We start from the raw sequence: 57,671 nt of genomic DNA on the forward strand, positions 1-57,671 counted from the left end.
GTGGAGGGCTACTTCAAGACATTCACCTCCAGGCCCGTTGCCGACGCCCGCAGCGCCACGGAGGCCATTATGTCCTTCTCCCTGGACAGCCGGGAAGCTGTGGACGAGCTGGTCAGGACGGCGCTCACTGCGGGCGGTACCCCGTCCGAAGAAGCCCAGGACTACGGCTTTATGTATACGCACAGCTTCCAGGACCCGGACGGCCACCTCTGGGAGGTCTTCTGGATGGACCCGGCCGGGCCACCCAAGGATCCGGTGGCCTGACCCGCCCGTCGCCTCCGGGCGGGTCTCTGGTGCCGGCCGGGGCCCGGGCGGACTGCCCGGGGCGGGTTACCGCGGACGGTTTGGATAGGCTTCTTGCATGCCTGAAGACGTGTGGCTCATTGCCCTGAAGAACCTCGATGACGATGCAAGGGCAATCAAGCTCGGCGAAATCGCGGAACTTGAGCTCGCTGCCGACCAGCAGGACTTCGCCGGCGATCCGTTGCGGATGATGCTCGTGGCCCTGGAAGAGGATTCTCGCGTTCCCTATGTGGTGGACTCCGGCGGTATGGCAGTTGGTGTGCTGACGCTGCAACGCGGCGCGGCATCGCTGGCCGGCTGGGCTGACGACGAGTCAGTGTGGCTGCTGCGCGGATTCCTGATCGACCGCCGCCGCCAAGGCCAGGGACTGGGCACCCTCGCCGCCTCCGCAGCGGTCCGGGAGGCCGCTAAACTGACGGCCAGGCTGGGCGGGGGAGAGGCCGGCGTCGTCCTTTCCGTGAACGAACGAAACCCCGCCGGCCAGGCGGCTTACCGCAAAGCGGGATTCGAGGACCGCGGACAGTATCTTGGCGGCAACGCCGGACCGCAGCGGACCATGTACCGGGCCTTCTAAGCCGCCTCAAGCGCTGGCCCTTTTGTCAACCTGGGTTGACGCTCGGCCCTCTGTCAACTAAGGTTGACGAAGGAGGTGGGCCATGAAGACGTTGATCGGTTCAATGGACGGCAAGGGTCCGGCGGAAGCGTTGTACACCGTCGCGGAGCTCCACAAGGAGCTGGCGCGCACCGAAACGGAAGCTGTGCTCCGCGCCCGTAGGGCGGGGCTTTCCTGGGAGGCCATCGCAGTGTGCCTCGGCGTCACCAGGCAAGCCGTCCATAAGAAGTACGGCAAGCGCTGAACCGGTATTCGCAGCCGGCAACGACTTAGGCGTCCGGTGCAGTAAAAGCCGATGCAACAAAAAGACGACGGCCCCCACCAAAAGGTGGGGGCCGTCGTCGTGCAATCCGGTGGCGGAAAGCCGCTAGCGACTAGACGCCGTAGTAGAGCTCGAACTCGTACGGGTTCGGGCGCAGGGAGAGCGGACGGATCTCGTTCTCGTACTTGTACTCGATCCAGGTGTCGATCAGGTCCTGGGTGAAAACGCCGCCGGCCTGGAGGAACTCGTTGTCCTCGGCCAGGGCATCAAGGGCTTCCTCGAGGGTGCCCGGAGCCTTGGGAATGTCCTTGGCTTCTTCGGCGGGGAGCTCGTAGAGGTCCTTGTCGATGGGAGCCGGCGGTTCGATGCGGTTGCGGATGCCGTCAATGCCGGCCATCAGCTGGGCAGCGAACGCCAGGTACGGGTTGGACGAGGGGTCCGGAGCGCGGAACTCGATGCGCTTGGCCTTCGGGTTGGAGCCTGTGATCGGGATGCGGATACCGGCGGAGCGGTTGCCCTGCGAGTAAACCATGTTGACCGGAGCTTCGAAGCCCTTGACCAGGCGGCGGTATGAGTTGACCGTCGGGTTGGTGAAGGCGAGGACGGCGGAGGAGTGCTTCAGCAGGCCGCCGATGTACCAGCGTGCCATGTCGGAGAGACCGGCGTAGCCCTTTTCGTCGTAGAACAGCGGCTCGCCACCGTTCCACAGCGACTGGTGGCAGTGCATGCCCGAGCCGTTGTCACCGAAGACGGGCTTCGGCATGAAGGTGACCGACTTGCCCCAGGCGTCCGCGGTGTTCTTGATGACGTACTTGAACTTCTGCAGGTCATCTGCCGCGTGGGTCAGCGTGGTGAACTTGTAGTTGATCTCAGCCTGGCCGGCGGAGCCGACTTCGTGGTGGCTGCGCTCGACCTCAAGGCCGGCTTCGTCCAGCGCAACACACATGGCGTCGCGCAGGTCAGCCTGCTTGTCGGTGGGGGATACCGGGAAGTAACCGCCCTTGACGGGGGTCTTGTAGCCCAGGTTTCCGCCTTCTTCTTCGCGGCCGGTGTTCCAGTGCGCTTCTTCGGAGTCGATCTTGTAGAAGCTGCCCTGCGGCGAGGACTGGTACTGGACGTTGTCGAAGACGAAGAACTCGGCTTCAGGCGCGAAGAACGCGGTGTCGGCGATGCCGGTGGACGCGAGGTAGGCCTCTGCCTTCTCTGCCACGCCGCGGGGGTCGCGGTGGTAAGGGTCACCGGTGCGGGGGTTCACGATGGAGAAGTTCAATGCGAGCGTCTTCTCCATGCGGAACGTGTCCAGGAACGCCGTGGTGACGTCCGGGATGAGCTGCATGTCGGACTCGGCGATGCCCTGGAAGCCGCGGATGGACGAACCGTCGAAGAGCTGGCCATTGATGAAGAAGTCTGCATCAACGCTCTTAGCCGGCACGTTGAAGTGCTGCTGCACGCCAGGAAGGTCGGTGAAGCGGATATCGACAAACTTAATATCTTCGTCCTTGATGAACTTGAGGACCTCGTCCGCAGTCTTAAACATCTATGCTCCTTACGCATAAGTAATAACTGGCTGGAAAGCCATGTGGTCCAGCGCAATCCGACGGCGCGAAAACACAAAAGTGTCCCCGCTCCTAGCTCGCTAGCAACTGTTACCACCCTAGGGACACGGGATTTCCCGGCCATGTCCGCTATGTTTCCGGCAGGTTACAGAACCGCCTGATATGTAAACGCTATACGGTGTCCACACTGTGGTCCATCCGCATCCATAGAGTGAACTTGTCCGGAACTTTCACGGGGAGTTCCGGTGAGATCCGATGAACGACGGGCGCCGTGCACCGGATAGGCTTGATCCGTGGTTGATCGCAGAGACATAGGCTCCTGGCTGAGCGGGCCGGACACATCCGGCATTTCGAAATATCCGGGGGAGCGCCTTGGCCTGCCCGAGGCGGGCCGGGGGTCCATCGCCCGTGCCGGTCGTAGAATCCTGGCCATCTGCATTGACTGGGGACTGGCGCTGTTGATCAGCAATTACGCGTTCGGCGGGGACCCGTGGGCAACGCTGGCCGTTTTTGCGGCGGAACAGATCCTACTGATCGGCACTCTTGGCTACAGCATTGGCCACCGGCTTCTGGGCATTCATGTGGTGCGCCTCGGTGGCGCTCCGGCTGGGCCGTTGGCTGCGTTGGTCCGCACCTTGCTGCTGTGCCTGGTGATCCCGGCGGTAATTTTCGATCCGGATCACCGCGGCCTGCACGATAAAGCGATGAATACCATCCTGGTGCGCATGTAGCAGGCCCGGCGGCCCCGCCTCGGCGGAAGGCCGCCCTGCGGCTGCGCCTGGCGGGACCTGCTCAGACGCCGGCGGTTTCGTGTTCCTTGGCTGCGCGCCGCTCGGTGCCCGCTGCCGTCAGGTAGCCGCGCCTGCCTGCCCAGCGCTCGAACAGTACCGTGGCAAAGGGAAACACCGCAGAGACCCCGGCGAGGAAGGCCACCCGGAAGGGCCACCGCTGCAGCCGCCACAGGGCCAGCGCGGCTACGCCGTAGGCGACGAACAGGGCGCCGTGTAGGGGTCCGGCAATTTCCACGCCAAGCTCCGTGGTCCGGGCCACCCACTTGAAGTACATTCCGGTGAGGAGCGCCGCCCAGCTGAAGGCTTCGGCTACGGCGAGGGCCCGGAAGACCCGGATGACGGTAGTTTTCGAGGGAAGTTTCACGGTGCTCCGGTTTCTTTTGACGACGTTTCGGCGTGGCCGGCACATGGCCCAAAGCAAACGCCCCGGTTGCCGGCCAGATGGCCGGTTTCCGGGGCGTTGCCTGTGCTGCTAACGGCCGCGGGCTGCTTTGCGGTCCGGCCGGGCTTTGTAGGGGTCGATTCCCTTGGGGATGGGGAGTCGGTTTCCCAGCGAGGAAATGCGCTTCGAAACAGCGTTGACCTCGAGTTTGGTCAGTTCCTTGTCCAGCTTGTTCATTTTCTTGGCGACCTGGCTGATGGGCACCTGGCCCTCGCCACGGCCGCTCTCAATCACGTGGACAGTGACGTTGGGCAGGATGCGCGCCAGCCGCTTGCGTTCGGCGTCGACGAGGGGCCGGACCCGGTGGGTGGGGCCTTCGCTGACAAGCACGACGCCGGGACGGCCGATGGCGCGGAAGACGGCGTCCTGGGTGCGGGGGTTGACCGCGACCGGCTGGTCCTCGGTGATCCATCCGCGCTTCAGCGTGCCCAGGGCGGCCCCGGAAGCGCCGGGCTGGTTTTCGATCTGGGCGAAAGCGGCCCGTTCAGCGCGGCGCGAGAGGATGAGGGTGGCGGCCAGCAGCCCAAGGGGGATGCCGATGATCAGGCCCGTGATCCAGTTGTCGAGGAGGAAGCCCACAAGGAAGCTGACGGCTACGACTCCAAGGAAGGCGAGCAGCATCATCCAGACCACCATGGGGTCGTGGCGGCGCGTCATCTGGAAGACTTCGTTGATCTGCTTCAGCCTGCTGGGCTTCTTGACCTTGGCTTCCTTCGGCTTGCGAGAGAAGAGGCCACGCTTCGGAGCGTCGGATGCTGCCGGAGTCGGTTTGCTGGAATCAGGGGAATTCGCCATAGTGCCTTAATTCTACGTGATTTATGCCTGAGGGCCGGACGCCGAAGTACTCCGGTGCCGGCCCTCAGGCATAAATGTTACGAAAGGTCCTAGTGGTGTGCTGCGATGAGCGAGCTGGCTTCCTGGCGGGTGCTGCCGGAGGACTCGATGTGCGCGAGTTCGGCCGGGATGTCCCAGCCCTTCTTGCGCATCGCGGTGGCCCAGAGCCGGCCGGCACGGTAGGAGGAGCGCACCAGCGGTCCGGACATCACGCCGAGGAAACCGATCTCTTCGGCCTCCGTGGCGAGGTCGACGAATTCCTGCGGCTTGACCCAGCGGTCTACCGGCAGGTGGCGTTCGGACGGGCGCAGGTACTGGGTGATCGTGATCAGGTCGCAGCCGGCCTCGTGCAGGTCGCGCAGGGCCTCGGAGATTTCCTCGCGGGTTTCTCCCATGCCCAGGATCAGGTTGGATTTGGTGACCATGCCCAGGTTCCGGCCCTGCGTGATGACGTCCAGGGACCGGTCGTAGCGGAACGCGGGGCGGATGCGCTTGAAGATCCGCGGGACGGTCTCGACGTTGTGCGCGAAGACCTCGGGCTTGGAGTCGCAGATCGCGGCGATGTGTTCGGGTTTGCCGGAGAAGTCCGGGATCAGGAGTTCGACGCCGGTGCCCGGGTTCAGTTCGTGGATCTTGCGGACGGTCTCGGCGTAGAGCCAGACGCCCTCGTCGGCGAGGTCGTCCCGGGCCACGCCGGTCACGGTGGCGTAGCGCAGCTGCATGGCCTGGACCGAGCGGGCCACCTTGGTGGGCTCAAACATGTCCACCGGTGAAGGCTTGCCGGTATCGATCTGGCAGAAATCGCAGCGCCGGGTGCATTCGGAGCCGCCGATCAGGAAAGTGGCTTCCTTGTCTTCCCAGCATTCGAAGATGTTCGGGCAGCCGGCCTCTTCACAGACGGTGTGCAGGCCTTCCTTCTTCACCAGGTTCTTGAGCTGGACGAACTCCGGGCCCATCTGGACCTTGGCCTTGATCCACTCCGGCTTACGCTCCACCGGAGTAGCCGCATTGCGCTGCTCAATACGCAGCATCTTCCGGCCTTCTGGTGCCAGTGTCACAGTAGAGCTCCTTCGGGGCTTGAAACGAGTGCTTCTTCGTGCTTACGGAATTCTTCCACTACCCGCTCCGCAATATCGCCGGGGGTAATGGTCCTGCCGGCTTCAATGGACATCGTGGTGACACCGGCGTCTGTGATGCCGCAGGCAATGATCTGGGCATAGGGCGCCAGATCATTGTTGCAGTTGATGGCGATGCCATGCATTGTGACTCCGTCCAGGACCCGGATGCCGATCGCGGCAATCTTGCGGTCCGGGCCCTTGCTGTCGGCCTTGATCCAGACGCCGGCACGTCCCTTGATCCGCTCGGCATTGATGCCGTAGTCGGCCATGACGGCGATCATGACGGCTTCGAGCCGTTCAACGTAGTCGCGGATGCCGGACCGGTTCTTCAGCTTGAGGATCGGATAGGCGATCAGCTGGCCGGGCCCGTGCCAGGTCAGCTTGCCGCCACGGTCCACGGCTACGACGGGAGTCCCGTCGAACGGTCGTTCGTGGTCTTCTGTGAGCTTGCCGGCAGTGTATACGGCGGCATGCTCGAGGAGGAGGACTGTACTGGGTGCCTCAGCTGCGACGACTTTGTCATGGAGTTCGCGCTGGGTGTCCCAGCCCTTCATGTAATCAACGAAATCCGGAGCAAGACCCAGCGTGGAAAACTCAAGAGTCATGGTATCCAGCTTAGACCCCGTCCGCCGTGGAGCCGGGTTCTGTGCTTAACCTCTCATTGCAGGGCCTGTGGATAACTTCTGCGGAATTTCGCCGATTCCGCTATTCCTTGGGTATGGAAGATTACGCGTACGACGGCGGTTCAGACGAGGGCGGTCCGGCACCCCTGGCGGCTCCGGTATCCCCGGACGCCCCCGACGGGGGTCCCGCCGGTGCGGCCCCGGAGGTTCCGGGCTACCAGGTTGAACGGGAGCTTGGCCGCGGCGCCAGCGCGAGGGTATGGCTTGTCCGGGAACAGCTGACCCGTCGCGAGTTTGCCGTGAAGTGCTTCGCCCCGCCGGAACTCCCTGCCCGGTACGCGCCCGGCACGGGGGCTGACGGCAGAGAGAAGCGGGCCGCGGAAGAAGCCGTGCGCCGTGAGTTGCGGATTCTCTCCACACTGGATCACGACCACCTGGTGAAGGCGCACGACGTTGTCAGGCTCCAAGGCGCAGCGGATGGCGGCCTGGGGCTCATCATGGATTACGCAGCAGGGGGATCCCTGGCCCGACTGGTCAGCTGCCGCGGCCCGCTGAGCGTGGGCCAAACCGTGACGGTGCTGACGCCCCTCGCGCAGGCGCTGGGGTATCTGCACGGCAAAGGATTCATGCACTCGGATGTCGCACCGGGCAACGTACTGTTCACGGCCCATGGCAAGCCCCTGCTGGCGGACCTTGGCGTCACTAGCATGGTGGGCGACGCCGCGGATTCCGCCGCGGCCGGCACGGAAGGCTTCGTGGACCCCGCACCCGTCGATGCACTGCGGGCGGGGCTGCAGCCCGAGCGGGACCTCTATTCGGCGGCGGCGATCGGCTGGTATTGCCTGACCGGGAAGGCACCCGAACACGGCCAAAGCCGTCCGCCGCTATCACTGCTGGTTCCGGGCGTGCCGCCGGCCCTCGCGGCCGCATTGGAGTCCGGCTTGAAGGAGGACCGGCGGGAGCGGCCGACAGCCCTGGAGTTCGCCGGTGCTGTCTATCGGAGCGCAGACCCCGCCCCGGTGGACCTTTCCGGGTCCGTCCACCCCACCGTGCTTCCCCAGCTGCTGACACGCCGTAACGTTCCGCCGTCACGCAATGCCCGCCGTGCGGCGAAGCTGCGCACCTGGCGCCGGCGCCTAGGCATCTCGGGCCGTCCTCTCCGGCCAAAGGGCCGCGCACCGGGCCGTCACGCCGGGAGCAGCCGGCGGTGGATCGGCGCCGCGGCTGCAGCTCTTGCCTGTTCGGGAATCGCCACGGCATGGTTCCTGGCCGGGCCGCAACAGGCCCCGCAGCAGGCGGCGGCACCCCTGCCAGTGCAGGCACCAGCGGCCTCTGACGTTCCGCCGGAGGCCGCCTCCGGCCCGGCTCCGGCTGACGCCCGGCAGCTGGCGCTATCGCAAAAGCCCGAAGAAGCCGCACGGGGGCTGGCGGGGCTGCGGTCGGCAGCGTTGAGCTCAGGGCACTTCGAACTGCTGGACGAGGTCAACCAGGCCAACTCCCCGGCGGCCGCTGCCGATGCCGGAATCAGCGGGAGGCTAAGGGATGCCGGTCATGTCCTGGCGGGCTTTGACACGACCCTGACGCGTGCCGAGGCAGAGCCAGGCGCGTCGGATTCACGCGCGGTGGTGGCAATCACGGTGGCCAACTCGGCATACCGGGAAACGGACACCCGAGGAAATGTCGTGGCGGTGGAACCTGCCGGTCCGGAGGAGCAGCTTCGCCTGGTCCTGGTTAGTTCCGGCGGGCGGTGGAGGATCCAGGAGATCCTGCCGGCGGCGTAGGCGCCAAAGTGCCTAGTCCTTGCCGGTCGCCCAGGCCGCGGCCTGCGCAAGTGATGGATGCATCCACTCGAATCCGGCCTCGGCCAACAGAGCGGGCTCCATGCGCTGGCTCCCCAGCAGGAGTTCGTCGGCCAGCTTGCCCATGACCAGCCGCAGCACCGGCGCGGGCACCCGGAAGAATGCGGGCCGGTGGAGTGCGGCGGCCAGCTGGGCAACCAGTGCATTGACGTCCGCTGTTTCGGGGGCACAGAGGTTGACCGGACCTGACAAGGGTGAGGTCAGCAGGAAACTGAAGGCCGAGGACACGTCCGGCAGCGTGATCCAGGGCCAGCATTGCCTGCCGTTGCCCAGTGGACCGCCAAGACCGAGCCGAAGCAACGGCAGCAGGCGGCCTAAAGCGCCACCAGACCTGCTGAGGACCACCCCCGTCCGCGGGTTGACGACACGGACGCCGGCGGGGGCCCCATGTGCGGCGGCTTCCCATTCCTGGCAGATCCTGGCCATGATTCCGGAGCCGGCAGGAGAGTTCTCCCGGAGCACGGCAGCGCCGCGGTCGCCGTAATAGTTGGAGCCGGACTGGCTGATGAAGACCTTTGGCGGCTGTTCTGTTCTTGCCATTGCGGCTGCGAGGGTGCGTGTGGGGTCCAGCCGTGAGCGGAACAGCTCATCAATGCGGCCGCGGGTCCAGGGACGGTCTCCGATCCCTGCTCCGGCCAGGTTGATCACGGCGTCGGCGCCCTCAAGGTGGGCGGGATCAAGCTGTCCGGCCGCCGGATCCCAGCGCAATTCGTTGGCATCAGCCGGTGCCCGGCGAACCAGCCGGATGACGTCGTGGCCACCCGAACGCAGATGGGCGGACATGTCGCTTCCGAGGAGGCCTGAGGCGCCGGCCATGATGATTCGCATGATCCATCTCACCATGTCCGGCACGGTGGCGGAACCTCCCGTCCGGCCCACGTACTTTGACTATGATCGTACGATGACCTCCTCGAGCTACTTTCGTTTCCCGCATCTGCACGGCGATCTGGTCACCTTCGTGGCCGAAGACGACGTCTGGATTGCGCCTCTGGACGGCGGCCGCGCCTGGCGGGTTTCCTCCCTTCAACTGCCGGCCCGCAACCCCCGCTTCACGCCCGATGGCAAGCGCCTGGTGTGGACGGTCGTGCAGGGTACAGCGCCTGAGGTTGTCACTGCGGAGGTCGACGGCGGAGGGTACCGTCAGCTGACGTACTTCGGCCATGCTTCAACCAGGGTTAAGGGCTTCACCGCTGCCGGCGATGTCCTGGTCACCAGCGCTTTCCGGCAGGCGGAAAGCCGCCATACGCATGCGTACAGTGTTCCGCTGGAGGGTGGCTGGTCGGAGGAACTCCCGTTCGGGCCCGTCGAATCGGTGGCATTCGGACCGGAGATCGGCGATGAACGCCCGGTGGTCGTGGCCAGTGTGCTCTCGCGCGAGCCGGCCTGGTGGAAGCGGTACCGCGGCGGAACCGCCGGAAAGCTCTGGATCGACGCCGACGGCAACGGGGAATTCGAACGCCTCGTCCCGGAATTGGACGGCAACCTCGCGGACCCCATGTGGGTGGACGGGCGGATCGCCTTCCTTTCCGACCACGAAGGCTACGGAAACCTGTATTCGGTGCTGCCGAACGGCACCGGACTGCGCCGCCACACCGATCACGAAGATTTCTATGTGCGCCATGCCGCCACGGACGGCAAGCGGGTGGTGTTCGAATCCGCAGGAGAGCTCTGGGTGCTCCCTGACCTGGGTTCAGAAGCAGTCAAGCTTGATATCTCGCTGGGATCGGCCTCCCAGGGGCGGAGACCGGCGCTCCTCAAGACCACCCGGCACCTTGGGGGCGTGATTCCCGACCACAGCGGCTCGTCGAGCGCGGTGGAGGCGCACGGAACCATTCACTGGCTCCGCCATAAGGACGGGCCTTCGCGGGTTGTGGAGGCCACTCCCGGTGTTCGCGCCCGCCTGCCGCGTCCGCTCATCGATGGCCGAATTGCCTACGTCGCCGACCACGACGGCGCGGAGGCCCTGTACATCAAGGAAATCGCACCGCAGGTGGCCGGTGACGGGCCGGCGTCGGCCCCGCGCCCCCAGGCGGCCGAGGAGCAGGAAACCGCAACGTCCCTGCCGAGGCCCGTTCCGGCATCCGGGACGAACACTCCCGCCGTGGCATCACCGGCGGGCGATGATTCCCTGCAGCCCGCGGCCCCGGGGCGTGACGCCAACGCCACCGTTCAGGTCGCCCCCCACAGTGCAGAAGGTGGAAGCGATGTCGCCGGCGGTGTGCCGGAACGCACGGCCGTGGAGGCAAACCGGGCCGGGTCCGCGTGCCTGCGAAGGATCGATTTCCCCAAGCCCACCCGGGCCAGTGCCATAGAGGCCAGCCCGGACGGGCGCACCCTTGCCATCGGTACCGCCTTCGGCGACGTCTACCTGGCTGATACCCGGAGCGGGACCATCAAGCTCGTCACCAGCATCGGCGAGGGCACCATCGACGGGCTCTGCTGGTCTCCGGACTCCGCCTGGCTGGGCTGGTCCGAACCGGTCACATCCTTTGGGTCGCGCAGCCGTCTCCGGATCGTTAACGTGGACGATCCGGAATTCCGGATCGTGGACGTCACCGACGGACGATTCCGCGATGCGTCGCCGTCGTTCACTCCTGATGGCAAATTCCTCGCGTTCCTGTCCAACCGCAGTTTCGACCCCGTGTACGACGGACATTCCTTTGATTTGTCCTTCCCCAGCCCCATCAAGCCCTACCTCGTGGCCCTTGCTGCCGAGACGCCGTCGCCCTTTGGCCCCTCGGTTGACCTCGCGGACGGTCCGGAAGGTGAATCCTCCGGCTCCGCGGCCGGCAACGCCGACGCAACCGGCTCCGGTTCCGACGTGCCCGCTGTCCGGGTGGACGCTGACGGGCTGGCGCACCGGGTGATCGGAGTTCCGGTGCCCCAAGGCAACTACTCTGCGCTTGAGGCCACGCCCGGAGCGCTGCTGTGGCTGGACAACGCCCTGGCCGGCGTGACCGGCGACGGCCGGGCCAGCACCGACGACAAAGACGCCGCCCCCAGCCTGGTGCGTTTTGACATGGCGAAGCGCAAGACAACCACCATCGTGGACGCATTGGACAGCTACCGCGTGTCCGGCGACGGCAGGAAGGTGGTCTTCCTGCACGACAAGCAGATCCGGGTGGCGCCCGCGGATGCCAAGGGCGACGAAGATTCCGGCCAACTGGTGAAGGTGGATGTCAGCCGCATCCGGGTGCTCCTGCATCCGCTGAGTGTGTGGGGCCAGGCGTTCAACGAAGCCTGGCGGCTTCAGCGTGACTTCTTCTGGACCGAGGACATGGCCGGACAGGACTGGGAATCCGTGCACCGCCGGTACCGCCCCATCGTGGACCGGCTCGGCTCGCATGACGACCTCGTGGACCTGCTGTGGGAGCTGCACGGCGAGCTGGGGACATCCCACGCCTATGTTCGTCCGGCCGCCGTCACCGAGAACGGCAGCAACGGGCAGGGCCGCCTGGGTGCTGATCTGGCCTTCACCGGGAAAGGCTGGGAAATCACCCGCATCCTGGCGGGGGAGTCGTCAGACCCGCTGGCAACCTCACCCCTGACCAGGCCCGGCGCAGACGCAAAGGCGGGGGACGTCCTGCTCGCCATCGACGGCGTGGAGCTGTCCGAAGGGCTGACACCTGCCATGCAGCTGGTCGGTGCCGCAGGTAAGGCTGTGGAGCTGACCTTGCGCAACGGCGCCGCCCACGGCGAAGCCGCAGGCAGGCAGCGCCGCATTGCTGTGGTGCCGGTCAAGGACGAGGAGCGCCTGCGTTACCAGGAATGGGTGGCCGGCAACCGCAGGACTGTACGCGAAGCGTCGGCAGGAACCTACGGCTACCTGCACATCCCGGACATGATGGCGAACGGCTGGGCCCAGCTCCACCGCGACCTCGATACCGAGACGGCACTGGACGGGCTGATCGTGGACGTCAGGCGCAACCGGGGAGGACACACGTCCCAGCTTGTCGCCGAACTCATTGGCCGCAAGGTGACCGGATGGAGCATGCCCCGCGGTGAGAGGCCGCGGACGTACCCGCACCACGCGCCACGCGGGCCGGTGGTCATCCTGACGGACGAATTTGCCGGCTCGGACGGGGATATCATCACGCAGGTGTCCAAGCTGCGCGGCATCGGGCCGGTCATCGGGACCCGGACCTGGGGCGGCGTGGTGGGCATCGACAACCGTTTCTCCCTCGCTGACGGCACCGGTGTGACGCAGCCGCGCTACGCCACCTGGTTCAGCGGAGGCGTAGGCTGGAACGTCGAGAATTACGGCGTCACGCCGGACATCGAGGTGACCTTCCCGCCGCATGCCTACGCCGCCGGCAGGGACCCCCAGCTGGAGTACGGCATCGGTGCGCTCAAGGAAATGATCCAGGAACTTCCCACGGACCGGCCTCCGCTGCGCGAAGGCTACCGGCGGCTGTTGCCGGCGCCCCTGCCGGCCCGCACCCTCAAGGACTAGGTCCGCGCTCCCCGGACAAACGAAGGCCCCGCTCCTGCCCCAATAACAAGGGCAGGAGCGGGGCCTTCGCCGTGCGGCGGCGCGGCAGCTCCGGGAGCGGCCGCTTCCGACCGCTCCTAGGAGGCTGCGAGCGTGGCGTCCATGGTGATGTCGATGCTGGCCAGGGCACCTGAGACCGGGCAGCCGACCTTGGCTTCCCCGGCGATCTTCTGGAACTCCTCTTCCGAAATACCCGGAATGGTGGCGTTCACCGTCAGGTGGCTTCCGGTGATGCCGGTGCCGGGCACGAAGGTGACATCCGCCTTGGTGTGGACCTCTTCAACGGTGAAGCCGGCCTGGCTCAGCGCCAGGCTGAACGCCATGGAGAAGCAGGCCGAGTGCGCTGCGGCGATCAGCTCTTCGGGGCTGGTCTTCCCTTCGGACTGTTCCGCTCGGGCCTTCCATGTGACGGCGTAGGTGCCCAGTCCGGAGCTGTCCAGCGTCGTGTTGCCGGACCCCTCGAACAGGTCGCCGTTCCATACGGTGTGCGCGGTGCGTGTTGCTGCCATATCCACTCCTCAGCTTAGATTCGATCCGGTCCGGGCTTCCGCCCGGACCTTCCGGATCAATCCTATGGATTCAGGACGTGCGGCGCACGGGGTGTCCGCTGTCAGAGGATTATGACCGTCCACACGGGCGCCAGGGAGTTCGACGGCGGACTCCCTGCGGAAACGACGACGGCGACGCCCCCTCGCGGGAAGCGTCGCCGTCGTCGTCGGGCGTGTGGAGTCTTACTGCCAGAGAGTGGCGATTGCCACGTTCAGCAGGGCAAGGCCACCCACGCTGTGCGCAAGGCCCTTGCTGATCGGCTCATTCTTCTTGTATTTCCGGCTTCCGATGAAGGCCAGTACGGCCACCGCAAGTGCGATGGCGAACTTGACGCCGAGCTTGGCGTAGTTCGCGTTCATGTCCAGGGCAGGGATGAGCCCCATCATGACGATGCCGGTGATGAGCTGCAGTGCGGCGCCGTCGAACTGGCGGGGATGCACCGTGGGCTTTTTCATGTTGCCGATCCAGATGCCGACGATCATGGCAGCACCGATGATGTGGAGGAAGACCATGACGTTGTAAACGATGTTCATGGGCCCAGTCTAGCCAGTTGGTTCTACGCATCGTAGTAAGCCCCGCGGAAGGCAACGGCGACGATTTGGTAACCAAAATGTGGTCCCTGCGACAACGGCGGCGCAGGACCTCCGGTGTGGCCACCGGTGCCTGCGCCGCCGTTGTTTCGACTGCTTATTCCCTGCTGTTCAGACCCTGCCGGGGGCTACAGCCCCAGGTCCGCCTCGAAGGCGCCGGCCTCGAGGCGGGCCTTGAGGGTCTGCAGGAAGCGTCCTGCGTCGGCGCCGTCCACCAGGCGGTGGTCGTACGTCAGGGAGAGGTACATCATGGAGCGGATGGCGATCGAGTCGTCGCCGTTTTCGTCAGTGACCACCACGGGACGCTTGACGATCGCACCCGTGCCGAGGATGCCGACCTGCGGCTGGTTGATGATCGGCGTGTCGAACAGTGCGCCAACGGAACCGATGTTGGTGATGCTGAACGTGCCGCCGGACAGTTCATCCGGGCCGATCTTGCCATCGCGGGTACGGCCTGCCACGTCTGCGATCTTGCCGGCCAGGCCGGCGAGGTTCAGGCTGCCGGCGTCGGAGATGACCGGAACAAGGAGGCCCTTGTCGGTGTCCACGGCGATGGCCAGGTGCTCGGCGTTGTGGTAGGTGATTTCCTGCTTGTCCTCGTCGTAGGCAGCATTCACCTTCGGGTGCTGCTTCAGGGCCTCCGCGACTGCCTTGGCGATGAACGGCAGGAAGGTGAGCTTCACGCCGTTCTGTGCCTGGAACGAGTTCTTGGCCTTGAGGCGCAGCTTGGCAATCTTAGTCATGTCCACTTCGTGGACCTGCGTCAGCTGGGTGGAGATGTCCAGGGACTCACGCATGCGGCGGGCAATGACCTGACGGATACGCGGTGCCTTCTGCACGGTGCCGCGCAGTGAGGATTCGGCGGCCGTCGGAGCAGACGCGGGGGCACCCTGCGTGGAAGCGGCCGGCGCTGCGGCGGCCGGAGCAGCCTTGGCCTCGGCGGCTGCAAGCACGTCCTGCTTGCGGATGCGTCCGCCCACTCCGGTGCCGGTCAGCGAGGAGATGTCCACGCCCTGCTGGTTGGCGAGCTTGCGCACCAGGGGAGTGACGTAGCCGGACTCGGCCGGGGCCGCGGATTCTGCAGCCGGTGCAGCCGGGGCTTCCTGCTTGGGAGCCGGTGCTTCTTCCTTGGCGGGAGCGGCAGCCGGGGCCGCGGGAGCTGCGGCGGGGGCTTCCTGCTTCGGAGCTTCGGCAGCGGGGGCTTCCTGCTGGGGGGCCGGAGCCGCCGGAGGGGCGGCCGGTGCAGCAGCGCCGGAGCCGATAACGGCCAGAACGGAGCCAACCTCGGCGGTTTCGTCCTCGTTGACGCGGATTTCCTGCAGGGTGCCAGCCACCGGGGACGGGATCTCGGTGTCCACCTTGTCGGTGGATACCTCGAGCAGGGGCTCGTCAACCTCGACGGAGTCGCCGACGGCCTTAAGCCAGCGGGTTACGGTGCCTTCGGTGACTGATTCGCCGAGAGCCGGAAGGGTGACTTCATGGCTTTCGCCGGAAGCTGCGGGGGCAGCCTCCGCGGCGGGGGCTTCAGCCGGTGCGGGCGCCTCAGCGGAGGGCGCCTCTTCAGGGGCGGGTGCTTCTTCAGCCGGTGCCTGCTCTGCGGGGGCAGCTTCCTCGGCAGCGCCGGCGGAACCCGAGCCGTCACCGATGCGGACGAGCGGAGCGCCGACTTCGGCGGTCTCATCTTCGGCGACGAGGATTTCCTCAATCACGCCAGCAATCGGAGAGGGGATTTCGGTGTCTACTTTGTCGGTGGAAACCTCGAGCAGCGGCTCGTCCACCTCTACCCGGTCACCTACCTGCTTGAGCCAGCGGGTGACGGTTCCTTCGGTGACACTCTCACCGAGGGCGGGCAAGTTAACGGATTCAGACATGTCGTCCCCGTTCTCCTTATTGATCTTTAGTGCGGATGATTGCTGCCGTGTTCGAGCTTAGTGCACCCTGCGGATCATGCCGGGTGCACTAAGCTCAGGGTTCTTGCGGTGGTACTGGCGGAGGATTTAGCCGTGGAGGGCTTTGCCCGCCAGGGCGAGGTGGGCCTCGCCCAGGGCCTCGTTCTGGGTCGGGTGGGCGTGCAGCAGCTGCGCCACATCCTCCGGGTATGCTTCCCAGTTCACGATCAGCTGGGCTTCGCCGATCTGCTCGCCCATGCGCGAACCGATCATGTGGACGCCCACCACGGGGCCGTCCTTCTGGCGGACCAGCTTGACGATGCCGCCGGTGCCCAGGATGGAGCTCTTGCCGTTGCCGGCGAGGTTGTACTCCTGCGTTTCCACCTGGTCGTCGCCGAACTTTTCCTTGGCAGCCTTTTCGGTGTAGCCCACGGTGGCGATTTCAGGTTCGGAGTAGGTGACCTTGGGGATGTTGACATCCTCAACGATGACCGGCTTCAGGCCGGCAATTTCTTCGGCCACGAAGATGCCCTGCTGGTAGCCGCGGTGGGCCAGCTGGACGCCCGGAACGATGTCGCCCACGGCGTAGACGTTGCCGACGCCGGTGTGCAGCCGTTCGTTGGTGATGACGAAACCGCGGTCGATGGTGACGCCGGCTTCTTCGTAGCCAAGGTTGGCGGTGACCGGTCCGCGGCCGACGGCCACGAGGAGCAGGTCGGCTTCGAAGGTCTTGCCGTCAACGAGGGTGACCTTGACGCCGTCGTTGTTCTGCTCAACGCCCTGGAAGAAGACGCCGGTGGAGAACTTGATGCCGCGCTTCTTGAACGCACGCTCGAAGTTCTTGACGATTGCAGCGTCCTCGTTGGGGACCAGCGACGGCAGGCCTTCCACGATGGTGACGTCCACACCGAAGGATTTCCAGACCGAGGCGAACTCGACGCCGATCACGCCGCCGCCCAGGATGATTGCGCTCTTGGGGATGTAATCCATGGTGAGGGCTTCGTCGGAGGTGATGACCTTGCCGCCGATTTCCAGGCCCGGCAGGGTGCGGGAGTAGGAGCCCGTGGCGAGCACGATGTTCTTACCCTTGTAAGCAGTGCCGTTCACGACGACGGTGTCGGTGCCCTGCAGTTTGCCTTCACCTTCGATGACGGTGATGCCCTTGGACTTGATCAGGCCCTGCAGGCCCTTGAACTTGCCCGCGATGATGCCGTCTTTGTAAGCGTTGACTGCGCCCATGTCGATGCTGTCCAGCGTGACGTTGACGCCGTACTTTGCGGAATCGCGGGCGTGGTCGGCGAGCTCGGCGGAGTGCAGGAGTGCCTTGGTGGGGATGCAGCCGTTGTGCAGGCAGGTGCCACCGAGTTTCCCCTTCTCCACGAGGCCCACGGTGAGGCCAAGCTGAACGGCGCGGAGGGCCGCGGCGTATCCGCCGCTGCCACCACCGAGTACCAGGATGTCGAATTCTTGCGCAGTTGCCTGATCGGCCACTTAGACGCTCCCTCGCGTGAACGATGACACGAGAGTACGCATCATCTGGTCTTGGAACTTGCTCTGCCGTGATTATGCCAGCAGGCAGGTTCTCTTGCATTTGTGACTACCGCAGTTCACCTTAGCGAACCACTTATCCATGCTCCACCTTGTCACGGCGTTTGTGGAGGGCTTGTGTCCAGTGTCACGCGGCTATGTGGTGGACGGATCATGACCCGCCGCAAAGCCGCCAACTGCCTCACCGACCCTGCGGAGGGCCGGTGAGGCGGAGCCGGTTACGCGGAGGCCGCCAGGACGTCTTCCACGTAGGCCACAAGGGTGCGCACTGTGCAGCCGGTGCCCTGCTTCGGGGTGTAGCCGTAGGGGCTGCCGTTATTAAAGGACGGACCGGCGATGTCGATGTGGGCCCACGGGATCTGCTCGCCGTCCTTGCCCTTGCCGACGAATTCACGCAGGAATACGGCAGCGGTCATCATGCCGCCGTGGCGCTCACCGATGTTGGCCAGGTCCGCAACCTCGGAATCGATGCTGGCGCGGAGCTCTTCCGGCAGGGGCATCGGCCATACGAGTTCCCCGGCGCGGTCGGCCGCGGCCTTAAGCGGGCCGGTGACGCTGTCCGAGCCCATGACGCCGGCCGTCCGGTTGCCCAGTGCGATCAGCTGGGCGCCGGTGAGAGTGGCGACGTCGATAATGGCGTCCGGGTACTCCTGGCTGGCCGCGACGATTCCGTCGGCCATTACCAGGCGGCCTTCGGCATCCGTATTAAGGACCTCGACGGTTTTGCCCCCGAACATGGTGAGGACGTCCGCCGGGCGCTGCGCTGCCCCGGAAGGCATGTTTTCGGCAATGCACAGCCACGCGGTGGCCTTCACGGGAAGGCCCAGGCCGGCGATCGCCAGCACCGTATTAAGGACGACGGCGGCGCCTGCCATATCGCTCTTCATATCACCCATGCCGAGGGCGGGCTTGATGGATATTCCGCCGGTGTCAAAAGTGATGCCCTTGCCGACGAGTGCTATCTTGGCGGCGGCCTTGGACGGCGCGTACTCCACCTTGACCAGCCGCGGCTGCCGGGTGGATCCCTTGCCGACACCCATGATCCCGCCGAAGCCCTCCTTCTCGAGGCGCTTCTCGTCCCACACGGTGACCTTGACGGGCAGGCCCTTGGAGAGTTCCTTGGCGGCATCGGCGAAGGACTCGGGGAAAAGGTGGCTGGGCGGCTGGTTCACGAGCGAACGGGTCGCGTTGACGGCCTTCCCGATCAGGGCCGCGCGGTTCAGCAGGGGCTGCAGGTCCTTGTCGGCAGCAAAGTCGGTGAAGATCACCACGTTCTTCACCGGTTCCTTGCGGCCGTTGGCCTCTGAGCGGTGTTCGGTGAACGAGTACGAACCCATGGCGGCGCCCTCCGCGACAGCGGCGACGTCGGCGGGTGACGCCGTCGGAAGCGCCAGCGTCACCGTAGTGAGTCCTGCAAGTTGGCGGACTGCGGAGCCGGCGGCGCGGCGCAGTGCCTCCTCCGTGAGTTTTCCTCCGGCGCCGGGCTTGCCGACCCCTGCCAGCACCAGGACGGCGGCGCCTGCTTCCGGAAGGCCGGGCAGCCTGTGGACCTGGTCGGCCGCGCCGGTGAGGCCAAGAACCTTCAGGGACTCCGCGATGGCCTCGGCGGACTTGGCCGTCAGCGGGTTGTCCAGCAGCACGGGACCGTCGGGGCCCTGGGCCACACCAATGACCAGGGCGTCCGTGGGCGACTTCTTAACGTCACGCGCAATGACGCTAAGTTTGATTTCAGTATTCTTGACCACGAGGATCAGTCCTCAATTCTCTGTGATTTTCGGCAGGAATCGCATGTTTGGCGCCCCGCCATGGGACAGGCCGTTGTCGGCTTGAGACGCAACCCGGTGTCTGCAAGGCCGTGCGTAGGACCAGTTCCGATCGTAGTCTCTCCCTCCCGGCCGCGCTGAATCTGATGAGACCTGCAGCACATTGCCGGTGCGCGCCGCCGGGGCGGAATGCTTCGGCCGGCCGGTGCGTTGTAGAAAATATCCGGCGGATCTGCGCGGATCCCCCCACCCATAGTGTTGACGAACCCGCCTCCGCCGCCACTGCGAAAGGAACATGCCGTGCTTGAACGGATTTCCGGCTCCCTGCTGGACCCCGATGCTCTCTACGTGAGCAACGCCGAGCTGTTCGACAACCCGGAACTCCGCGGGCTCAATCTGGTGATGGGATTCACGGGATTCGCGGACGCCGGCCACGTGGTCAAACAGATTACCGCCGAGCTGCTGGACACTCTCGAGTCGGAGGTCGTGGCCGTGTTTGATGCCGACCAGTTGATCGACTACCGCTCGCGCCGGCCGCACGTCACGTTCGTGGAGGACCACCTCCAGGACTATCAGGCCCCCACCCTGGCCTTGTACCGGCTGGTGGACGGGCTGGGCAAGCCGTTCCTGTTCCTGGCCGGTTTCGAGCCCGACCTGCAGTGGGAGCGGTTCGCCCGCGCCGTCGTCCGGATCGTCGAGCACCTTGATGTAAACCTGGTGACCTGGATCCATTCCATCCCGATGCCTGTTCCCCACACCCGGCCGGTGGGAGTCACCGTTCACGGCAACCGTCCGGAGCTCATCGAAGGGATATCGGTCTGGAAGCCCACGGTGGAGGTGCCCGCAGCGGTGGGCCACATCCTTGAGCTGCGCCTCAGCGAAGCCGGCCGCAATATTGCCGGGTACGTCATCCACGTTCCGCATTACCTCGCCGAAGCCGAATACCCCAACGCAGCGGTGGCCGGGCTTGAGTATCTCGGTGCCGCCACGTCACTGATGCTGCCGACTGACCGCCTGCGGGAGGCCGGCCGCGAAGTGGGGCGCCAGATTGCCGAGCAGCTCGAGGCCTCCGAAGAAGTCCAGCAGGTGGTTTCACGCCTGGAGACCCGTTACGACGAGAAGGCCGAGGGCACGGTACGGCGGTCCTTGCTGGCCGATGAAAACGATGAATTGCCGAATGCTGATGCGCTGGGCGCCGCAGTGGAGGCCTATCTCGCCCGCGAAGAGCCCCGCCAATAAATAGGACTTAAGCGGGCACCGGGCATAATGGAGACGTGACTGCACCGCGCGCCTGGCTCATCTGGACCGTCGGAGTATTTGCGTATCTGGTTGCGGTCAGCCAGCGCACCTCATTTGGCGTGGTGGGACTCGAAGCGACAGAGCGGTTCCACGCCACCGCAGCCGAGATCTCGTTCTTTACGGTGCTTCAGCTACTGGTCTACGCCGGGCTGCAGATCCCGGTGGGGGTCCTCGTTGACCGCCTGGGATCCCGGACCATGATCGCCGGGGGAGCTGTCCTGATGGGCCTTGGACAGCTTCAGCTGGCTTTTGCGGACAACATTCCCGGCGGAGTGCTTGGCCGGGTGCTGGTGGGCGCCGGGGACGCGATGACGTTCATTTCAGTGATCAGGCTGATTCCGCTGTGGTTCGCTCCGGCGAAGGTCCCGCTCATTACGCAGCTGACAGGAATGTCCGGCCAGCTGGGACAGCTCTTCAGCGTTGTGCCGTTTGCCATGATCCTCCACTCGGCCGGCTGGACCCCTGCGTTCCTGACCCTTGCCGCGATGTCCGCGCTCGCCGTCGTCCTGGTGCTGGCCGTGCTGAAGGACCAGCCGCCGGGCCACCCCCGGGCGGAAACCGGCCAGGGACTGAGGGCCACCGGCATCTCGCTGTCCAGCGCCTGGCGGCAGCCCGGCACCAGGCTGGGTCTATGGAGCCACTTCACGATCCAGTTCAGCGGCACGGTGTTTGCCATGACCTGGGGATACCCCTTCCTGATTTCCGCCCAGGGACTCGATGCAGCCACGGTTTCCGGCCTGATGTCCATCTACGTTGCCGCGGCCATCGCCGCCGGTCCCCTGATCGGCAGGTTCGTGTCGCGGCATCCCCTCCGCCGCTCCACCATGGTGCTCCTGATTGCAGCCACGACGGCGGCTGCCTGGGCCGCCGTGCTGCTCATGCCGGGACGGTCTCCGCTCTGGATGCTCGCCGGACTGGTGGTGGTGCTGGCCATCGGAGGTCCGGGTTCCATGATCGGGTTCGACTTTGCCCGCACCTTTAATCCGGCCCATCGGATCGGAACAGCCACCGGAATCGTCAACGTGGGCGGATTCATTGCGGCGCTCGTCGCAATCTACCTCGTCGGACTCGTGCTCGACGTCCTCCACGCCACCGGCTTTTCCCAGGGCGAGCTCTATGGCCTCGGTCCGTTCCGGATCGCGCTGAGCGTCCAGTTCGTGCTGATCGGCATCGGAGCCGCGGCCATCCTCGCCACCCGAAGGAAAGTCCGGCGCCAGATGGCCGCCCAGGGTGTCGTTGTGCCGCCGCTGCTCAAAGCCCTCGCACAGCAGCGCCGGCGTAACCTGGAGCGCCGGGCTGAGTAGGAGCTGTTTCCACATAGCTAAAGCCGGGGCTTAACCTAAGGCGCCGCCGGTTCCAGTCTGGATGCATGACACCTCCGGAACGACCGACTCCAGAACGACTGACCATCTCAGGCCCAGAGGACATCCTGGGCTTCATTCCGCACTCCCTTGGGTACTGGCCGGCCAACAGCCTGGTGGCCATGACCATGCAGGGCAAACGCCTGGGCGCCACGCTGCGCGTGGATTTGCCCCGATTCGATTCCCGTTCCGGGCTGCGCCGTTTTGCGCGCACTGTCAGGGACTACCTTGAAGCCGACCAAGACGCCGACGGTTCCCTGCTGGTGCTTTTCAGCGACGAAGGATGGACTGAGGGCCCGGATGCCGGCCCTGGCGCCGTCTCCGCCGGGGAGCCGGTGGAGGGCACGTTGGCGTGGCTGCTGGTAGAGCTGGAGGTCGAGCTGGAACTGTCCGGGCGTCCTGTCCGAGACGCCTGGTATGTCGGGGAGGCCTTCTGGCGGAACGCGTATTGCTTTGATCCGTCCTGCTGCCCGTTTCCCGGGCGTTCGTTGGACGACATCAGGGACAGCCGGCTAAACGCCGAGATGGTCTTCCGGGGGAGCAGCGTGGGAGAGGACCCTTCTGCCGCAGCCGTTTGCCCGCCCACGGCGGCGCACGCCGATGCGGCAGTGCTGGAATCCGAACAGCGGTGGGCCAAGGAACTTGCGGCACTGCGGGGGAGCCGGTCCCAGTTCGCGAAGGTCCTGGATGTCTGGGGTTGCGTGCTGGCGGCTGAAGCGGGCTGGCTGCTTCCGGCCGGGCTGGCGGGGTACCTGCGTGCTTCCCTTCGTATTCCCCACTGGCGTGACGCTGTGCTGGTGATGTGTGCGGCGGGCCGGCAGGCCGCGGACCAGGGCGCTGAGGACTTCGGGATCTTCGAGCCGGACGGCGACCTGCCGGTGGTGTCGCCGCCCCTGGGAGGACTACCGGCGGCGGTCCCGGCTGAGGGTGCCGCCGGCCCGGTTCCCGGCTACGGGGATGTGCTGCTGGGGATGGCGCCGGGTTCCCCCCGCTGGGACGGGATGCGGTCGCTGGAGGTCATCCTGCGGCAGCTCGGTGCGGCGGGCGGGGGCGAAGCCTGTGCGGCGACCCTGACAGGACGGGGCTGGATTGAGTGGTGCCGCGGCAGGGGGTCGTTTGCGCACGCGCTGCTGGACCAGGCCCTCGCGGTGCACCCCGGATACCGGCTGGCTGAACTTCTGTCGGAACTCATCAGCCGGGGGACGCTGTGCGGATGGGCCGGGCGTCGTGATGCCGCCTGGCAGAAGTTCGAAACGGATGCGGCCTAGGGGTCGGGCTACCCGGGGCGTGGGGCCCGGCAAGGAGCGGCCGGCCGGCCGAAACATTCGGGCCTGCTGACCGCCGTGAGGCGCCGATTGGGAAAATCATGAGACAATGGATGCCGAGACCCGGTTGGGTCCGTGAATCAAGTGCATGTAATGATGACCGGAAACGGGAACATTACGGCCGTACCGGCAGTTCTACTTAATGACTCTGCTGGCCGCGATCGCACCTGATGTGAATCACGGACTTGACAGGGTCATAGTGGTGTTGCCCGTATGGTGATTCCACAGACCGCCGCTAGAAAGGTTTTCTGTGACCCCGTCTTCCGCGAAGAAGGAACCCGCCGACCAGGCCGAATTGTCCCCTGAGGAGAAGAAGGCGGCGACGAGCGCCAAGCGTGCCGCCACGCGTGCAGCCAATAAGGCTGTCAAAGATGCTACTTCTGCCGAGGGCGGCGCCCCGGCAAAACCCGAGCCCAAAAAGCGCGGACCCAAGCCCGGCGCCAAGGCTGCCGCCGAGGCCGCCGGCAAGACGCGCACGTCGGACGACGACGATACAGAGGACGTCGAACTGGATGAAGATCTGGACGACGTGACTCCGGATCCATCGGAGCTGACCGAGGAGGAAGCCGCCAGCAAGACCGGCGCTGCCGCCACCGGCACCGGCTTCGTGTATTCCGATGCCGATGACGACGACGCCCCGGTCCAGCAGGTCATGTCGGCCGGCGCCACCGCCGACCCCGTCAAGGACTACCTGAAGCAGATCGGCAAGGTTGCCCTGCTGAACGCTGAACAGGAAGTGGACCTTGCGCTCCGGATCGAGGCGGGCTTGTTCGCCGAAGAGAAGATCGCGGCGGACGACGGTTCCATGGATCCGAAGCTCAAGCGTGAGCTCGAATTCGTCATCCACGACGGCAAGCGCGCCAAGAACCACCTGCTGGAGGCCAACCTCCGTCTCGTTGTCTCGCTGGCCAAGCGCTACACCGGCCGCGGCATGCTGTTCCTGGATCTCATCCAGGAAGGCAACCTTGGCCTCATCCGTGCAGTCGAGAAATTTGACTACACCAAGGGCTTCAAGTTCTCTACCTACGCCACGTGGTGGATCCGCCAGGCCATTACCCGTGCCATGGCCGACCAGGCCCGCACCATCCGCATCCCGGTGCACATGGTGGAAGTCATCAACAAGCTGGCCCGTGTCCAGCGCCAGATGCTGCAGGACCTCGGCCGCGAACCTACGCCTGAGGAGCTGGCCCTCGAGCTGGACATGACCCCCGAGAAAGTCGTGGAAGTCCAGAAGTACGGCCGCGAGCCGATCTCGCTGCACACCCCCCTGGGCGAGGACGGCGACTCCGAGTTCGGTGACCTCATCGAGGACTCCGAGGCTGTGGTTCCTGCCGACGCGGTCAGCTTCACCCTGCTGCAGGAACAGCTCCACTCGGTTCTGGACACGTTGTCCGAGCGCGAAGCCGGCGTTGTCGCCATGCGGTTCGGCCTGACCGACGGACAGCCGAAGACTTTAGACGAAATCGGCAAGGTCTACGGAGTGACGCGCGAGCGTATCCGCCAGATCGAATCCAAGACGATGTCCAAGCTGCGGCACCCGTCCCGGTCCCAGGTCCTGCGGGACTACCTGGACTAAGCGGCCCTAGCCCCGACTGGCGGCGGCCGGCGTTTGCCCGGCCGCTCCAGGGTCAGTAACAGCGAAAGGCCCCGCCGATGGCGGGGCCTTTCGCTGACGCGGCAGCGTGTGGAAGACGATGGCAAACAAACAGGGCCCCTCCCAAGCGGAGGAGCCCTGTTTTGTCATCAGAGAGTTGCTTAGTCCACCGATACCGTGGGCTTCTCGTGGAGCCGGCCGGTCTCGTCGTGCCAGTCGGAACTCAGCGGCTTGAGCGTCGCTTCGACTGCCCGAGCGTGGTGGCCGCAGAAGAGCAGCTCCCCGCCGGAGGACTCGAGAACAACCCGGACGTACGCCTGTGCTCCGCAACGATCGCACCGGTCCAGTGCGTTGAGCGTGCGGTCCGCAACTGCTGTTGTCATTTCGGCCTCCTTAGTAGATCTGTATATCTATATAACCAGCATTCGTAGCAAAACCATGACAAGGATGGATCACTTTCGCTGTCCGCGTATCACCGTTCCGTAACGGGGTCCGCCGATCGTGCCCCGCTGCTGGAGTGGCTGGCGGACGGGCCCGCGCGGGCCGACTAACCTAGGAAGAGCGCCAAAAGCATTAGTTGTCCGTCACTGAAGGAGTTCACAACCCGTGGCACCAAGTTCTGATTACACCGCCCGGCACCTGTCTGTACTGGAAGGCCTCGAGGCCGTCCGCAAGCGCCCGGGCATGTACATCGGTTCCACCGACTCCCGAGGCTTGATGCACTGCCTGTGGGAGATCATCGACAACTCCGTCGACGAGGCACTGGCCGGGTTCGGGCACGACATCAAGATCATCCTGCACGCCGACAACTCGGTGGAGATCCATGATGACGGACGAGGCATCCCCATTGACGTCGAACCCAAGACCGGACTGACCGGCGTCGAGGTTGTGTTCACCAAGTTGCACGCCGGCGGAAAATTCGGCGGCGGCTCCTACACGGCGTCCGGCGGCCTGCACGGCGTGGGCGCTTCGGTGGTCAATGCGCTCTCCTCCCGGCTGGACGTGGAAGTGGACCGCGGCGGCAAGACGTACAAAATGTCCTTCCGGCGCGGCGAACCGGGGCGGTTCAAGGACCCGGGCACGAAGCCCGATCCCGCGGCGGCATTCGAACCGTTCGTCAATGACTCCGTCCTCGACGTCGTGGGTAAAGCCAAGCGCGGCGTCACCGGCACCCGGATCCGCTACTGGGCCGACCGCCAGATCTTCACCCCGGACGCCAAATTCTCATATGACGAGCTGGCCGCCCGGGCCCGGCAGACTTCCTTCCTCATCCCGGGCCTTAAACTGACCGTCCGCGATCAGCGGCGGATTGCGGGCACCCCGGGCGAGCTGGCCGGCCACGAGGAAATCTTCCACCACGATGGCGGCATCTCCGAGTTCGTCGACTTCCTCGCAGCGGATCCCGCGGTCACCGACACCTGGCGGCTGCACGGCTCGGGGAAGTTCAAGGAAACCGTTCCGGTCCTGGACGAGCGCGGCCACAGCCAGCTGGCCGAGGTCGAGCGCGACTGTGAAGTGGACGTGGCCCTTCGCTGGGGAATCGGCTACGACAGCACGGTCCGCAGCTTCGTCAACATCATCTCCACTCCCAAGGGCGGGACGCACCAGTCGGGCTTCGAGCAGGCGCTGGTGAAGACCTTCCGCAAGGCCGTGGAGACAAACGCCCGCAAGCTCAAGGCCGGCAACGACAAGATCGAAAAAGATGACATTTTCGCGGGGCTGACTGCCGTGCTGACAGTGCGCCTGGCTGAGCCGCAGTTCGAGGGCCAGACCAAGGAGATCCTCGGCACGTCCGCGGTCCGGGCGATTGTTGCCCGGGTGGTGGAGAAGGAAATCAACGCGAAACTGAACTCGGCCAACCGCAATGACAAGGCGCAGTCCGCCCTTCTCCTGGAAAAAATCGTCAGCGAGATGAAGTCCCGCATTTCGGCGCGGGTGCACAAGGAGACGCAGCGGCGCAAGAACGCGCTGGAGACGTCATCGATGCCCACGAAGCTCGCCGATTGCCGCACCGATGACGTGGCGCGGTCGGAATTGTTCATTGTCGAGGGCGATTCCGCGCTGGGTACCGCAAAGCTGGCTCGTTCCTCGGACTTCCAGGCACTGCTGCCGATCCGGGGCAAGATCCTCAACGTCCAGAAGGCCTCGGTGGGGGACATGCTGTCAAACGCCGAGTGCGCGGCGCTGATCCAAGTGGTGGGTGCCGGGTCCGGGCGCAGCTTCGACATCAGTGCCGCACGCTACGGCAAAGTGATCCTCATGACCGACGCCGATGTGGACGGCGCCCACATCCGCACGCTGCTTCTCACCCTCTTCTTCCGCTACATGCGGCCCATGATCGATGAGGGCAGGGTGTTCGCCGCCGTGCCGCCGCTGCACCGGGTGGAGGTCATCAATGCCGGGCAGAAGGCCAACGAGATGATCTACACCTACTCCGAGGCCGAACTCCACGTCCTGCTGGCCAGGCTGGCCAAGGAGGGGAAGCGCTACAAGGAGCCCATCCAGCGCTACAAGGGCCTGGGTGAAATGGACGCCGAACAGCTGGCGGAGACCACCATGGACCCGCGCCACCGGACACTGCGCAAGGTGGGGATCGAAAACGCCAAACAGGCGGAGGAAACGTTCGACCTGCTAATGGGCTCCGATGTCGCGCCGCGCAAGGACTTCATCATCGCCGGTGCTGCGGGCCTGGACCGGGAGCGGATCGACGCCTGACGCCGGCGGCGGCCGGCTGTCCTGCTAGCCGAGCAGCCCGGGGACAATCAGCAGGGCTGTGGGCAATGCCAGCAGCAGCAGGCAGCCTGCGAGGACAAGGCCCCGCAGCGGAGCCGGCAGCGGGTCCTGGGGAGACAGCAGCCGGCTGACCCTGGATGCCGTGGTGCCGGCAGAACCGGCACCGCCGGACGCTCCCTGGATGCCGCCGTCGACTATTCCATCTGCTGCCGACGGAAGTCCGGCGCCGTTGAACCCCACCCGGCTGGCGGGCACACCGCTTGGTCCGCTGGCAACGATGGCGATCGCCTTGATCAGTGTGGCTTTGCTTTCGGTCTTCAGGGCGACGTCGTCAGCGAGCATTTCGATCAGGGAGCTCACGGCTTCCTGGGCTAGTCGGGTGGTCGGCAGCCAGGGGAGGGCCTGGCGCCACGCCGCGAAAGCCCACAGCAGGAGGTGGTGGCGCTGGCTCAGGTGGGCGTTCTCGTGGATCAGGACGGCGCGAAGCTCTGCAGGCTCCAGCGCCGCCATCAGGCCGTCGCTCAGGACGGTGACGGAGCGGGCGCCGCCGGGGAGGCAGTACGCCACGGGTGAATCGTGGTTGATGACCACGGTTCCCGGACCGTCCGTCGACGGTGACGCCAGAAGCGCCAGGAGTTCGCGGTGGCGCCTGCGCTGGCGTTCGATCCGGTAGTAGGTCAGCAGCAGGGTAAACACGAGGTGCGCGGTGAGGAGGGCCGCTGCCGACAGCGCGAAAAGGTGCCAGAACCCCAGTGCCGTCGTGGGCGCATCGAAAAGGACCATGCCGGCCAGACCGCGCAGTCCGGCCAGGAGATTGTCACCGATCGGCTCGAGCCCGTAAACCAGCATGGCGCCGATCATTGACAGGCCGCCGGCGAGGCCGATCGCCTGCCAGAGCAGCATGGCGGTGAAAGGTGATCGGGCCGGCCATTGCGCGCGCGAAAGGAGGATAGGCACCGGCCACGCCAGGACTATCGCCAGGACCGCCAGCAAATATGAGGTCCAGAACATGCGCTATTAGATGTGGCCAAGCAGTTTGCGCAGCGTTTCGGCTTCACTTTCGGTGACGGACCCAATAAAGCGGGCGAGGACAGCTTCGCGGTCCGGCGCCGATCCCAGAACCTCATGCATGAGTTCGGCGGTGTGGTCCGCCCGGCTGGACACGGCCTGATAGCGGTGGGGACGTGTGCCGCGTTCGCGTTCCACAAGCCCCTTCTTCTCCAGGCGTGACAGCACAGTCAGGACCGTGGTCACGGCGAGGTCCTTGCCTTCGTGGCCGGCGGTGCCGCCCTGGGCCTGGGTGCTCTGCGCCAGCAGGTCCCTCAGGGTGTTCGCGGTGGCCGCTTCCTGACCTGCCCAGAGCAGATCCATCACTGCCCGTTCCAGTTCACCAAGACTTGCCATTCCGTACATCCTTCTTAACGTTTCGATCCGCGAAGCCGGAGCGGCCTTCGCGGAACGTAGTTCGAATACTTGAGTTCTAAATTTACCTCTTTTTGCAGATTCTTTCTACATGAGGTAGAACAATCGGCGCGCCGCACCCTTGCCACGGCCTGCGGCCGGTGGAACTGTTGGTTTACACTGCATGCCAAAGTGTTCTACACTCTGTAGAAGTTGGTCTTCTACGAAGCGTAGAAGACTTGGACTGATGAAAGCCTAGCCAAAAGTAGGGACTGCCTTGGACGCTTTGGAAATCGCACGCTGGCAATTCGGAATCACCACCGTTTACCACTTCATGATGGTCCCGCTGACCATCGGGCTGGGCCTCGTGGTGGCAGTCATGCAGACGGTCTGGTACCGCACCGGCAAGCCGGAGTACCTGCGCATGACCAAGTTCTGGGGGAAGCTCTTCCTTATCAACTTCATCATGGGCGTCGCCACCGGCATCGTGCAGGAGTTCCAGTTCGGGATGGCGTGGAGCGAGTACAGCCGCTTCGTCGGTGACGTGTTCGGGGCGCCGCTGGCGCTCGAGGCACTGCTGGCCTTCTTCGTGGAATCCACTTTCCTGGGGCTGTGGATCTTCGGCTGGAAGCAGCTCAAGCGTGGAGTCCACCTGGCCTGCCTCTGGATTGCCGTCGTGGGATCCGTGTTCTCCGCGTACTTCATCATCGTGGCAAACAGCTGGATGCAGCATCCCGTCGGCGTGGAAATGATCAACGGCCGCCCGGTCATGACTGACGCCTGGGCGGTCTTCACCAACAACACCGCCCTCGTCGCGGTACCGCACACCCTCTTCGGCGCCTTGGCCGTAGCCGGCGGCTTCCTGCTGGGCATTGCCTGGTACCACCTCTGGCGCCGGCGCCACGACGGCATCGACACCGTTGGCCCGGACGGCAAGGTCATTCCCGGCGAAGCGGACATCCCCGGCCGGGACAAGGCTGACCACAAGGTCTGGCTCCGCTCGCTGCGGATCGGCGCCGTCGTCGCCATGATTTCATTCGCCGGCACGGCCCTCACCGGCGACCTCCAAGGCAAGCTGATGTTCGAACAGCAGCCCATGAAGATGGCCGCGGCCGAGGCCGCGTGCCACGACGGCACCGGCTTCTCCGTCCTGAGCGTCGGCAACCTCGGTTCGAAGAACTGTGACGACATCGTCGCCGTCATCGAGGTTCCCGGGATCCTGTCCTTCCTCGCCAAGGGCGACTTCACCACCGAGGTGAAGGGCGTCAACAGCCTGCTGGACCAGTACAAGGCCGACTACGGAACCCACCTACCGGACAACCCCATCTACGGCGACCGGGCAGGGCAGGAAATCGAGTACGTTCCGGTCATGGAGGTGACCTACTGGGGCTTCCGGATGATGATCGGTTTCGGCGGCCTGGCTGCCCTCGCGGCACTTGTGGCCCTCTGGCTGACCCGCAAGGGCACCGTGCCGGCGTCGCGTGGACTGATGCGGCTCGCAGTATTCGGCATCATGGCACCGTTCGGCGCTAACGCGGCCGGCTGGATCTTTACCGAAATGGGACGCCAGCCGTTCGTGGTGGCGCCCAACCCCGACCCCAGTGGGATCGACCAGGTGTTCATGTTCACCGCCGCGGCTGTTTCACCGGGCGTTTCCGCCGGGGAACTGCTCACCTCCCTGGTGGTCCTGACCGCCGTGTATGCCGTGCTGCTGGTGGTGGAAGTGAAACTCCTCGTGAAGTACATCCGCGGCGGCGTCGTGTCCGCCATGCCCGAACTCGCCCACGCCCCGGCCGACGAAAACGAGGACGCCACACCCGGCCCCGGCACCGGGAAACCCGGCGGCTCCGACGACGTCCTGGCATTCGCCTACTAAGCGCAGAGGAAATTCGACAATGGAACTGCTGCCCACCATCTGGTTCATCGCCATCGCGGTGTTGTGGACGGGATACCTCTTCCTCGAAGGATTCGACCTCGGCGTCGGAATGCTGATGAAGCTCTTCGCCCGCAACAACACCGAACGCCGTGTCCTGCTCAATACGATCGGACCCGTCTGGGACGGCAACGAGGTCTGGCTGCTGACGGCCGGCGGTGCCACCTTCGCCGCCTTCCCGCTCTGGTACGCCTCACTGTTCTCCGCCCTCTACCTTCCCCTGCTGGTGGTCCTCGTGGCCCTCATCTTCCGTGCCGTGGCTTTCGAATACCGCGGCAAGGTGGACACCGACCGCTGGCGCGCAGTGTGGGACTGGGCCATTGCGGCCGGATCCCTCGTCGCTGCATTCGGCGTCGGTGCGGCGCTTGCGCTGACCACCACCGGGCTTCCCATCAATGCGAACGGTGACCGCGAGGGCGGACCGTTCGCCTGGTTCAGCGGTTACGCCGTCCTGGGCGGGCTTGCCGTTGTGTGCTTCTCCCTGCTGCACGCGCTGGCGTTCCTGGCACTGAAAACCGACGGTGACGTCAGGCACCGCGCCCGCAACTGGTTTGTCCGGCTCCTGCCCGTCCTCCTGCTCCCGATTGCCGGCTGGGCCATCAGCGTCCAGCTTCTCAGCGGCGAGGCCTGGACCATTGCGGCGGTTGCCGCTGCGGTTGTGGCCGCAGTGCTGGCCTGGCAATTCGGCCGGAACGGCCTGGAAGGGAAGGCGTTCCTGTCGCTGGGGGTGTTCCTGCTCCTCGGCAGCGCCTCAATCTTCGGTGCCGCCTTCCCGGTGGTGCTTCCCTCCACCATCAACGCGGACTTTGACCTGACCATTTCCAATGCCTCTTCCTCCGACTACACGCTGGGTCTGATGAGCATCGTGGCCTGTGTGGGACTGCCGCTGGTGTTGGCATACCAGGCTTGGACCTACTGGGTGTTCCGCCGCCGGGTCAGCGCCGCCCACATTCCGGAAGCCCACAGCTTCCTTCCTGCCATCGCCGCCAGGGCACTGGCCCCCAAAGACTAGGACCCCATGAGACCGCAGTTCCCGGCCGGCCCCGCAAACCGTCTCGCGCTCTATTGGCTGGGCCTCCTTGCGGCCCTCAAGGCATTGTCGCTGGTGCTCATGGCCCAGGCCGTGGCATCCGTCCTTGCCGGACTGGTCGCCCAGAACCCGGCCTGGGCCGAGCAGCTGGGTTGGGGAATGGCCGGAGTCGTCCTTCGGTCCCTGACGGTTTGGGCCCAGGGCGTGGCGTCCCGCCGGGCCGCCCTGGGGGTCAAGGAGGAACTGCGGACGGCCCTGCTGGAACGGGCGTTGAGGAACGGCACCCGTGCGGCGGGCCCCTCCGACGGCGGCCTGGCCATCCTGGCCACGCGGGGCTTGGACGCGCTGGACAGCTACTACACCCAGTTCCTGCCGGCCCTCGTCAACTGCGCCGCCGTCCCGCTCCTGCTTGGCGCCCGGATCCTGCTCGCCGACTGGGTCAGCGCGGTGGTGGTCGTGCTGACTGTGCCACTGGTTCCGGTCTTCATGGTGCTGATCGGCCGCTACACCGAAGACCGGGTGCGGATCGCGCAATCGGCCCTGGCCAGGTTGTCCGGCCACATGCTGGAACTGGCCAAAGGCCTGCCCGTGCTGGTGGGCCTGGGCCGGGCCACCGCCCAGCGGAAGGCACTGGAGGACATTTCCGAGCAGTACCGGTCCCGCACCATGGAAACCCTTCGGACAGCCTTCCTGTCCGCCCTCGCCCTGGAACTTATCGCCACGATCTCAGTCGCCGTTGTAGCCGTTTTCATCGGTGTTCGCCTGGTGCACGGGGACATGGCGCTTGAGGCCGGGCTGCTTGCCCTGATCCTGGCGCCGGACTGCTACCTGCCGCTGCGGGAACTGGGCACCGCCCACCACGCCAGTGACGACGGCCGTGTTGCCCTGGCCGAGGTCACCGCGGTCATGGACGCACCCGAAGTCCAGCCCCTGCAGCCGCAGGCCGGCATCGGTGCCGAAGACGGCCTGCTCCCCGGGAAATTGGCGTCCGACGGCGGCGCGGACCTTCCGGCGGTAACCGTCAGCAATCTTGTGGTGGTGTACGGCGGACGGATGGAGCCCGCCGTCGGGCCGCTCAGCTTTGACGCGCCCGCAGGGCGGATCACCGCCCTCGACGGCGCCAGCGGGGCGGGTAAGAGCACCATCCTGGGCGTCCTGGCGGGAACCGTGGGCACCGGCGGCGGTGCCGTGGTGGGCGGAAGCATTGCGGGGTTTTCGCCATCGAGGGTGGCGTGGGTGCCGCAGCATCCGGTCATGGTGGAGAAAAGCGTGCTGGCCGAGGTGCGGCTCTACCTGGGGGATGGTGCCGCCACAGCCTCTTCCGGCAGCAGCACTGCCGCCGCTGCACAACGCTGCCTCGAAGCAGCCGGAGCCGGCCATCTGGCCGGGAAGCACCCCGCCGAACTCAGCCCGGGGGAGCTGCGCAGGGTTGCCCTGGCGCGCGGCCTGGCCCGGATTGAGGCCGGCGCGTCGCTGCTGCTGCTGGACGAACCCACCGCCCACCTGGACCGTGAATCCGCCAACGTGGTCAACGAATCCATCCGGAAACTGCGCGGCCGGGCCACCGTCCTGCTGGTGGCGCACGACCGTCTCACCCGCGAACTGGCGGATCACCTGGTAGCCGTGGGCGCAGGCTCCGCAACGGCCCGGCCGGTTACTGACCCCGACAACGCTGCCGGGTTCCGGGAGGTCCCCGCAACAACGGCATCAGCGCCGGCAATGACGGCGCGGGCGGCGGAAGCCGGGGCGAAACAAGCCCCCGAACGCCGCACGCCAATCGGTACCCCCGCCGCTCCCGCCACCGGAACGCCCGCGGATGACGATAGGGCCGTCCCGGGACAATCCGGTGGCAACACGCCGGCCCGGATCTTCAGACTCCTGCAGCCGGAGTCCCTCAAATTCGGCTCAGCCGGCATCATGGGAGTCCTGGCAGCCCTCTTCGCCGTAGCCCTGGCGGGACTGTCCGGCTGGCTCATCATCCGGGCCAGCGAGCAGCCGCCCATCCTGTACCTCCTCACGGCCATCGTCGGCGTGCGGTTCTTCGGCATCGGCAGGGCGGTCCTGCGCTACACGGAGCGGCTCCTGCTGCACGATGCCGTCTTCGCCTCGCTCACCAGGCTCCGCGGCCGGCTGTGGGATTCGCTAAGCCGCCGGGCGCTGTCCCTGCGCCGCCTGTTGCAGGGCGGCAACGTGCTGGGCGCGGTGATCGACGACGTCGACACCGTCCGGGACCTGCTTCCCCGGGTGGTCCTGCCGCCCGTGACCGCAGTGGCAGTGGGCGCCTCAGCAGTGGCGGCCTCAGCCCTGCTGCTGCCGGCCGCGCTGCCGGCGGCCATCGCTGCAGCTCTGGTGTCCCTTGCTGCCGCACCGGCGGCGGCCCTCCTGGCGGACAGGATGTCCGCGCAGGCCGAGCAGCGGCTCCGTTCCGGGGTTCTGCGTGACGTTGCCGCAGCGCTGGATGCGCGGGCCGAACTGCACGCCAACGGAGTTGCGGGCCCGGTGCTGGCCGCCATCGGCGACGCCGACAAGGATGCAACAGCTGCCTCGCAGCGGTCCGCGTGGGCGGAAGGACTGGGCCAGGCGCTCACTGTCCTGGCCTGCGGCTCGGCGGCCCTGGCCAGTGCTGTGCTGGCCGGACCCGCGGTCATGGACGGCTCTGTGGCCCCGGCAACCGCCGCCGTCGTGGTCCTGCTGCAGTTGGCACTGGTGGATCCGTACGCCGCCATCACGACGGCGGTCCGCCAGTATCCGGCGCTCCGCCAGGTCCTGGACCGGATCAGCGAAGCGGGCGTTCTCGACGCTCCCGCTGCCGCGGACCCAGGCGCCAACGGTCCCCGGCAGGACGCATCCGGGCCGGCTGCCGGAACCGGCGGGCTGGAGCCGGTCGCATCACGCCCTGGCGGGCTGCCCGGCCTGGAGCTTCAGGCACTGTCCGCAGCGTGGCCTGGCAGCCCGGAGGTCTTCACCGGCGTCTCCGCAACGGCGGAACCCGGCCGCTGGCTGGCTGTGACAGGCGCCTCCGGATCCGGAAAATCCACCCTGCTCGCCGTGATGCTGGGGTTCCTGCCGCCGCATTCCGGCCGGCTGGCAGTCAGCGGACGGGCGGCCTGGTGTCCACAGGAGGCGCACCTCTTCGATTCCACCATCCGCGGCAACCTCATGCTGGGCCGCCCGGAGGGCGCGGCCGGCGACGCCGGACAGGACATGGCTGCCGCCCTGGCCGCCGTGGGGCTGGAGCCCCTGCTGCGCCGGCTGGAACATGGCGCCGACACCCGGATCGGGCCCGGCGGCGCGTTCCTGAGCGGCGGGGAACGTCAGCGGCTCGCTGTTGCCAGGACGCTCATGACCGGGGCGGATGTGATCCTGCTGGACGAACCCACCGCACACCTTGACGCTGAGGCGGGCAGGGAGATGCTGGCTGACCTTCGCAAGGGGCTCACCGGACGGACCGTGGTATTGGTCACCCACAATCCTGACGACATTGACCCGGCAGACCGCAGGCTGGACCTTGACGCAGTAGCGGACACCGGCGTCGTTCCCCGGCCCAGAGGCCACCGCGGGACGGTGACGAGCGTGCACTGACTGGACCATCCCGGCAAAGCGGGACGGTTCTGGCGCGGGCCGGGACCGGCCGCTAGCCTGTTGCCATGCTGAACGACGATGCGCCGATGCCCGGATCCTGGCGGACGTCCCTGGCCGGCGCGGGCATGGAGTGGCGTCCTGCGGCGGAGGGTGACATTGAGGCGTGGGCTGCCCTGATCGCCCGGACGGCCGAGGCGGAAAAGCCGGTGTGGTTCGAGCGGGCCGCCGACCTCGAGCAGATCCTGCAATCGAAAAAGAACCATCCCGCCGCCAACACCCTCCTGGTGCTGGATCTCGGGGCGGTTCCCCGGGCCTATGCCCGCATCACGAAAAACATGGACGGCGACAGAGCGTACGGCTTCGGCTGTGTCGACCCCGGCTGGCAGCGCCGGGGGATCGGGACGGCCTTGCTGGAATGGCTCAGCGAACGGACCGTCCGGCGCTTCGCCGAGGACAGCCCGGCCGGGGGCGGCGGCGCCGTCCCGCGGCTGCGGATCCATATGGAGCAGCAGCATGAGCACCAGCAGCAGTTGCTTCGCAAAGCCGGGTTCCGGGTGGTGCGCTATTACAACGAGATGCACCGGCACTTGGACGGAGTCCCACTTCCCGAGGTGCGGCTCGATGACGGGCTGGCCCTCGTGACCATGCGCCCGGAGCTCAGTGAAGGCGTCCGGCAGGCCCACAACGCCGCCTTCCGTGACCATTGGGGCAGCGAGCCGAGGGACGAGGAGTCCTGGGGTTTCACGATGAATGATCCGCAGGCCAGGCCCGACCTGAGCGCAGTGGTCCTGGACCGCGCGTCCGGGATCGTCGCGGGCTACCAGCTGGCCAGCCATGACCCGGACAGCGCGGTGTCCCGCGGATACAGCGAGGGCTACACGGATCTGCTGGGCGTCCGCCGCGAGTACCGCGGACGGGGCATCGCGCAGGCCCTGCTCGCTGACGCGATGCGGCGCTTTGCGGCGGCCGGGATGGACCGGGCATCCCTGGACGTCGACTCGGAGAATCCCACCGGCGCGCTCGCCCTCTACGAAAAGATGGGTTACGCCGCGGTCAACCGGAGCCTGGCCTGGGACAAGGAATTTCCCGTTCCCGGCTGACCCGGCGAGCTGCGAAGATCAGGCGTCGACGTCGTGCAGGTGATGGACGACGTCGTGCAGGAAGTACTGCGCGAGGGTCATTACCGTGAACTCCGAGCCGTTGCTCCGGAAGCCCTTCCGGCCCCATTCGTCCTCATGCACGCCGGCGAATGACTCCGCGATCTGTTCCCCCTCGGCGGTCAGTTCAGCACTGACGACGGCGGGGTCCGCATTGGCGTAGTCCTGCTCCACCGCAGTTTTGTCCTGGTCCCAGTTCTCGAACCGGGCGTTGTCTTCGGTGAGCATCAGGTTGAGCCGGTGGTCGAAAAGGCTGAAGACATCCCGGACGTGCGATGCGTACTCCAGCACGGACCACGTGGCGTCATCCGGGCGTTCCGCCACGTCCGGGCGGCGCAGTGCGGCCCGCCAGCGGGGAAGCATGTTGGAGACGCTCCCGGGAACCGTGGCCGGAGTGACCGTTGAGGCGTCGAAACCGCATTCCGGGCAGGCCCGGGTCAGCACCCAGGTCCAGTCCTTTTCGTCAGGGATGATAGGCATGCCAGTAGTCTAGGCCCAGGTCATGCTGGGCCCAATGGCGTCCACTGCCTGCGACAGCGGGATGCCGGAGCCATCCCGGCGGCCATGTTCCTGCGGAAGCGACCGCGCCACTCCAGCCAGCGAGGACGCCTTGGCCGGACCGTGTCCTGCCCAGGCGATAAGGAGGGTGTCTTCGCCCTTCAGGAACCGGTGCGCACGAACTCCCGCAGTGGCCCGGCCCTTGGGCGGGTACTCCGCGAACGCCGTCACCTTTCCGGCACCCGGAGCCGTGCCCGGCAGGGCGCCTTCGGTCCCGGACACCGTCACCACGACGGCGTCCTCGTCACCCGGGGCGACGGTGCCGAAGAACAGCACCTGGTCCCCGGCGCCCAGCTTGATTCCCGCCATGCCGCCCGCGGTGCGGCCCTGCGGACGGACATTTGCCGCGCTGAAGCGCAGCAGCTGGGCCTGTCGGGTCAGGAACACGAGGTCGACGTCGTCCGCCCCGGCGGGTTCTACGCCCACCACCGTGTCCTTGTCCTTGAGGGCAATGACTTCCCAGTCCTCGCGGTTGAGGGGATAGTCGGGCTGCACGCGTTTGACGATGCCCTGCGCCGTACCGATCGCCAGCACGGTGTCCAGCGGAGCGAACGCAACCAGCGTTTCGCCCTTCAGCAGCGTGATGAAGTCTTTGGCCGGGACGCCGCCGGCCAGGTTGGGAAGCCCCGACATCGGCGGGAGCACGGGCATGTCCATGACCTGGAGGCGCAGCATCCGGCCCAGTGACGTGACGGCGGCGATCTCGCCGCGCGCGGAGGTTTTCACCACCGACCGGAAGACGTCGTGTTTTGACCGCGGACCGGACTCGGTGAGCGGCTCCTGGTTGGAGGTCCGGGCGATCTGTCCGCTGGCGGTCAGGATGGCCCAGCAGGGGTCATCGGCTATTTCCAGTGCGAGGGGGGCAGCCTTCCCCTTGCCGCCGCGTGCAGCAGCCAGCGCGGCGACGGTGGGGGAGACCGCCTCGGACTCGAGGAGGACCGTCCGGCGGGGCGTGCCGTACTTCTCGGCGATTTCGCCAAGCTCGTCGGACACCAGTTCGCGCAGGCGCTGGTCCGAACCCAGGATGGCCTCCAGCTCCGCGATTTCACGCTTCAGCTGGTCCTGCTCTTTTTCGAGCTCGATCCGGGAGTACTTGGTCAGCTGCCGGAGCCGGAGTTCCAGGATGTAGTTCGCCTGGATTTCGGTGAGATCGTAGATGGACATGAGGCGTTCGCGGGCGGCGGAGACCTCGTCGGAGGACCGGATGATCTGGATGACCTCATCGATGTCAACGATGGCGATCAGGAGGCCCTCCACCAGGTGGAGGCGGTCCTTCTTCTTCTCCAGCCGGAAGGCCGTGCGCCGCCGCACCACGTTGATGCGGTGGTCGACATAGACGGAGAGGAGCTGCACCAGTCCCAGCGTCTGCGGCTGGCCGTCCACCAGGGTGACGTTGTTGATGCCGAAGGAATCTTCCATGGGCGAGTACCGGTAGAGCTGCTGGAGCACGGCGTTCGGATTGAAGCCGTTCTTCAGCTCGATGACCAGCCGCAGGCCGTGCTTGCGGTCCGTGAGGTCCACGATGTCGCTGATGCCGGTCAGCTTCTTGCCGTTGACGGCGTCCTTGATCTTCTCGATCACCTTCTCCGGGCCCACCATGTAGGGAAGCTCGGTGACCACCAGTCCGGTGCGGCGGGCGGACAGCTGTTCAACCTCCACCTTGGCGCGTGTCTTGAACGAGCCACGGCCCGTGGCGTACGCGTCGCGGATGCCGTCCAGTCCCACGATCCGTCCGCCGGTGGGCAGGTCCGGTCCGGGGACGAACCGCATGAGGTCCTCGAGGGTGGCCTCCGGGTTCGCAATCAGGTGCCTTGCAGCGGAGATGACCTCCACGAGGTTGTGCGGGGCCATGTTCGTGGCCATGCCGACGGCGATACCGGTGGCGCCGTTGACCAGCAGGTTGGGGAAAGCCGCGGGGAGGACATCCGGCTGGGTCAGCTGGTTGTCGTAGTTGGGGACAAAGTCCACCACGTCTTCGTCGAGGTGATCGGTGAGGCTGAGCGCTGCCGCCGCCAGGCGGGCCTCGGTGTACCGCGGGGCCGCCGGGCCGTCGTCGAGCGAGCCGAAGTTGCCGTGGCCGTCTATCAAAGGCAGCCGCAGCGAAAAGTCCTGCGCCATGCGGACCATGGCGTCGTAGATCGCCGTATCGCCGTGCGGGTGCAGCTTGCCCATGACTTCGCCCACCACGCGGGCGCTTTTCACGTGGCCACGGTCCGGACGCAGGCCCATCTCGCTCATCATGTAGAGAATGCGCCGCTGCACCGGCTTCAGGCCGTCGCGGGCGTCCGGGAGGGCCCGCGAATAGATGACCGAATAGGCGTACTCGAGGAACGAGCCTTCCATTTCCGACGTGACGTCGATGTCAACGATGTTCTCGGTGTAGTCCTGGACGGCGTCCCCTGCCGGGGCGGAACTTTGGCGGCGGGCCATGGGGCTGGTGGATCCTTAACGGTTTACTGGCGAATTTTAGCTAGGCTAAGCCTATGGTGGATCAGCCCGGGGACGGCGTATATCCGGAATATTGGGAAGCCGATGTCGTTCTGCGGGACGGCGGGACGGCTCATCTGCGCCCGATCCACCCCTCAGATGCCGACGCCGTGCAGGCTTTCCACACCGGCCAGTCGCAGAAGTCCATCTACATGCGGTTCTTCGCCTTCAAGGCGAGGCTCTCCAGCAAAGAGCTGAAGCGCTTCACGGAGGTGGACTATAAGGACCGGGTGGCGCTGGTGATCACCATTGGCGGCGAAATCCTGGGCATCGGCCGCTACGACCGGCTGGCCGATCCCGAAGAAGCCGAGGTTGCCTTCAATATAGCCGACGCCCACCAGGGCCGCGGCATCGGCTCCATCCTGCTGGAACACCTGGCCGCCGCCGCCCGCGAAAACGGAATCCGCAAATTCAGCGCCGAAGTGCTGCCGGAAAACCGCAAAATGCTGATGGTCTTCTCCGACGCCGGCTACGACGTCAAGAGGCATTTCGACGACGGCGTCGTGAGCCTCGAATTCAACATCGACCCCACCGAAAAGTCCCGGGCCGTGATGGAGGCACGTGAGCACCGCGCTGAGGCGCGAAGCATCCAGGAACTCCTGGCACCGTCGTCGGTCGCCGTGATCGGTGCCAGCCGCAAGTGGGGGACCGTCGGCTACCAACTGCTCGAACACATCATCGAAGGCGGCTTCACCGGGCCCGTGTACGCCATCAACCCCGAGGCGCTGGAACTTGCGGGCATGCTGTCCTTCGCGAGGCTCTCGGACGTGCCGGACCCCGTCGGGCTGGCCATCATCGCCGTCCCGTATGGAGAAGTCCCCAAGGTCGTGGCGGACTGCGCGGCCGCCGGAGTCAAGGGCGTGGTGGTGGCGACAGCCGGATACGCAGACGACGGCGAACGCGGGCTGGCCCGGCAACGCGAGCTGGTCCGCCAGGCCAGGTCCAACGGAATGCGCGTGATCGGTCCGGCGTCCCTGGGTATCGTCAACACCAACCCGGCCGTGTCCCTGAACGCGTCCATGGCTCCCAGCCTGCCGCGCCGGGGCGGCCTTGGCCTGTTCAGCCAGTCCGCCGCCATCGGAGTGGCGTTGTATGCGGCCTCCAGCCGGCGCCGGCTGGGCCTCTCCACCTTCCTTTCGGCCGGTAACCGGGCGGACGTCTCCGGCAACGACATGATGCAGTTCTGGGAGGACGACGCCGACACTGCCGCGGTGGGGCTCTACCTCGAATCCATCGGCAATCCGCGCAAATTTTCCCGTCTCGCCCGGCGCCTGGCCCGCACCAAACCCGTCATTGTTGCGAAATCGGATGCCATGGGCCTCCAGCTGCCCCCCGGGCATGCGGTGCGGACCACGCAGGCGCCCGCAGGCGCACTGGACGCGATGATGCGCCAGTCCGGGGTGATCCGGGTGGAAACAATCGAGCAGCTCATGGACGTCGCACAGATCGTCGCCGGCCAGCCGCTGCCCGCAGGGGCGGACATCGCCGTTTTCAGCAACTCCCGGGCGCTCGGCAAAGTGGTGGCGGACAGTGCCGCCGCCAACGGCCTCGGCGTTGAACGGATCGTCACCGACGTGGATCTCGACGCCGGCATGTCACTGGCGCTGCCGGCCCTCCGCGAGAGCCTGGCCGGGACGCTTGCCTCCGACTCCATCCACGCCGTCGTGGTGGCGCTGCTGCCGGCGCGCGGCCTGACCGTGGAAAAGATTGCCGGAGTCCTGGCGGAATGCTCCGCGACGGCCGGAAAACCGGTGGTCGCCGCCTTCACCGGGATCCTGGACCCGTCCGTCTACGTCGAGGGCATGGTGGGGGCCGAATCCGGGCAGGCTGAATCCGCAGGCGGATCAGTGCCGTGCTACTCCAACCCCGGGGCCGCCGTCGCAGCGCTCGCCGCCGTGGTCAAGTACGCCGACTGGGTGGACCGCGACCAGGGCCTGTTCGTGGAGCCGGAGGGCTGCGACCCGGAGAGTGTCAGGACGGAGCTGGAGGACATGCTGCATGACGTCCCCGGCGAACAGTTGGTGCGGCTTGACCCGGCCACGGCATCAACGCTGCTGGCCCATTACGGCATCCATGTTGTTCCCTCCGAAGGCTTTGAGACGCCGGACCAGGCTGTAGCGGCCGCGGAGCGGCTGGGCTGGCCCGTGGTGCTCAAGACCACGGACCCCGCACTTCGCCACCGGCTGGATCTGGGCGGCGTGCGGCTGGACATTCAGGACGCCGATTCGTTGCGGCGGAACATCGTTGAAATGCACCGCGCGCTGGCGCCGTACGGTTCACCGTCCATGGAAGTCCAGACGATGGCGCCGGTAGGGCAGGCCTGCACGTTCCGGGCGATCGAGGATCCGCTGCTGGGCCCGGTGGTTTCCTTCGGGCTGGCCGGTGATGCCGTGAACCTCCTGGAAGACTGGGCCCACCGGGTACCGCCGCTGTCCGGCGCCGATGTCCACGACTTCATCCGCGCGCCGCGCGCCGCCCGGAAACTGTTCGGCTACCAGGGCCTGCCCGCCGTGGATGTGGCGGCACTGGAGGACATCGCGGCGCGGTTGACCCGCCTCAAGGACAACCATCCCGAAATAGCGCTGATTGAGTTCAATCCCGTGCTGGCCGGCCAGCGGGGTGCATCGATCCTGGCGGCCGATGTCCGGATCGCGAACGCTGCCCAGCGGACCGACAGCGCCCGGCGTGCGATGCGCAGCTAGCACAGTTAGCAAGTGCCCAGCCGATCTGTGAAAATGGGGTAATGAGTCCCCAGCCTCCCACGTCGAAGCCGCAAGCACCCCGAACCGGTCACCAGGCCCCCCACAGCCCTAACGCGCATGACCACGGTGCCCAGGGCCAGAGCCTTGAAGGGGCCCTCCAGCAGGCAGGCTTCTACCCCCGGCTGGTCGCCGATGTTGTTGACGACGCACTGGACGGCCGCGACTGCATGGCGCATCTTGTGCACCTTGAGACCCACTTCGACCGGGCCGAAGTGCGCCGGCACATCACCGTGCTGGTGCTGACAGACGACATGCTGGTCATCGCCCACGTTGACGACCAGCAGCTGGACGAGGCCGGAGAACAGATCGTTGCGCAGATCTCCACCGAGTCGGTGCCCGTGGCGCAGATCCGCTCCGTGGTGCTGAGCTACATGTATGCCCAGCCGCAGAACTACAAGCCTTCCGACCCCGTCCGGGAACTCACTCTCTCCATCGCCTGGTCCGGGGGCCAGCGGCTGGACATGGGGCCCGCCAGCTGCGGTGATCCGCAGTGCGAAGCGGATCACGGCTACAGCGGCACCATCGCACAGGAAGACATTGTGTTGCGCATCAGCGCCGAAGCTGACGGTCTTCAGGCTGTCCAGGATGCCAAACTGTTCGCCCGGGCGCTTCGCGCCGTGAACACCGGTTCGCCGGCGCCCGTGCCGCACAGCCCCGTTCCCGCTCCGCGCCCCCGTACCGGTGTCTTCGGTAACCGCCTCAGCCGCGGGCACCAGCGCTGAGATGACGTCCGGGAACAACTCCGAACCGTCAGCCGTAGCCATCGTTGAAGGCACCTCCGTACCGTCGCTGATGCCCCCGGCGCCTGCCTTCGGCCAGCGCTCCATCGCCGAGGTCCTCACCAGCGCGGCAGCCAGCCTCGGGATCGAGGGTTTCGAGAACCGGTTGAAACTGCCTGCAGCCAAGCGGGTGTGCGTGGTCCTGGCCGATGGCCTGGGCCGGAGCCTGCTCAAGCAGAAGTCGGCGCACACCCCGTTCCTCCGGTCCGTGATGCAGCAGGGCCAAGGCTCCGTTCCGGTGGCGCTGGACTCCGCTTTTCCCTCCACCACGGCGTCCTCGCTCGCCAGTTTCGGGACGGGGCTCCCGGCCGGCCAGCACGGAATGGTGGGCTATGACGTCCTCGATCCCGGGCAGGACAAAGTGGTCAACATGCTGGGCAACTGGGATGCGGGCGTGGACCCCCGCGAATGGCAGCCGTTTCCCACGGTGTTCGAGCGCGCGGCCGCCCACACCGATGTGACCACCATCAGCCTTCCGCAGTTCGGCGCGTCGCCCATGACGCAGGCCGCGCTGCGGGGAGGCCGCTTCATCGCCGCCGCCACCCCGCACGCACGGACTGCCGCGGCGGCGGACGCCATGCTTGCCGCCGACAGCTCACTGATGTACTTCTACGTCAACGACCTGGACAAAGCCGGGCACCGTTACGGGTGCCAGTCGGCCCAGTGGGAACACCAGCTTGAAGAACTCGACGCCACCGTGAAGCGGCTGAACGCAACCCTTCCGCCGGGAACCACGGTCCTGCTGACGGCGGATCACGGCATGCTCGACGTCCCTGAATCACAGCGCCTCGACTATTCGTCCGAGCCGGCCCTCATCGCCGGAGTCCGGCACACAGCGGGGGAGCCGCGCATGGTCCACCTGTACCTAGAGCCGGACGCCGGTGAACAGGACCGGGCCAGGCTGATCGAATCGTGGCGGGATCGGTTCGGCGACAGGATCTGGGCGTTCACCCGGGACGAGGCCGTCGCCGCCGGGCTGTTCGGCGATGTCAGGCCGGAGGTCAGCGCGCGCATCGGAGACGTTATGATCGCCGCCCGGGATGCCCTTGCGTTCTACGACACCCGCCGCGTGCGTGCTGCCGCGTTGGACGTTGTTGGGCAGCACGGGTCGCTGACCAAAGCGGAGCGAGAGGTTCCGCTTCTTTGTTTCCAGGCCCAAGGCAGAAAGGGAGCGCGTGGCTGAACTTGTCTTCTTCTCCGGCACCATGGACTGCGGAAAATCCACCCTGGCCCTGCAGATGGATCACAACCACCGGGCCCGCGGACGCGGCGGTGTCCGGTTCAGCCGCAACGACCGGGCAGGCGGGGCAAGGATCTCCAGCCGGCTCGGACTGGAGACGGACTGCGTGGAGGTCCTGGACACCACGGATTTCTGGGACGAGGTCATTGAGCGCCGCACCCGCGGCCTCCGGGTGGACTACCTCATCTGTGACGAAGCCCAGTTCTACTCCCCGCTGCAGGTGGAACAGCTGGCCCGGATTGTGGACGAGATCGACGTCGATGTGTTTGCGTTCGGAATCAGCGCGGACTTCCGCACCCGGCTCTTTCCGGGATCGCAGCGGCTTATTGAGCTCGCGGACCGTGTCCAGGTCCTGCAGGTGGAAGCCTTGTGCTGGTGCGGACGCCGCGCCACCCATAACGCCCGCACCGTTGACGGCGTCATGGTGACCGAAGGGGCGCAAGTGGTGGTGGGCGACGTCGACATGGCCGGAGACCCGGCCTCCGCCTCAGCGGATCACGCCCCCGTAGTCGGCTACGAGACGTTGTGCCGGCGGCATTTCATGCGGCGGGTCACGGCCCACGGAGCCAATGTCATGGCCCAGCAGGACCAGTTGCTGCCGTTCGAGGTGGACGCCTGCCTGTGGCACGGCTCCGGGGAAACCCGGCACAGCTGACCAAGCACGGCAGTGCCTCGGAAGCAAGAAGCATCTCCTGGCTGATATGGGTGGATCCCTGACGCCGGCCCCACAGTTGCGAAGACGGCCTTCACCGGGCAGGTTTTTTGAGTTGGTCAGTGATCTCATCCGTCCAGGCGTCCACAGCCGCCCAGTCCCGCAAATCCCCGAATCGGCCGCCCGTGAGCCGGAACACCAGCCGGAGCAGTGCCGGCATCTGGGCGGCCTCGTAGACGCCGGAGAAGAGTCTGTGGCCCCGAAGCGGAATGTCCCGTGAGAGAACTCCGGCCAGACGTGCCTGTTGTAGCGCCGCACCCCGCTTGCGGAACGGTTTCGGCAGGGCATCCGCCATCCCCACGCTGAAGGCCCACACGGGTCGTTTGGCCAGCTCGGGCGCATGGCGTGCGAGGAAGGATGCAGCAGGGGGGAGCCACGCCTGGTTGTGGATGGCGCTTCCGACGACGACAGCCTTGTAGCCGGCGACAGACTCGACTTCCTCCACGGACCGGCACTCAACCTCGCCGAGTCCCGCCGCCATTCGGGTCGCCACCCGTTGAGCGATCTCCCGGGTGGAACCCATCGCGCTCGCGTAAGCGATGAGAACGGTCACGATGAGGCCTCCTGCCCTCCGTTCTCCAGTCTCATGGAAACTCGGCTGGCGGGAAGGTGCCATAAGGCCCTATGCGGGCTCAGGCAGGGCGGAACGGCTTAGTCGCCGCGTGCGCCGAAAACTATTTCATCCCAGCTGGGCACGCTGGAGCGTTTGGGCTTTGAAGGCTGCCGTTCCGGCTGATCGGCTTCCCGGTCGTTCCGGGCGGCGTCGTTCCTGGCAGTGTCACTCCGGGCAGCGTCATTCCTGGCGGCGGCCGGTGCATCCTCCCGGGGGCGGCGGGGGCTCCCGCCTCCCAGCAGTTCATCCAGGCCCACGTTCGGCGCGGATTCGCGGTTCCAGCCGGACTGTCGGGCGGGCGCCGTTTCCCTCACGGGAGCGGATTCTGCGCCGGGGGCTTCATCGCGCTGCGGGCCGCCGGGTGCTTCCGGCATGCTGCCGGACTCTTCGGCGGTTTGTTCGTCCTGGCCCGTCACCGGGCGCAGCGGTGAGGCCACGATGGTGATTTCACGGGTTTCCGTGCTGACGCCGTCGTGGAGTTTCAGCCGTTCATCGTCGTCGCCGGTGTGCCGGGGAGCCAGGCTCAGGCGGGACAGCATGGAGGCTCGCATCTCACGCTTGCGGGTGAAAGAATCTCCCTGGGCGGCAGGTGCAGCGGCTTCTTCGCCGTTTTCCGCCCCGGCCGCACTCTCGTCTGCCTCGGGTTCGCCGGCTACTTCGGACGGACGCGGATGGGCCGCCGGAACACCGTTGGTGAGGAGCATAGCCAAGGCGTCGTCGCCGTCTTCGTCTACGCCCAGCCGTTGGCCGCGGCGTGACCGCAGCATGTCGAGCAGGCCGTCCGGGTCCTTTCCGGGCTGGCCGGACGCCGTCCGCGCGGCCGCTGCCTCTGCGTCCGTCTCAAAGTCGAACGGGCGATCGGAAACCGCTGACAGGCGGCGGGCAGGTACCGGTCCGTCGAGCGGTTCCAGCTCGCTGAGCTGCTGCGCCCAGCGGTTGGCGTTTTGCAGCGACTTGCGCGCAGGACTGAACGTCCACATGGCCGGCGGTTCCTCGCCGATGCTGGTGTGTCGGCCGGGATTGGTCTCGAAGCGGGCAACCACTGTCCACGTACCGTCCGGGCGCCGCCAGGAGTCCCATTCGACGGTGGAGGACTCGATGCCGTGGGCGTTGAGCCGGTGAGCCACCATGTCACCGAGCGTGGCGGGGTTGTCCCCGAAGGCGGAGCGGTAGACGTCGTGGCCCGGTGCCGGCGAGGCCACTTCGATTTTTCTGGCCTGCTGTGCCACGTAGTCGCGTTCAGCCAGCACAGGGCCCTCATAACGCTGGACCTTGGCCAGGGGAATGCCTGAGAGTTCTGATACCTCGGCGGCCGTTGCACCGCCTCTGATGCGCGCCTGGATGTCCCGCGGGGACATGGCGACGGGCGCCACCGAAGCGGCAACTTTCGCCGGAGAGCGGCTGGCCGCGAGCCGGAGAGCTTCGTCGATCGGCAGCTGGAACATCTCGCCGCCGGTGCCGCTCAACAGGAGATGCTCTCCGTCGTCGTGGACGCCTACAAGCCGTAGATCCTGCATACAAATCCTCCACCCTGGCATTACTGACATTCGAAACTCTGCCACCCGGCAGTAGCTTTTCCGGGGAGGGGAGAGGGCGCGCCGCGATATTCCGCGACTTTCCGGGGTTTCCTGTGCCCCTGGCCTGCCTGCGTTCCGTCCTGATCAGGCGTTCGCCGGGAATCCACCGAGGAAGCTCTCGCTTTCAAGGACCGCCTGGGGAAAAATGGGCGCCTGAGCCGGGCACAAAACCAGGCCACCCGGCGTTTACATCGGTGAACCGGACCGCGGACCACCCAGCGGGAGCCAACGCTCCCGAAGCGCAGTACCCCCGAACCGGCGAACCCACCGAACAAAGCGGAGTGTGAACAGAAACTAATGGCGACAGATTACGATGCGCCGCGGAAGTCAGAAGAGGAACTGAACGAGGATTCCATCGAGGAACTGAAGACCAGGCGCGCGGACAAACCGACGGCGGTAGTGGATGAAGACGAATCCGACCTGGCCGAAGGCTACGAACTGCCGGGTGCGGACCTGTCCGGCGAGGAACTCCTGGTACGCGTCCTGCCGGCCCAGGCGGATGAATTCACCTGCTCGTCATGCTTCCTGGTCCGTCACCGCTCACAGATCGCCCGGGAAAAGGACGGCCTGCTGTTCTGTAAGGATTGCGAGGGCTGACAGCCGGGGTTGTCCTCAAGCCTTGGTCAGTGCGGCCGCCAGTTGCGCCGGGCGCCGTGTGGAAGCCAGCCAGTAGGGAGTCGGATCGGAAGGGTCGGTGATCTCGATCCTCACCACCGGGTCCACCCAGCCGCGGATGCATAGGTATGCCAGTCCGTTCAGGCGCGGGCCGCGCTCAGCCGTCGCGTCCTTCCCGCTAAACGGGGTCACACTGCCTACATAGCGACGCTCGATAGTGGCCCGTCCCACCTGCAGCGTGTCCGCCGTCACCGTGATGGAGGGCGTGGACAGGACCAGCAGCACCGTGATGATGGCGAACAGCACCAGCGCCGCCGTGATGCCGGCCGTCATGCTGATCGGGGCGAAAACAAGGATGCCGGCGCCGGACAGCCCGGCCGCCACCAGCCAGATCCACGGACTGGGGCGGAGCTTCTCGCTGTATACAACGGTTGTTCCGCGGGGTGTGCTGTTGGGGGCAGGCACAGCTGCACTAGATTCCGGCATAGGCCCAGCTTTCCACTTTTCCCGGGGTATTTCACCTTGGCCGGGCGCCCGACGGCGCCAGCCGCGGCTAGGCCCCGACGCGCCGCTGGCGTTAGAGTGAATGACTGTGACTGAAGAAACTGCAGCCGTGAGTACTTTGCCGTCGGACTCCCCGGAGGGCAGCGCCGCCGCCTACGGATCGCCCACGCTGTCCGTACAGCTGAAAATGCTCGACGCCGGCCTCGAAGCCCCGTCCTACGCCCATCCCGGCGACGCCGGAGCCGACTTGCGGGCCCGAGAGGATGTGGTCCTCGAACCGGGTGAACGCCGGCTGGTGCCCACCGGAGTCTCGATCGCCCTGCCGAACGGTTTCGTCGCACTTATCCACCCGCGTTCCGGGCTCGCCACCAAGCACGGACTGACAGTGGTCAACGCCCCCGGAACGGTCGATGCCGGATACCGCGGAGAGATCGCCGTGACGCTGCTGAACACGGACCGGGAGAAGTCCATTGAGCTTCGTCGCGGCGATAGAATTGCACAGATGGTCATTCAGCGCGTGGAGTACGCACAGTTTGTGGCCGTTGCGGAATTGAGCGACTCGGTCCGCGGTGACGGCGGCTTCGGTTCCACCGGCGGATTCGGTGTGGCCGGCGGCGTCGCTACACCTCAGGCCTAGCCGCCGCGAGCCGCCCCGCTGTGCCGGTGCTGCATGGCTTACCGCGCGGCCCAGGTGGTACGGCGGGACAAGATCACAACTAAGGAGACAACCCGATGGTTTTTGGGCGTGGCAAGAAGGCCAAGAAGGACCAGGCAGCAGAGCCCGGGGAAAGCCTGGAAACTGCAGACTCCGCTGAGGAGAACACCGGCCGGAAAGCCACGGGGCCTTTTGACGTCTCGGAAATCGACGGCACCGACGGCTACGTGGACCTCGGCGCCCTGCTGATTGCACCGCGGGAAGGCCTCCAGCTGCGGCTCGAGATTGAGGAAGCCACGCAGCGGGTCGTCGCCGTCACTATGGACCTTGACGGTTCGAGCCTCCAGCTCCAGGCCTTCGCTGCCCCGCGCACCGAGGGACTCTGGGACGAGATCCGTGAACAGATCGGGCAGTCCGTGGGAAGCCAGGGCGGTCAGGTCGAAGAGATCCCCGGTGTTTTCGGCACCGAACTCGTGGCTAAGCTTCCGGCAGGAACCGCCGACGGCGCGGGCGGCTACCGCGTAGCCCGCTTCATCGGCGTCGACGGTCCCCGCTGGTTCCTCCGCGGCGTATTGGGCGGCGAAGCTGCCTTGGACCGCGACGCCGCCGCGAACCTTGAATCCCTGTTCCGGCAGATCGTCGTGGTCCGGGGCGAGAGCCCGATGCCCCCGCGCGACCTGCTCCAACTCCGCCTGCCGAAGGATTCCGCTCCTGCACCGCAGCAGGGCGCACCGGAATTCGAGCAGCCCGAGCGCGGACCGGAGATCACCCAGATTGGCTGATCCGGCCGGCGAATATCCCCGGCCCGAACTTTCCATTAGTGGATTGCCGGACCGTGGACGGGTGCTGTGCCGCGGCTTCATAGAGTCCGTCACGTACGTTCCGGCCGCCCAGATTGCCACGTTCACCGCGATCGTCACGGACCATGACCTCCCGCGCACCAAGGGCGGACTTGCCCCGGTTGCCGCGGAACCGCCGTCGGCCCGTAAGCCCGGCGGATCGGGCCGGCGCGACCGGCTGCGGGTCGTGTGGCTGGGCCGGCGGCGGGTACCCGGTGTCGACCCGGGCTGCGAACTCCGGCTCGAAGGCATGCTCACAGTGCGCGACGGCCTCCCCACGATGTTCAATCCCCGCTACGAAATACTGTCCCGCCAGGAGAACGAATGACGACGTCCGAGAACCCGGACCCCGCTGCGGGCCCGGGCAAGCCGCGGCCCACCCCGGAACCGCCTTCCGTGGCCGACCTTGCAGAAGGCTACGCCGTGAAGGCCGGCCTGCACCGGTCCAAGGACGGCAGCATCGACGTAGTCAAGAGCGCAGGCGGCGTCCAGGGCATCGCGGAGAGCATCGTCCCGGGACTCGTCTTCCTCGTGGCGTTCACCATCACCCGCGAGCTCACCCTGTCCTTGATAAGTGCGCTCGCTGCGGCGGCCGCATTCACTGTTGCCCGCCTCGTCCAACGGCGGCCGCTGACACAGGCGCTGGCCGGGATCGCCGGCGTCGGAATTTCCGCCTGGCTCGCGAACACCACCGGTAAGGCACAGGACTTTTACGTTCCGGGGTTCTTCACCAATGCGGCCTACATTGCCGGAATGGTGGTGTCCATCGCGCTCCGCTGGCCCGTCGCAGGCCTGCTGTTCGGTTTTATCCGGAACGAGGGCCTGGACTGGCGCAAGGACCCGGCCCGCGTCAGGGCCTACCGCCTGGGCACGTGGGTGATCGTGGGTGTCCTGGCCCTGCGGCTGCTGGTCCAGGTGCCGCTGTACCTCCTCGGCGAACAGGGACTGGCCGGCCTCGCCACCACCAGGCTCATCATGGGTGCCCCGCTGTACATCCTGGGGATCTGGGTGGCATGGCTCATCACCAGGCCGGCAGTTCCGGTGGAGCCCAAGGCGCCGGCGGACCCGGGCGCACGTCCGCAGCCCGGACCTCCGCCGCTGCCTTAGCCGTCGGATCTAGCCGTCAAAACCGTCGTCCTCGGGGGCCTGCTGCTCCTGCTCGCGGACGGGCTGGCCGTCCTCCTGCCCTTCCAGAAGGTCCGCTTCCCGGTCCAGCTGCCGTTCGGGGGACAGTAGCGCCCTGAGGCCGTCTTCGGCAGCGATGGTGGTGACGAAGAAGAGTTCGTCACCGCCGTCGAGCACGTCATCCCGGCTGGGCGTGATGGGGGCCTGGTCGCGGAGGATCGCCACCAGCGTGGAATCCTCGGGCCAGTCAATGTCTCCCACGGTGACTCCGATGACGTGGGAGTCATGGGGCACGGTGAACTCGACGAGGGACGAAACCCCGGTCTGCAGGGTCAGCAGCCGGACGAGGTCACCGATTTCCACCGCTTCCTCAACGAGGGCGGTCATGAGCTGCGGTGTGTTGACCGCGACGTCGACGCCCCAGGAGTCGTTGAACATCCAGTCGTTCTTGGGGTTGTTGACGCGTCCCACCGTGCGTCCGACGCCGAACTCGGTCTTTGCGAGCAGGGACACCACCAGGTTGACCTTGTCGTCTCCCGTGGCCGAAACCACGACGTCGGCGTCATCGAGCTTGGCGTCCTGGAGCGTGCTCAGTTCGCAGGCATCGCCCACCAGCCAATGCGCGCCGCGCAGCCCGCTGCGGCCGATCACCTCCGGCTTCAGGTCGATCAGCAGGATTTCGTGTTTGTGGGAAAGAAGCTCACGGGCGATCGAGGAACCGACGCTCCCTGCCCCGACGATGACGACTTTCACTTACTGCTCCTTGGGTGGTTCTTTGGCAAGAATGTGGCCTACCTCGGCGCTGCGGTCCACCCGCAGCATGGCATGGACAGTGTCGCCCTCCTGGTAGGACGTGCCGGGGCCGGGCAGCATCCCCTCGCCGAACCTGGTCAGGTAGGCGATCCGGATGCCGGCGACCTTCTCGATTTCGGCCACTGAGTGCCCGATCCAGGACGGATCGAGGTCGATTTCGGCGAGGACCAGCCGCCCGGAAGGCTCACGGAAGTCTCCGGCGAGGTGCTGCTCGGGGAGGATCCGGCGCAGCACCTGGTCGGCACTCCAGCGCACTGCCGCCACCGTCGGTATGCCCAGGCGCTGGTAGATCTCGGCGCGGCCGGGGTCGTAGATCCGGGCTACGACGTGGGGGACATGGAACGTTTCGCGGGCAACCCGCGTGGCCAGGATGTTCGAGTTGTCTCCGCTGGACACTGCTGCGAAGGCGTAGGCCTCGCTGACGCCGGCCTGTTTCAGGGTTTCCCGGTCGAACCCGACTCCGGTGACCTTCCGGCCGGAAAAACCGGTGCGGAGCCTGCGAAAGGCACGGTCGTCCTGGTCGATGATGGCCACCGAATGGCCCGCATCCTCGAGGGTGTGCGCCAGCGTTGCTCCCACGCGGCCACAACCCATGATCACGAAGTGCGCCACCGTGCCTCCTCAGTCTTTTTCCTGTTGCTCCGTAAGACTCTACCGGCCGTCCGGGCTGCCCGTTCCGGTGTCCGGCAGATCCCGCGTGCGGCCCCGCGGGCAACCGCGGAGCCAACAGCCGGATGCTGTCATGACATCGCGTCCGAATCAGACTAGCTTTGTGGAGTGCTGACAATATTGAATGCCGTGAAACGGGTTCTCGTGGGACGGCCATTCCGCAATGACCGGCTGGCCCATACCTTGCTGCCAAAGCGGATCGCGCTTCCGGTCTTCGCCTCCGACGCCCTGTCCTCGGTGGCCTATGCGCCCGACGAGATCCTCCTGACCCTGGCCCTGGCGGGTGTGAGCGCCGTGGCGTTTTCACCCTGGGTGGGGCTGGCCGTCATGGTAGTGCTGTTGACCGTCGTCGCGTCCTACCGGCAGAACGTCCACGCTTACCCCTCCGGCGGCGGCGACTACGAGATCGCCAACGAAAACCTGGGCAAGTACGCGGGACTGACAGTCGCGTCCGCATTGTTGGTGGACTATGTACTCACGGTTGCCGTCTCCATGTCATCCGCTGCAACCTACCTCACCACCGCGGTCCCGGCGCTGCACGGCCAGCAGGCATTGATTGCCACCGTGGGCGTCATCATTTTGGCGTTGGTGAACCTGCGCGGCATCAAGGAAGCGGGAAGCGTCTTCGCTGTCCCCACGTACATTTTCATGGCCTCCATTCTCGGGATGACTGCCGTCGGCGTCTTCCAGGCCCTCACCGGCCAGTTGGGAAAGGCGCCGTCTGCCGACTTCACGATTGTTCCGGCCGCCGGATTCGACGAAGGGCTGGTGGGACTGGCCGGGGCGTTCCTGTTGCTGCGGGCGTTCTCCTCGGGCGCAGCCGCCCTGACCGGGGTGGAAGCCATCAGCAACGGCGTCCCCAATTTCCAGAAACCGAAGAGCAAGAACGCCGCGACCACCCTGCTTCTGCTCGGCGTCATCGCCGCCTCCATGCTGGCCGGCATCATCTACCTGGCGAACGCCACGAAGGTGCACATCGTTCTGGACCCCGCCACGGAATTCCTGCTCAACGGGCAGCCGCTCCCGGAAAACTACATCCAAAGCCCGGCCATCAGCCAGATAGCCCAGACCATCTTCGGACCCGGCTCAGTGCTGTTCTACATCGTCGTTGCAGCAACCGGCGTGATCCTGGTCTTTGCCTCCAACACGGCGTTCAACGGCTTTCCGGTACTGGGCTCGATCCTGGCCCAGGACGGCTACCTGCCGCGCCAGCTGCGCACCCGCGGGGACCGGCTGGCGTTCAGCAACGGCGTCCTGGCCCTCGCCGCAGGCGCCCTCGTGCTCATCCTGTCGTTCAACGCCGACGTCACCAAGCTCATCCAGCTGTACATCGTCGGCGTCTTCATCTCGTTCACGATGAGCCAGCTCGGCATGATCCGGCACTGGGGCCGGGAGCTGAAGCTCGCCAGGGACCCCGCCGTCAAGCTGCGCATGCTCAAGTCCCGCATCATCAATACGATCGGCTTCGGCATGACGGCGCTGGTCCTGGTGATCGTGCTGATCACCAAGTTCGAACAGGGGGCCTGGATCGCCCTGCTGGCGATGTTCGTGCTCTTCCTCATCATGTGGAGCATCCGCGCGCACTACGACAACGTGGCCAAGGAACTGGCCGTGGATGAGGATTCCTCGCCCCGCGCCCTGCCGTCACGGGTCCACGCCGTGCTGCTGGTTTCCCACGTCCGCAAACCCGTTCTGCGGGCACTCGCCTACGCCCGGGCGTCGCGGCCCTCCCGGCTTGATGCCATCACGGTGGACATCAACTCCGAAGAGACCGCGCACACCCTGGCCGACTGGGAGAAACTGGAAATTCCGGTGCCGCTGACGGTGCTCGCCAGCCCGTACCGCGAAACGGTGACCCCCATCATGGAATACGTGAAGAACATGCGGCGGGATTCGCCCCGGGACCTGATCGTGGTCTACATCCCCGAGTACGTGGTGGGCAAATGGTGGGAACAGCTGGTCCATAACCAGACCGCCCTGCGGATCAAAACCCGCCTCCATTTCGAGCCGGGAGTCATGGTGGCCAGCGTGCCGTGGCAACTGAAATCGTCCGAAGAAGCCAAGAAATTGCAGGATATCCAATGAACCCCGAGACCCAGACCCGCACGCATACCGAACTTGTGGTGGATATCGGGCCCATCGCCCACGGCGGGCACTGCGTTGCCCGCCACGAGGGCCGTGTGGTGTTTGTCCGCCACGCCATCCCGGGCGAGAAGGTCCGGATCCGTCTGACGGATGCCGGCGAGGACTCCAAATTTTGGCGAGCGGATGTTGTGGAAGTGCTCGAAGCATCGCCCGACCGTATGCCCCATTTCTGGCATGTGGCGGATTCGCTTCGGGCATGGTCGCACGGGCACCCTCCGGTGGGCGGAGCCGAGCTGGGCCACGTGTCCCTTGGACGTCAGCGCAGCCTCAAGGCTGACGTCCTGGCCGAACAGCTGAAGCGGCTCGCCGGCGTCGAACGCGTCACGGAGGTGGAAGCTGTCGGCGCGGCCGCCGCCGCAGGCGACCACAGCCCCGGTGCGCCCGGGCTGGGCTGGCGCACGCGGGCCAGCTTTGCCGTGACACCCGCCGGGAAGCTGGGCATGCACGCGCACAGGTCCGACCAGGTCATTGCCATCCGCGAGATGCCATTGACCGTGTCCGCCATCAACGACCTCAGGCTTTGGGACATCGACCTCGCGGGCGTCGAACGCGTTGAAGTGGCCGCGCCAGCCAACGGCTCGCGCCCGCTGGTCCTGCTGGCACCGGCCGAAGGAACCCGCGCGAAGCGCCTTAGCGGGATCCTCGCGCAGCTTCCCGACGAGGTCTCGGTGGCGAGCTTCGATCCGGCCAAGGGCGAGTCGCTGCAGCTGCGCGGCCGCACCTGGGTGCAGGAGTCGGCCGCCGGGCACGAGTTCCGGGTCACGGGGGAGGGCTTCTGGCAGATCCACCGGGATGCTCCGGAAACACTAGTCGGGGCGCTTAAGGGATTCCTGCACGACGGCGGGTACCTGGAGCCGGGCGCGGTGGTTGCGGACCTGTATGCCGGGGCGGGGCTGTTCACCGCAGCGCTTGCGGACGCCGTTGGCGTGACCGGCTCCGTGCTGTCCGTTGAGGGTGCCCCCGGCACCAGCCGGGACGCGCGGAAGAACCTGCACGGGGCACCGCAGGTGGAAATTGTGCAGGGACGCGTGGAACGGGTCCTGCGCCAGAAGCCACGTAACTTCGATGCCCTGGTGCTCGACCCGCCCCGCGCCGGCGCGGGCAAGGCAGTGGTCAGCCAGCTGATGGCGGCCGGTCCCCGGGCCATCGCCTACGTGTCCTGCGATCCGGCGTCGTTCGCCCGGGACCTGGGGTACTTCCGGCAGGGAGGCTGGCAGCTCGCGGGGCTGCGGGCATTCGACCTGTACCCGCACACCCACCACATGGAGACAGTGGCGTTGCTGACGCCCCCGGCTTGATGTGACTAGGATGGGCGTAGTAGTCCCACGTCGCGCGCCGAATTCTCGGCTGACCCCATGCTCTTTTGTATGACCTTGTACTAATTAGGATGACCTAACTAGCAAGCGGTCTACCGCGCGACAAAGATGAAACTGTTGCGAGAGGAGTCCTGCGATGAGCATTGTGGACAGCTTCGGTTCAAAAGGCAAACTTAATGTAGCCGGTACCGAATACGAAATTTTCCGGTTGAACTCCGTTGAAGGTGCAGAAAACCTTCCGTTCAGCCTCAAGGTATTGCTTGAAAACCTGTTGAGGACCGAGGACGGCGCCAACATTACGGCCGATCACGTCCGAGCACTGGCCGGCTGGGATCCCAACGCCGAGCCCGACACTGAAATCCAGTTCACGCCGGCGCGCGTGATCATGCAGGACTTCACTGGCGTGCCCTGCGTAGTGGACCTCGCCACCATGCGTGAGGCCGTCAAGGAACTCGGCGGCGACCCCAAGCGGGTCAACCCGCTGGCACCCGCCGAAATGGTGATCGACCACTCGGTGCAGATCGACGCATTCGGCAACTCCGGCGCACTGGAGCGCAACATGGAGATCGAATACCAGCGGAACGGGGAGCGTTACCAGTTCCTCCGCTGGGGCCAGACCGCGTTCGACGACTTCAAGGTCGTCCCGCCGGGAACCGGTATCGTCCACCAGGTCAACATCGAGTACCTGGCCCGCACCGTGATGACCCGCGAAGTTGACGGCGTCGTCCGGGCCTACCCGGACACCTGCGTCGGCACCGACTCGCACACCACCATGGTCAACGGCCTGGGCGTGCTGGGCTGGGGCGTCGGCGGCATTGAAGCCGAGGCGGCAATGCTGGGCCAGCCCGTGTCCATGCTGATCCCGCGCGTCGTAGGCTTCAAGCTGACCGGATCCATCCCGGCCGGCGCCACCGCAACCGACGTCGTCCTCACCATCACCGAGCAGTTGCGCAAGCACGGTGTTGTGGGCAAGTTCGTGGAATTCTACGGCGAAGGTGTGGCCGCAGTGCCGCTGGCCAACCGCGCCACCATCGGCAACATGAGCCCGGAGTTTGGCTCCACGGCCGCCATGTTCCCGATCGACGACGTCACCCTTGACTACCTGCGCCTCACCGGCCGCTCGGAAGAGAACGTGGCCCTCGTGGAGTCCTACGCGAAGGAACAGGGCCTGTGGCACGATCCTTCCAAGGAGATCAAGTTCTCCGAGTACCTCGAGCTGGATCTGTCGACCGTTGTTCCGTCGATCTCCGGCCCGAAGCGCCCGCAGGACCGCATCGAGCTCACGGATGCCAAGGAGCAGTTCCGCAAGGACATCCACAACTACGTGAGCATCGAAGACGGCAGCGTGGACGAGTCCCTGGAAGAGTCTTTCCCGGCCTCCGATCCGCCCTCGTTCACCCACGCTGATTCCCACACCACGGAAACGGCAAGGGTTGAGTCCGCCGCCAACGGCGCCCACGGACGTCCGTCCACCCCGGTGCACGTTGTCACCGCGGACGGCCGCGAGTTCGAACTGGACCACGGCGCGGTTTCCATCGCCTCGATCACGTCCTGCACCAACACGTCCAACCCCTCCGTGATGCTCGCCGCAGCACTGCTGGCACGCAACGCCGTG

Annotated in this window: 48 protein-coding genes (2 of these 48 only partly in view); 27 read left to right on the forward strand and 21 right to left on the reverse strand. The window is 66.1% G+C overall.

The window, feature by feature from the left end; genetic code table 11:
• The 3 genes from ARTH_RS08110 to ARTH_RS08120 all read left to right on the forward strand — a co-directional run.
• A protein-coding gene (locus tag ARTH_RS08110) for a VOC family protein (RefSeq protein WP_043429647.1) crosses the window boundary here: on the forward strand, window positions 1-264 show its 3' portion. It extends 153 nt beyond the left edge of the window; the window shows 264 of its 417 coding nt (coding positions 154-417); its start codon lies beyond the left edge, outside the window; the stop codon is at window positions 262-264.
• A gap of 97 nt (window positions 265-361) precedes the next feature.
• Window positions 362-877: a GNAT family N-acetyltransferase gene (locus tag ARTH_RS08115; protein ID WP_011691458.1), complete on the forward strand. Its 516-nt coding sequence runs from the start codon at window positions 362-364 to the stop codon at window positions 875-877.
• 82 nt (window positions 878-959) lie between these two features.
• Window positions 960-1,160, forward strand: coding sequence for a hypothetical protein (locus ARTH_RS08120; RefSeq protein ID WP_011691459.1), 201 nt, complete (start codon window positions 960-962; stop codon window positions 1,158-1,160).
• Window positions 1,161-1,290: 130 nt separating this feature from the next.
• On the opposite strand, the gene glnA is transcribed toward ARTH_RS08120, so the two are convergent.
• Window positions 1,291-2,715 (reverse strand): type I glutamate--ammonia ligase, encoded by a 1,425-nt coding sequence (gene glnA / locus ARTH_RS08125; RefSeq protein ID WP_011691460.1) that lies wholly within the window; start codon window positions 2,713-2,715, stop codon window positions 1,291-1,293.
• Window positions 2,716-3,027: 312 nt separating this feature from the next.
• Between glnA and ARTH_RS08130 the strand changes: the two genes are divergently transcribed.
• Window positions 3,028-3,465 (forward strand): RDD family protein, encoded by a 438-nt coding sequence (locus ARTH_RS08130; RefSeq protein ID WP_011691461.1) that lies wholly within the window; start codon window positions 3,028-3,030, stop codon window positions 3,463-3,465.
• 61 nt (window positions 3,466-3,526) lie between these two features.
• Here ARTH_RS08130 and ARTH_RS08135 read toward each other — a convergent pair whose 3' ends face one another.
• From ARTH_RS08135 to lipB, 4 genes are all read right to left on the reverse strand, one after another.
• A complete protein-coding gene (locus ARTH_RS08135; RefSeq protein ID WP_011691462.1) occupies window positions 3,527-3,889 on the reverse strand; it encodes a DUF3817 domain-containing protein in 363 nt (120 codons plus the stop codon).
• A gap of 108 nt (window positions 3,890-3,997) precedes the next feature.
• Window positions 3,998-4,762, reverse strand: a complete 765-nt coding sequence (locus tag ARTH_RS08140; RefSeq protein WP_011691463.1) for a DUF4191 domain-containing protein — start codon at window positions 4,760-4,762, stop codon at window positions 3,998-4,000.
• A gap of 89 nt (window positions 4,763-4,851) precedes the next feature.
• Window positions 4,852-5,859, reverse strand: coding sequence for a lipoyl synthase (gene lipA, locus ARTH_RS08145; protein ID WP_011691464.1), 1,008 nt, complete (start codon window positions 5,857-5,859; stop codon window positions 4,852-4,854).
• Window positions 5,856-6,533, reverse strand: coding sequence for a lipoyl(octanoyl) transferase LipB (gene lipB, locus ARTH_RS08150; RefSeq protein WP_374068733.1), 678 nt, complete (start codon window positions 6,531-6,533; stop codon window positions 5,856-5,858). The genes lipA and lipB overlap by 4 nt, the downstream gene beginning before the upstream one ends.
• Before the next feature lie 104 nt (window positions 6,534-6,637).
• Between lipB and ARTH_RS08155 the strand changes: the two genes are divergently transcribed.
• A complete protein-coding gene (locus tag ARTH_RS08155; protein WP_011691466.1) occupies window positions 6,638-8,323 on the forward strand; it encodes a serine/threonine-protein kinase in 1,686 nt (561 codons plus the stop codon).
• 12 nt (window positions 8,324-8,335) lie between these two features.
• Here ARTH_RS08155 and ARTH_RS08160 read toward each other — a convergent pair whose 3' ends face one another.
• A complete protein-coding gene (locus ARTH_RS08160) occupies window positions 8,336-9,229 on the reverse strand; it encodes a TIGR01777 family oxidoreductase (RefSeq protein ID WP_043429648.1) in 894 nt (297 codons plus the stop codon).
• 73 nt (window positions 9,230-9,302) lie between these two features.
• Between ARTH_RS08160 and ARTH_RS08165 the strand changes: the two genes are divergently transcribed.
• Complete coding sequence (locus tag ARTH_RS08165) at window positions 9,303-12,854, forward strand: S41 family peptidase (protein WP_011691468.1); 3,552 nt, start codon at window positions 9,303-9,305, stop codon at window positions 12,852-12,854.
• A 116-nt stretch (window positions 12,855-12,970) separates the two neighbouring features.
• On the opposite strand, the gene ARTH_RS08170 is transcribed toward ARTH_RS08165, so the two are convergent.
• From ARTH_RS08170 to ARTH_RS08190, 5 genes are all read right to left on the reverse strand, one after another.
• Window positions 12,971-13,402, reverse strand: a complete 432-nt coding sequence (locus ARTH_RS08170; RefSeq protein ID WP_011691469.1) for an OsmC family protein — start codon at window positions 13,400-13,402, stop codon at window positions 12,971-12,973.
• Window positions 13,403-13,624: 222 nt separating this feature from the next.
• Window positions 13,625-13,975, reverse strand: a complete 351-nt coding sequence (locus tag ARTH_RS08175) for a hypothetical protein (RefSeq protein ID WP_011691470.1) — start codon at window positions 13,973-13,975, stop codon at window positions 13,625-13,627.
• Window positions 13,976-14,160: 185 nt separating this feature from the next.
• The gene (sucB, locus tag ARTH_RS08180) at window positions 14,161-15,903 is read right to left on the reverse strand and encodes a 2-oxoglutarate dehydrogenase, E2 component, dihydrolipoamide succinyltransferase (RefSeq protein ID WP_011691471.1); all 1,743 of its coding nucleotides are present in this window, start codon (window positions 15,901-15,903) and stop codon (window positions 14,161-14,163) included.
• A gap of 126 nt (window positions 15,904-16,029) precedes the next feature.
• Window positions 16,030-17,412 carry a dihydrolipoyl dehydrogenase gene (lpdA, locus tag ARTH_RS08185; protein WP_011691472.1) on the reverse strand — a complete coding sequence of 461 codons (1,383 nt, stop codon included), beginning with the start codon at window positions 17,410-17,412 and terminating at the stop codon, window positions 16,030-16,032.
• A gap of 275 nt (window positions 17,413-17,687) precedes the next feature.
• On the reverse strand, window positions 17,688-19,214 hold the full coding sequence (locus tag ARTH_RS08190) for a leucyl aminopeptidase (RefSeq protein WP_011691473.1): 1,527 nt from the start codon (window positions 19,212-19,214) through the stop codon (window positions 17,688-17,690).
• Between the two features lie 318 nt (window positions 19,215-19,532).
• On the opposite strand from ARTH_RS08190, the gene ARTH_RS08195 reads away from it, so the two are divergent.
• The 4 genes from ARTH_RS08195 to ARTH_RS08210 all read left to right on the forward strand — a co-directional run bounded on the left by ARTH_RS08195 (window position 19,533) and on the right by ARTH_RS08210 (window position 24,793).
• Entirely contained in the window at window positions 19,533-20,471 is a 939-nt protein-coding gene (locus ARTH_RS08195; RefSeq protein ID WP_011691474.1) for a proteasome assembly chaperone family protein, read from the forward strand.
• 35 nt (window positions 20,472-20,506) lie between these two features.
• Entirely contained in the window at window positions 20,507-21,835 is a 1,329-nt protein-coding gene (locus tag ARTH_RS08200; protein ID WP_011691475.1) for an MFS transporter, read from the forward strand.
• Window positions 21,836-21,900: 65 nt separating this feature from the next.
• Entirely contained in the window at window positions 21,901-23,160 is a 1,260-nt protein-coding gene (locus ARTH_RS08205; protein WP_011691476.1) for a DUF4192 family protein, read from the forward strand.
• 307 nt (window positions 23,161-23,467) lie between these two features.
• Entirely contained in the window at window positions 23,468-24,793 is a 1,326-nt protein-coding gene (locus ARTH_RS08210) for an RNA polymerase sigma factor (protein WP_011691477.1), read from the forward strand.
• Window positions 24,794-24,972: 179 nt separating this feature from the next.
• Here ARTH_RS08210 and ARTH_RS08215 read toward each other — a convergent pair whose 3' ends face one another.
• The gene (locus ARTH_RS08215) at window positions 24,973-25,194 is read right to left on the reverse strand and encodes a DUF7455 domain-containing protein (RefSeq protein WP_011691478.1); all 222 of its coding nucleotides are present in this window, start codon (window positions 25,192-25,194) and stop codon (window positions 24,973-24,975) included.
• Between the two features lie 223 nt (window positions 25,195-25,417).
• Here ARTH_RS08215 and ARTH_RS08220 point away from each other — a divergent pair, with 223 nt between their 5' ends.
• The gene (locus ARTH_RS08220; RefSeq protein ID WP_011691479.1) at window positions 25,418-27,526 is read left to right on the forward strand and encodes a DNA gyrase/topoisomerase IV subunit B; all 2,109 of its coding nucleotides are present in this window, start codon (window positions 25,418-25,420) and stop codon (window positions 27,524-27,526) included.
• A gap of 24 nt (window positions 27,527-27,550) precedes the next feature.
• Here ARTH_RS08220 and ARTH_RS08225 read toward each other — a convergent pair whose 3' ends face one another.
• Entirely contained in the window at window positions 27,551-28,555 is a 1,005-nt protein-coding gene (locus tag ARTH_RS08225) for a M56 family metallopeptidase (RefSeq protein ID WP_011691480.1), read from the reverse strand.
• 6 nt (window positions 28,556-28,561) lie between these two features.
• A complete protein-coding gene (locus tag ARTH_RS08230; protein ID WP_011691481.1) occupies window positions 28,562-28,948 on the reverse strand; it encodes a BlaI/MecI/CopY family transcriptional regulator in 387 nt (128 codons plus the stop codon).
• Between the two features lie 274 nt (window positions 28,949-29,222).
• Between ARTH_RS08230 and ARTH_RS08235 the strand changes: the two genes are divergently transcribed.
• The 4 genes from ARTH_RS08235 (at window position 29,223) to ARTH_RS08250 (ending at window position 36,590) form a co-directional block, all read left to right on the forward strand.
• Entirely contained in the window at window positions 29,223-30,821 is a 1,599-nt protein-coding gene (locus tag ARTH_RS08235; protein WP_011691482.1) for a cytochrome ubiquinol oxidase subunit I, read from the forward strand.
• 19 nt (window positions 30,822-30,840) lie between these two features.
• Window positions 30,841-31,890 carry a cytochrome d ubiquinol oxidase subunit II gene (cydB, locus tag ARTH_RS08240; RefSeq protein WP_011691483.1) on the forward strand — a complete coding sequence of 350 codons (1,050 nt, stop codon included), beginning with the start codon at window positions 30,841-30,843 and terminating at the stop codon, window positions 31,888-31,890.
• Between the two features lie 6 nt (window positions 31,891-31,896).
• A complete protein-coding gene (gene cydD, locus ARTH_RS08245) occupies window positions 31,897-35,490 on the forward strand; it encodes a thiol reductant ABC exporter subunit CydD (RefSeq protein ID WP_011691484.1) in 3,594 nt (1,197 codons plus the stop codon).
• Window positions 35,491-35,555: 65 nt separating this feature from the next.
• A complete protein-coding gene (locus ARTH_RS08250; protein ID WP_011691485.1) occupies window positions 35,556-36,590 on the forward strand; it encodes a GNAT family N-acetyltransferase in 1,035 nt (344 codons plus the stop codon).
• An 18-nt stretch (window positions 36,591-36,608) separates the two neighbouring features.
• Here ARTH_RS08250 and ARTH_RS08255 read toward each other — a convergent pair whose 3' ends face one another.
• Window positions 36,609-37,127 carry a DinB family protein gene (locus ARTH_RS08255; RefSeq protein ID WP_011691486.1) on the reverse strand — a complete coding sequence of 173 codons (519 nt, stop codon included), beginning with the start codon at window positions 37,125-37,127 and terminating at the stop codon, window positions 36,609-36,611.
• A 9-nt stretch (window positions 37,128-37,136) separates the two neighbouring features.
• A complete protein-coding gene (locus ARTH_RS08260) occupies window positions 37,137-39,635 on the reverse strand; it encodes a DNA gyrase/topoisomerase IV subunit A (protein WP_011691487.1) in 2,499 nt (832 codons plus the stop codon).
• Between the two features lie 53 nt (window positions 39,636-39,688).
• Between ARTH_RS08260 and ARTH_RS08265 the strand changes: the two genes are divergently transcribed.
• The 4 genes from ARTH_RS08265 (at window position 39,689) to ARTH_RS08280 (ending at window position 45,128) form a co-directional block, all read left to right on the forward strand.
• A complete protein-coding gene (locus tag ARTH_RS08265; protein WP_011691488.1) occupies window positions 39,689-42,394 on the forward strand; it encodes a bifunctional acetate--CoA ligase family protein/GNAT family N-acetyltransferase in 2,706 nt (901 codons plus the stop codon).
• A 41-nt stretch (window positions 42,395-42,435) separates the two neighbouring features.
• The gene (locus ARTH_RS08270; protein ID WP_011691489.1) at window positions 42,436-43,176 is read left to right on the forward strand and encodes a DUF5998 family protein; all 741 of its coding nucleotides are present in this window, start codon (window positions 42,436-42,438) and stop codon (window positions 43,174-43,176) included.
• A gap of 70 nt (window positions 43,177-43,246) precedes the next feature.
• Window positions 43,247-44,416 (forward strand): alkaline phosphatase family protein, encoded by a 1,170-nt coding sequence (locus ARTH_RS08275; protein WP_232223648.1) that lies wholly within the window; start codon window positions 43,247-43,249, stop codon window positions 44,414-44,416.
• Window positions 44,409-45,128, forward strand: a complete 720-nt coding sequence (locus ARTH_RS08280; protein WP_011691491.1) for a thymidine kinase — start codon at window positions 44,409-44,411, stop codon at window positions 45,126-45,128. The genes ARTH_RS08275 and ARTH_RS08280 overlap by 8 nt, the downstream gene beginning before the upstream one ends.
• 91 nt (window positions 45,129-45,219) lie before the next feature.
• Here the strand turns inward: ARTH_RS08280 and ARTH_RS08285 are convergent, their stop codons facing one another.
• Window positions 45,220-45,738 carry a flavodoxin domain-containing protein gene (locus tag ARTH_RS08285; RefSeq protein WP_043429650.1) on the reverse strand — a complete coding sequence of 173 codons (519 nt, stop codon included), beginning with the start codon at window positions 45,736-45,738 and terminating at the stop codon, window positions 45,220-45,222.
• Window positions 45,739-45,836: 98 nt separating this feature from the next.
• Entirely contained in the window at window positions 45,837-47,315 is a 1,479-nt protein-coding gene (sepH, locus tag ARTH_RS08290; protein WP_043429652.1) for a septation protein SepH, read from the reverse strand.
• A 357-nt stretch (window positions 47,316-47,672) separates the two neighbouring features.
• Between sepH and ARTH_RS08295 the strand changes: the two genes are divergently transcribed.
• On the forward strand, window positions 47,673-47,972 hold the full coding sequence (locus ARTH_RS08295; RefSeq protein ID WP_011691494.1) for a DUF4193 domain-containing protein: 300 nt from the start codon (window positions 47,673-47,675) through the stop codon (window positions 47,970-47,972).
• 15 nt (window positions 47,973-47,987) lie between these two features.
• On the opposite strand, the gene ARTH_RS08300 is transcribed toward ARTH_RS08295, so the two are convergent.
• A complete protein-coding gene (locus ARTH_RS08300; RefSeq protein WP_011691495.1) occupies window positions 47,988-48,476 on the reverse strand; it encodes a DUF3093 domain-containing protein in 489 nt (162 codons plus the stop codon).
• A gap of 106 nt (window positions 48,477-48,582) precedes the next feature.
• Between ARTH_RS08300 and dut the strand changes: the two genes are divergently transcribed.
• The 4 genes from dut (at window position 48,583) to ARTH_RS08320 (ending at window position 51,095) form a co-directional block, all read left to right on the forward strand.
• Window positions 48,583-49,131, forward strand: a complete 549-nt coding sequence (gene dut / locus ARTH_RS08305; RefSeq protein ID WP_011691496.1) for a dUTP diphosphatase — start codon at window positions 48,583-48,585, stop codon at window positions 49,129-49,131.
• Between the two features lie 95 nt (window positions 49,132-49,226).
• The gene (locus tag ARTH_RS08310) at window positions 49,227-49,931 is read left to right on the forward strand and encodes a DUF3710 domain-containing protein (protein ID WP_011691497.1); all 705 of its coding nucleotides are present in this window, start codon (window positions 49,227-49,229) and stop codon (window positions 49,929-49,931) included.
• Entirely contained in the window at window positions 49,924-50,316 is a 393-nt protein-coding gene (locus ARTH_RS08315) for a hypothetical protein (protein ID WP_011691498.1), read from the forward strand. Before ARTH_RS08310 ends, ARTH_RS08315 begins: the two co-directional genes overlap by 8 nt.
• Window positions 50,313-51,095 carry a DUF3159 domain-containing protein gene (locus tag ARTH_RS08320; RefSeq protein WP_011691499.1) on the forward strand — a complete coding sequence of 261 codons (783 nt, stop codon included), beginning with the start codon at window positions 50,313-50,315 and terminating at the stop codon, window positions 51,093-51,095. The genes ARTH_RS08315 and ARTH_RS08320 overlap by 4 nt, the downstream gene beginning before the upstream one ends.
• Window positions 51,096-51,104: 9 nt before the next feature.
• On the opposite strand, the gene ARTH_RS08325 is transcribed toward ARTH_RS08320, so the two are convergent.
• Window positions 51,105-51,866, reverse strand: a complete 762-nt coding sequence (locus ARTH_RS08325; protein ID WP_011691500.1) for a potassium channel family protein — start codon at window positions 51,864-51,866, stop codon at window positions 51,105-51,107.
• The gene (locus ARTH_RS08330; RefSeq protein WP_011691501.1) at window positions 51,867-52,538 is read right to left on the reverse strand and encodes a potassium channel family protein; all 672 of its coding nucleotides are present in this window, start codon (window positions 52,536-52,538) and stop codon (window positions 51,867-51,869) included. It lies immediately after the preceding gene.
• Window positions 52,539-52,703: 165 nt separating this feature from the next.
• On the opposite strand from ARTH_RS08330, the gene ARTH_RS08335 reads away from it, so the two are divergent.
• The 3 genes from ARTH_RS08335 to acnA all read left to right on the forward strand — a co-directional run.
• On the forward strand, window positions 52,704-54,680 hold the full coding sequence (locus ARTH_RS08335; RefSeq protein WP_043429654.1) for an APC family permease: 1,977 nt from the start codon (window positions 52,704-52,706) through the stop codon (window positions 54,678-54,680).
• Window positions 54,677-56,038, forward strand: a complete 1,362-nt coding sequence (locus ARTH_RS08340) for a class I SAM-dependent RNA methyltransferase (protein WP_011691503.1) — start codon at window positions 54,677-54,679, stop codon at window positions 56,036-56,038. The genes ARTH_RS08335 and ARTH_RS08340 overlap by 4 nt, the downstream gene beginning before the upstream one ends.
• A gap of 154 nt (window positions 56,039-56,192) precedes the next feature.
• Window positions 56,193-57,671, forward strand: partial view of an aconitate hydratase AcnA gene (acnA, locus tag ARTH_RS08345; protein ID WP_011691504.1) — the 5' portion only. 1,332 nt of this gene lie beyond the right edge of the window; 1,479 of the gene's 2,811 nt are visible here — the first part of the coding sequence; its start codon is at window positions 56,193-56,195; the stop codon falls past the right edge of the window.

Origin of the sequence: Arthrobacter sp. FB24 (assembly GCF_000196235.1) — a bacterium.
Classification (GTDB): Bacteria; Actinomycetota; Actinomycetes; order Actinomycetales; family Micrococcaceae; genus Arthrobacter.

Bases quoted from the DNA above. Each gene is read 5' to 3' on its own strand.
- ARTH_RS08295 (WP_011691494.1), top strand. From the start codon at position 47,673: ATGGCGACAGATTACGATGCGCCGCGGAAGTCAGAAGAGGAACTGAAC.
- ARTH_RS08205 (WP_011691476.1), top strand. From the start codon at position 21,901: ATGACACCTCCGGAACGACCGACTCCAGAACGACTGACCATCTCAGGC.
- ARTH_RS08155 (WP_011691466.1), top strand. From the start codon at position 6,638: ATGGAAGATTACGCGTACGACGGCGGTTCAGACGAGGGCGGTCCGGCA.
- cydD (WP_011691484.1), top strand. From the start codon at position 31,897: ATGAGACCGCAGTTCCCGGCCGGCCCCGCAAACCGTCTCGCGCTCTAT.
- ARTH_RS08120 (WP_011691459.1), top strand. From the start codon at position 960: ATGAAGACGTTGATCGGTTCAATGGACGGCAAGGGTCCGGCGGAAGCG.
- ARTH_RS08115 (WP_011691458.1), top strand. From the start codon at position 362: ATGCCTGAAGACGTGTGGCTCATTGCCCTGAAGAACCTCGATGACGAT.
- ARTH_RS08260 (WP_011691487.1), bottom strand. From the start codon at position 39,635: ATGGCCCGCCGCCAAAGTTCCGCCCCGGCAGGGGACGCCGTCCAGGAC.
- glnA (WP_011691460.1), bottom strand. From the start codon at position 2,715: ATGTTTAAGACTGCGGACGAGGTCCTCAAGTTCATCAAGGACGAAGAT.
- sepH (WP_043429652.1), bottom strand. From the start codon at position 47,315: ATGCAGGATCTACGGCTTGTAGGCGTCCACGACGACGGAGAGCATCTC.
- ARTH_RS08310 (WP_011691497.1), top strand. From the start codon at position 49,227: ATGGTTTTTGGGCGTGGCAAGAAGGCCAAGAAGGACCAGGCAGCAGAG.
- ARTH_RS08165 (WP_011691468.1), top strand. From the start codon at position 9,303: ATGACCTCCTCGAGCTACTTTCGTTTCCCGCATCTGCACGGCGATCTG.
- ARTH_RS08270 (WP_011691489.1), top strand. From the start codon at position 42,436: ATGAGTCCCCAGCCTCCCACGTCGAAGCCGCAAGCACCCCGAACCGGT.
- ARTH_RS08300 (WP_011691495.1), bottom strand. From the start codon at position 48,476: ATGCCGGAATCTAGTGCAGCTGTGCCTGCCCCCAACAGCACACCCCGC.
- ARTH_RS08340 (WP_011691503.1), top strand. From the start codon at position 54,677: ATGAACCCCGAGACCCAGACCCGCACGCATACCGAACTTGTGGTGGAT.
- sucB (WP_011691471.1), bottom strand. From the start codon at position 15,903: ATGTCTGAATCCGTTAACTTGCCCGCCCTCGGTGAGAGTGTCACCGAA.
- ARTH_RS08175 (WP_011691470.1), bottom strand. From the start codon at position 13,975: ATGAACATCGTTTACAACGTCATGGTCTTCCTCCACATCATCGGTGCT.
- ARTH_RS08215 (WP_011691478.1), bottom strand. From the start codon at position 25,194: ATGACAACAGCAGTTGCGGACCGCACGCTCAACGCACTGGACCGGTGC.
- ARTH_RS08140 (WP_011691463.1), bottom strand. From the start codon at position 4,762: ATGGCGAATTCCCCTGATTCCAGCAAACCGACTCCGGCAGCATCCGAC.
- ARTH_RS08255 (WP_011691486.1), bottom strand. From the start codon at position 37,127: ATGCCTATCATCCCTGACGAAAAGGACTGGACCTGGGTGCTGACCCGG.
- ARTH_RS08170 (WP_011691469.1), bottom strand. From the start codon at position 13,402: ATGGCAGCAACACGCACCGCGCACACCGTATGGAACGGCGACCTGTTC.
- ARTH_RS08250 (WP_011691485.1), top strand. From the start codon at position 35,556: ATGCTGAACGACGATGCGCCGATGCCCGGATCCTGGCGGACGTCCCTG.
- ARTH_RS08265 (WP_011691488.1), top strand. From the start codon at position 39,689: ATGGTGGATCAGCCCGGGGACGGCGTATATCCGGAATATTGGGAAGCC.
- cydB (WP_011691483.1), top strand. From the start codon at position 30,841: ATGGAACTGCTGCCCACCATCTGGTTCATCGCCATCGCGGTGTTGTGG.
- ARTH_RS08230 (WP_011691481.1), bottom strand. From the start codon at position 28,948: ATGGCAAGTCTTGGTGAACTGGAACGGGCAGTGATGGATCTGCTCTGG.
- ARTH_RS08225 (WP_011691480.1), bottom strand. From the start codon at position 28,555: ATGTTCTGGACCTCATATTTGCTGGCGGTCCTGGCGATAGTCCTGGCG.
- ARTH_RS08275 (WP_232223648.1), top strand. From the start codon at position 43,247: ATGCCCCCGGCGCCTGCCTTCGGCCAGCGCTCCATCGCCGAGGTCCTC.
- ARTH_RS08320 (WP_011691499.1), top strand. From the start codon at position 50,313: ATGACGACGTCCGAGAACCCGGACCCCGCTGCGGGCCCGGGCAAGCCG.
- ARTH_RS08160 (WP_043429648.1), bottom strand. From the start codon at position 9,229: ATGCGAATCATCATGGCCGGCGCCTCAGGCCTCCTCGGAAGCGACATG.